Below are 57,671 nucleotides of genomic sequence, written 5' to 3'. Positions count from 1 at the left end.
GTATTATTAAAATAGTGAACAACACAATAAAGATTCGTCTAAAGAAATTGTTTAGCATATAACAGTTACCTTTCTTTCGATTTTGAAAAACTAATTCAGCGCATTTTTCCAAAGAAATAAGCGAATCGGTCTAGCTTGATTCGCCTAATTCATAAAAGTTCTAATCATAGTATTCTGACTAATTTTACGCTTTGCTAACTTTTTGACTTTTCTTTGATTTTTCAAATACCCACTCGTTTTGAATTTTGAAACTACTGAAAGAAAGCAATAAGTCCACAACAATTTTTAATATACTCGCTCCGCCGTGGAAGGCATCTTGTAGGAATGTAACACCATACGCTGAAATGATCATTTGAATCCCTGATAAAATATAGTAGCGTATGACAGACCTTGCAGAAGAATGTTTAAAAACAGTTTTTGCATTTAATATGTAATTAACGACTGATGAAATGACGCGTGAGATAATGCCAGCCCATAACACAGCCGCGCTTGTGCCAATCCTATGTTCTAATAAAAAAATAAATAGCACAAATAACCCATAGTCAACGACAAAAGAAATTAGAGACGATGATAAAAACTTAAAGAACACAAAATAAATTTTGATTGAATCCACAAGAGGATTAAAATGTGAACTGCTGTTTTTATCTAAATAAATTGTATCAATCGTTGTCTCCTTGATGTCAATCCCCTGCTGTTTACAGCCCAGGAGCATATTCAACTCATATTCAAATCTCGCACCAGACAAATTAAGTAAAAATTTCATATATGAAACGGGAATTCCACGTAAGCCCGTTTGTGTATCTGTAATAGACAAACCTGTTAGATATTTAAAAATTGAGCGAGTTAGAGTGTTTCCAAATCGACTACGGAACGGTATGTTTTCTTCTGAAAAATTTCGCACTCCTAAGATTAAATTATCTGGCGATGCCATTAAAGCTTTTGCCACTTGATTAATATCCTTCGGTGTATGCTGTCCGTCACAGTCTGCTGTCACAAGACCAGCCGAATTCGAGAAATTTTTTAAAAAATATGAAATCCCTGTCTTAAGAGCCATCCCTTTTCCTAGGTTTTGCGGGTGCTCAAGGACGGTACAACGGTCTACTTGTCGTAAATTCTGAAAAATCCCATTGTACTTGGCATCACTACCATCGTTAACGACTATAATATGTGGGTTAAATTTAAGTTTCAATTCTTTAATCAAATTGATCAATCGATCATCTGGACTAAGAGCTGGTATTAAAATAACGGGAAATTGATACTGCATGTGATTCGCGTCCTCTCAATCATTTCCAATAACAATTCTAGTATCTCACACATTTTTACTGAATTGAACATTAATTTTATATTTTAAATAAGTTTATCCAATCGCAAAGTATATAATTAAAAATTTAATGGGTATAAATAAATCGATAAATATTTGTGGCACATGAAAGTTTTGGTGTCTTGATTTTGTATCTCTTTATTAAAAGCAATTTTGCTTGCTACTCAATGTTATTTATTTCGATCGAATCCAGTAGTAACAATGCTCATTTCATTCATTATATTAAAATGAATTGTAGAGTATTTACTAATATCATTATTGGCCCTAATACCGCAGATGCCACTTTAACTGACGTATTATTTGTTCTTTGTAGATAATCTTTCATACAAAAAGCACATAAAAATAGGATTACCTATACAATAAACATACTTCAATTACCAGTTTCTAAAGTATAAATGGAAGAAAAGAAAAAAAGATCTTCTAAAATTTCTTAGAAGATCTTTTTTTCGATTTTTCACTTAAATCCATGTTTCTAAAATAGTAATCCAAATTTTTATAGCTGTTATCCCAATTAATACAGCAAGAATTTTTTGTAACATTTTTACATTCATTTTTTTCCCTATTTTTGCTCCTAAAGGTGAAGCGACTACACTTGCAAGCACAATTATAATCGTTGGTATTATATCTACCTGACTAGTTGTAACCTTCCCAATCGTTACTCCTATAGATGAAATTAACGTAATCGCAAGTGATGATGCGATTGTTACACGTGTTGGAAGTTTTAATATTGTCAACATAATTGGAACTAATAAAAATGCTCCTCCAGCACCAACTACACCAGCACTTACTCCAACAATGAATGCTAATGAACCGGCAATCCATTTATTAAAAGTAAGTTTTTTTTCAATATTAATATCAATTTCCTTTTTTGGTACAAACATTAACACAACAGCAATTAATGCTAGGAAACCATAAACTAAATTAATGCCTTCTTCAGAAAGTAGGTTTGAACCAAATCCTCCTATAAAACTCCCTAGTAATACGCTAGTTCCCATATATAAAATTATTGTTTTATTTAGATATCCACTTTTACGATAACTTAAAACGCCACCAATCGTAGCAAAAAAAACTTGAATAGCAACTATTCCTGATACTTGATGCGCTGTAAAAGGTGAAAAACCTAATAAGGACGGAAAATATAGTAGCATAGGAAAGTTAATGATGGCTCCACCAATTCCAACCATACCTGAAATGAAGGATCCGATAAACCCAATTAGTAGTAATAAAAGAATAAAAGTCCACTCCATTTTTATAACCTCCTAAATAGAGAAAGAAAGGCGCATTTATCTATGCGCCATGGTATTTATTTTAATTACTCTTTTTAATCCAAAATTTAAAAATATCATTATCCTCTTCATATTTTAATAACTCATGGCCTCCAGATGTTGCCCATGCTGAAAGATCATTTTTCGCTCCTTTATCAGTAGCATGAATTTCTAATACTTCACCAAATTCAATTTCATTCATCGCCTTTTTTGTTTTTACGATTGGCATGGGACAAGCTAACCCTTTTGCATCTAATACTTTTGTAATTTTCATTTTCTATATCCTCCTAAAATTTATTATTATCGAACTGCACAACGATTTGGTCCAATTTCCATTTCACGTTGTTTCTCAACATTCGGAGTAATTTTCCCCATATTCGTTTCACGAATTTCTTGATATGCGTTTGGTTGTGGTGGTAAGTTTTCCGTCACAATTTTTCTAAATTCATTTTCATCAGCAATATTTAAACCGTGATTATTTGCAAACAATGTACCTAATTTTTGTGATACACTTCCATCATCATTTAGCTCATCAATAATCATAAAGTGAGCAGGAAGTACAATTAATTCTTCTGATAATTCTCTATATCGTTTATATAAGCTTTCTCTTAAATCACCAACCCAATCTTCAGCCATTCCAGCTAAATCAGGACGCCCAATTGAATCAATGAATAAAATATCTCCTGATAATAAGAACTTTTCATCAACTACAAATGAAGTAGAACCTATTGTATGACCTGGTGAGTAAATTGCATGGATGTTGATTGATGTATTACCAATCATCACATTGCTACCACCTTCTAATGGTGAGTATTCGAATGTTACTTCTGTTGCATCTTTTGGCGGTAGCCAATATGTTGCATTTGTATTTTCTGCAATAACACGTCCACCTGAGATGTGATCCGCATGTAGATGAGTATCAAATACGTGTGTAATTTTTACACCTTTGTTTTTAGCAAAATTTAGATATACATCAGCCATTCTTGTTGAGTCAATAATAGCTGCCTCTCCATTTGAGATAACCATATATGAAAGACATCCTTTACCGATTCGAACAAACTGATAAATTTCACCACCATCATTTAAGTCCCCAATTTTTACAGGCTCTAAATACTCACTCCACTCCTTCATACCACCCTTTAAATATGAAACAGTTAAACCTGCGTCTGATAGCATCTCTGCAACCATAATTGATGAGCCTTCTTTTGCACATACAACTAAAACATCTTTATTAGAAGGAATTTTACCCAAAATTTCATCAACACCATCTAGTAAATCAAAGTATGGTACGTTTAAATAGTCAAAATTCTCTCCTTCAACTTTCCAGTCTTGAAAATCTGTTTCGTTTCGCACATCTAAAATAAATAGTTCTTCCTTATTAAATATTTTTTTTGTAACTTCTTTTGCAGTCATTGTATTTACAGTCATTCCAATACCCCCTATGGTATATTTTTAATTTAAAAAAATTTAAATGCATCTAATTTTTACAACGATTAATTAATTTGAAATTGAATTTGTCTCACCAGTCCACTGACTCATACCTGGTACCACATTCGAAACATTTGAAAAACCTTTTTCTGTTAACTTTTGTGCTGCAAGATCACTACGGCTTCCAGTTCGACAAATAACATAAATTTCAGTTTCTTTCTTTAATTCATCTAATCTTTCATCTAATTCACCTAACGGAATTGAAATAGCATTATGAATATGATTAAAAGCATATTCCGCTACTTCTCTTACATCTAATATAATCATGTTTTCATTGTTTTTTAATTTCTTATCTAATTCTTCATTTGTTACAACAATTGGATGCTGCTTTTCATTTGTTTCAGAACTTGATGACTTTCTTAAATAATGCTTTAGAATTTCCCCTTCTTCAATTGTACCTAGATATTGATGTCCTGTACTTTCAGCCCATGCTTTTAAATCGGCCTTTGACCCTTTATCTGTTGCTTGAATTTCTAATATAAAACCCTCCTCAAGCTGATTCATCGCTTTTTTTGTCTTTACGATCGGCATTGGGCATGCTAATCCTTTTGCATCTAAAAACATATTTACTTTAATATTCATCATTTAACCTCCTGGATTTAATAAAACTATATTGTGTAAATACTTATTCCACTTTTCCTTCCCAAGAAAGCATTCCACCAGCCATATTAATTACTTTATAACCATAACTCTCAAGTAATTCAGTAGCACGACCACTTCGTCCACCAGAACGACAAACCATGATATATTCTTTTGATTTATCTAATTCATTCATACGAAACTCAATTAAACCTAAAGGCATGTTAACCGTACCAGGAATTTTCCCTGTTTTTACTTCATCTACTTCTCGAACATCGATTAAGTTTAAATCACTTTTCTCATTTAATAATAATTCAAGATCTTTTGCAGTCATTTCTTTCATTGTTATTCCCTCCATAATGTAATGATTTATTTCCAAAGACTCATGCCACCTTTTACATTCGTAACTTGTTTAAACCCTTGTTTTTTAAGTTTTTTGCTTGCTTTACTGCTTCTCATACCACTTTGACAGATCAATACAACTTCTTTTTCCTTTGAAAGTCCAGTTAGTTTTTCATCTAATTCATGTAGGGGTATGTTCTTAAATCCGCGAATACTTTTTGCACGATACTCAGCTGTTGTTCGTACATCGATAAATTGTTTATTTTTATCATTTAATTCTTTTCTTAACTCAGTAGTAGAAATTTGTCTAATCCCTTTTACGGGAAGAACACTTCTTACGAAAAATATGAATAAAAGACTTGGGATGATATATTTCAAATATTCCATCTAATTACCACCTTTTTTAAATAAATAAATTCACATTTCCTTCTTCTGCATCAGCCAAATAAGCTGCAACACCAGCATACTCGATATTATCTAACAGTTCTTTTTGTTGTAGCCCTAACAAATCCATCGTCATCGTACATGCCACTAACTTAACTTCTTGTTCCTGCGCCATTTCAATTAATTGAGGAAGAGATAGCGCATTATGCTTTTTCATTGCATTTTTAATTAGCTTTGGTCCAAATCCAGAAAAATTCATTTTAGAAAGACCCATTTTATCTGCACCTCTTGGCATCATTTTACTGAACATCTTTTCCAAGAAGCCTTTTTCTACAGCAATATTCTCATCGTTACGTAAAGCATTTAATCCCCAAAAAGTATGGAAAATTGTTACCTCGTGATCATATGCAACTGCACCATTTGCAATAATATAAGCTGCCATAGCCTTATCATAATCTCCACTAAATAATACAATTGTTGTTTTTTTCTTTGCTGACATTTGATTTCCTCCAAATCACTTTATACCCATAGGGGTATTATATTTGTCAAAAAATATACCTATACCCCTATGGGTATATAATTTTCTAAAAAAATTTAGTCAATCTATTTATTTTTATCTTTATCTACTGTTCACTAGCATGTTGACTGCATCTGTAATAACTTCTTTCGACTTATGATCATTTTTTTCTGATTCTAGAACACATTCAACTAAGTTAGAACTTACTATTACTCCAACCGTACGATCGACTGCAGAGCGAATAGCTGATAATTGAGTTACGACTTCTTTACAGTCTTTATTTTCTTCCATCATCTTCAATATTCCTCGTATTTGACCTTCAATTCGTTTAATTCTATTTTTCATCTTATCGTCATATCTCATATAATTCCTCCTTTCCTACATTTTGAATTACTTACAATCACATGAAGTCAATGAATAACCTATAATTTTAAAACCTTGTTTACTAAGAAATCGAATACTTAAATTTTTTTCAAGTTTATTTGAAGCGACAATATGAATTTCAATATTTGAAATATCTTCATATGATCTTTTTAAATAGCCGATAGGAATATTCAAAGCATTTTTAATAGGCATTTTATTAGACTCATTATAATCTCTTACATCTATAATTTGAGTTGATTTTTTACTTATGATGGATGATGAATTTGTACATTTTATATGCCAAATTGGAAAATATCTAATATAAAATTTTCTTAAGATTAGACCCATAATTAATGTGAAAATAAGAAACAACTTGATACCTCACTTACAAAAAATAGTATGTTACAAAAGTGATTATATACCCTATGGGGTATGTCGTCAATAAATTACTTTTAAATCTAAAAAGCTCTTTTTAAATGTAAGCAGCGCACAAAAAATGATGAGCTGCCTTTTATTCATGAGGTTCCTTATCAATTCTTTCTTATATAGAACTTGATGATATTCTAATTTTTTTCAGGTTTTAAAATGATATGCACTGCTTTTTTTCACCAATAAGGAAGCTCATTTAGTGATTCTTTATCCGTTACAAGTAGTTTTAATTTTTGATGTTCACGTAGTCTACTTCTTAATTCATTTGTAGCAGTTTGCAAATAAAAATTTTAACCACGTTCAATTAATATGATTTCTGCGTCTTCATTTAGTCTTTTAAATCTTGTTTCAGATTTATTCCCTCTAGCAACTCCAACAATGACAATAATTAATTTTATTAGTAGTCCTCATGATAATGCCGCTTATTTTTATTAAACGTTTATACCTATTGGGGTATAATAAATTCAATAAAAAAATGTAAAGAGCCCTTAGATTATTCTCAGGGTCTTCACATTTTCAAAATTAATTCTTTTGGACAGTTTCTACTGTCCTTATATGACATTACATGCAACATACCCTACTAGCTTTACGGGATCTTTTCCTGAAGAATAATCTGGTGCATGAGCAATCATTTAATCCTGCCTTAAATGGTGTAGCAATTACACCAATTCGATTATCAACACCCTCTCTGGCCCAGTGGACACTGAAAGCCAAGCACTAATTGCTGCAAAAATCCGGAGCCATATGCCACGATCTGATTGGAAGCTTTCTTTCTTGTTAAGTGTAAACAAATATTATAAAAATGAAATGAAAAAAGAAAGAATTTTCTGAAAAATCTTCCCGTGAATTTTTCAGTTACTTAGGAGGGAGGTATTACTTATTCTCTAAAAATCCTTTTCCAACTGTCCATGTTCATTAATAGAAGAAAAAAGCGTCAAACCGGGATTCTAGCAGGAATTTGACGCTTTTACAAATGCATATAAGAGTCGCTCTGCTGCCCCTCTCAAACTTATGTAAAATGTATATTTTATTCAACATCGTTCAATCAATTATTGAAACTTCCAATAACCATCAAACATTTCAAAAAAACGACTTTGATTAGTGTTCGTAATGTTCACTAAGAAAGGAGTTTCCCCTTTTTCTTTTAAAATCTTAGCTGCAGGACCTTCTCCAAAAGGTGTACAAAATAATAAATTAGTACCGCTCAATTTTAATATTCTGCAACGTGCATTGATTTCCGTATCTATATACTCTTCACCTTGTTTAAGGTCAAACAAATTCTTCCAAACTTCTAAAGTCTTTTCCAAATTATTTACAACAAAACCAACACTTTCTAATTTGGCTTCTCCTAATGCGTGTGATCCTATTAGGCCTTGGTGTTCTAGTTCTGAATACCTTTCTTCATCTGTTTTTTCCCATTCAATAAAAAATGGTAAAAGAACCTTTTGTTCCTTGGATTCAGGGAATAACAATGACCACTTGATTAATTGACCATCAGCACGAATTCTCTCTCCAGTAAGAGGTCCGTATACTTTAAGTCCTTCTGATTTAAGCTTTATTGCTAATTCTTCAATTTGATTTGTTCGGATCGCTATGGTCGCAGGACCTTCTCGATTTTCTTTTGCAAGCTGTTCAACGATTTGGGTAATCAATCGATTTTCATCATGTTTTTCCGCGATTGATAAATTTTCAATTCCTAAAAATTCAATATAATTTAAGCCAAAATAACTTAGAGTATTATATGTTCCCCAAGATTTATGTCGGCCTCCGTTCACAACATGAATTCCTTTTTGTTTTAAAGGTAAAATTGCTTCTTCAGGTTTCTTAAAGAACCAAACAAGGTGATCAAAGGACAAATTCATTTTAGTACTCCTTTCAGCAGGTCATTTAAACCCGCTCTCACTATGTGATCACAGGATGGTTCATACTTCTCCTTCTGACAGTGTCTATGTTGTATAAACGAAACTATGAAAAGGTCATTCCTATTAATATTTCTCCATTTTGCTTGAGCTTCCCTATATGAAAATATATCTTTTTATGGTTGAGGAAAATTTTCAAATTTCATTTTTTAAAATTAAAAAAAATGACTTTGTTTCTTCGTCTGTCTTACCTGAATTATATAAGCGTAGTTTCTTTTTCTAATTCACGATGCAATACTTCTCCTAATAGCTTTATACCTTCTGAAATTTTTTCTTTAGGCATATTCGAGTAATTTAATCGTAAAGTATTTTTCTTTGTTCCATTTGGAAAAAATGGAGCTCCAGGAACAAACGCAACATTATTTTCCAAACATTTAGTGAATAATTCCCCAGAATCAACATGTTCTGGAAGTTCAACCCAAATAAATAATCCACCCTCTGGCGTGCTATAGTTTATACTTTTTGGGAAATATTCTTTGATACAAGATAACATAGTTGTGCATCTTTCTTTATAAACAACTTTGATTTTATTGATATGTTCTTCGATATTGTATAGCTCCAAATACTTCGCTGTAATTCTTTGAGCAAAGCTATCTGTATGTAAATCGGCAGTTTGCTTAAAAGCAACGTATTTTTCAATGAAAGATTCGTCAGCACAAATCCACCCAAGACGAAGACCTGGTGTAAAAATCTTTGAAAAGGTACTTAAATAAATTACTCTATTCTCTGTGTCAAAAAATTTCACAGGAGGAAGCTCCACACCAGCAAACCTTATAGCTCCATAAGGATTATCCTCTATAATCAGCACATCATATTGATTAGCAAGTTCAATCATTCTTTTGCGTCTTTCTAGTTTTAATGTACGGCCAGTAGGATTTTGGAAATCTGGAATCGTATAAATAAATTTTGTATTAGAGTTCTCTTGTAATTTTTTCTCTAGCTCCTCCATAATCATTCCATCATCATCCATCGCTACTTCAACAAATTTAGGATTGTATAACTTAAATGCATTGATTGCAGCAAGATAGGTTGGGCTTTCACAAATAATCGTATCTCCCTCATTGATAAATAGTCTTCCAGTAAGGTCGATTGCTTGCTGGGATCCTGATGTTATAAGAATGTTTTCAATATTAGGATGAATTCCAAGTGTACCCATCCTTTGACAAATTGCTTGTCTTAAAGGTATGTATCCTTCAGTCGTGCTATATTGTAGTGAAGCTGCACCTTGTTCATTCAATACTGCATTGCATGCAACCTTTAGGGCTTCAACAGGAAATAGCTCTGGTGCAGGCAGACCACCAGCAAAAGAAATAACTTCGGGTCTTTCTGTAACTTTCAATATTTCACGAGTCTCAGATGAGTTTACTAATTCAGTTCGATTAGAAAATTTATTTTCCACTTAAAACCATTCCTTTTTTTATAATTTGTGAGTGATTACATTTAAGCATATTCTAAAATTATTATTCGCTAACCTATAATCATTAAACCAATCATTCTATAAAACTATTTCTATTCATATAATTCACCATATTTTCAAACATCTTAACATGCACGAAAAAGCCATACAACATTATAATTGTATGGCACACAATTTTATGATAAGCGTTACCTAAGTAATTTTAATTAAGATTTTTTAGTAAACCTTTAAGAATAATCAATCCTCGCTCAAGCTCTTCATGGGTTTCTGCTGCACTGATTGAAACCCTAACAGCCCGCTCTGGACAACTATTTCCAACGACAAAACGTTCTGCCGCATACACTTGTACACCTTGTTGTGCAGCTAATTTTTCAAATTCAGCACCAGTTATGTTTCCCGGTAATAGCAACCAACGAAATATACCTGTTTCAGAACCTAAACAAGTATATTCTGACAAATGTTTATTTACGATTTTGTTTCTAAGTATCGCTTCATCTTGGTGAACCTTAATGATGTTTTCAAATTCATTGGAAACTATCGTACGTGCCGCTAATTCTGAAAATAACGGAGAAACTGATATATTTAAATTATAAAGTGCCTTTGAAATTGACTCTTTTAATCGACTCGGTACCGCTACATAGGCTAACCGTAACCCAGGTGCTATTGATTTCGATAAACTCGAAATATAGATAACTTGTTCTGGTGCAAAGGATGCTACTGCTGGAATTGGTTTTTCATTGAGTAAATTATATGCCGCATCTTCAATGATGAACTGATTATATATTTTAGCAATTGATGCAATCTTTTTGCGATTCTCTACAGACATACAAGTAGTTGTTGGATTATGATAATCTGGGATCAAATAAATACCTTTGATGTTGTCATGTTTACACGCATATTCAAAGGCATTTGGACTCATTTCATTATTCTCTGACTTAATTGGCACAATTTGCACACTAAGCAGTGCTGCAATCGTTTTTAATCCAGGATAAGTATGATGATCAGCACCTATGCGATCACCAGGCTTACAAAGACTTGCTAGTGTTGCAGCAATCGCATTTTGCCCCCCATTTGCAAATAAAATATGATCAACTGTCGTTTCATATCCACCTCTTCGGATTAGCTTGATCGCTGCATCCTTTTGCCAAATGCTTTCTCCTGCTCTACCGTACCCAAACCATTTTTCATAATCTGTCTCTTGCAGCATATTTTTCAGTTTGAGTACTAATGGCTCGTATGAAGCATTGTATGGAAGTGTTGCGCCCATTTCGATTAAATGCTTCGGTTTAGTATCTTCAAGTAAATACGCATTCGATAAAGCATCATAGGATACAAATGTTCCACTTCCAACCGTTGCACTTAACAACCCCTTTAACTCACACACTTTAAACGCTTTTGAAATGGTACTGAGATTTAAATCTAAATAATCGGCCAGTTCACGCTGTGGGGGAAGTTTTGTTCCTGGTAATAAAACTCCATTTAAAATATCCTCTTCCAATTGCCATGCTATCGCCTGATAGATGGGCTTTTTATTTTTATCAATCGATGGCTTCCAGCTCATCGGATAGTTTTCGAAAGAATTAATCGACATCATACCCATCCTTTTTTCACACAATTATATAATTGTATGATTTATAGTACAAATATAATTTTCTTTTTAATGTTAACTCTAAATCATCTACTTAACATTCAATCTAGCAATGACATAATTTCTTTATTTGTGACTAATAACAAATTGATAACAAACCTCTATCATATTAATTTAACATTTGAAATTGAAGTACCCTTTATTTTCTTAAAAGCTAATATTCTAGTTCCTACTTTTATCCTTTTTAGAAGACACAATAAACAATGAATTATCTTTACAAATTAGCGGCATATGATATACTCTTTATTTGGTTTAACTAGATTAGTTTTCAAAGGAGTAACTTCATGAGTATTCAAAACGTGTATCTTTCGATCAAACAAGGAGAAACGGCCACAAACCAGAATAGATTTCCTATTACATATAATGAAACATTGCTAGGGCGTACGTGGGATAATGAATTCCCAGATATTCCTTTTACAAGTCAATATATTTCAAGAAAACATGCTTTAATTAGTTTTGATAAAGAAGAAAATTACACAATCGTTGATCTCATGAGTAAACATGGTACACAAGTAAATCATATTTTAATAGAGAAAAACAAACCATTTTTCCTTCGTGATGGCGATTGTATCAGTCTTGCAAGTGGTGCCGCTGTACTTATTTTTCATAATCTATCAGAGCAGAACCTTGGAGACACACTTGAAATGCCGTTAATCCTAGATAAACACATAAACGATTTCAAGGGTTTAACTGTGAATATAGTTAAGAGAGAAATTTTAATTGATGGCGTGAGAATCCATCTAACTAGTAAAGATACAGAATTATTTTTGTTGTTATATCAAAGAGCCAATAGCGCAGTTAGCTATAGCGAAATTAAAATAAATGTTTGGCCAGAACGAATGTCTAATGATATTGACCAGCCTGATGTAGGACGGGAAGAAATTAATACCCTTTTATATAGATTACGTAAAAAATTAGGTAAATACGGTCAATTGATAGTTTCTGTGCCTCGATATGGATATATGTTTGAACAAGAGGAACTGTAATGATTAAACGAATGAAAAAGAGTGTAGAATTTTAAAAAATCTACACTCTTTTTAGCATATGATTATATTTACATTTTAGTTATTAACTAAAAATAGTTATTTATTTTCCTATTAATTAGATAGCTTATAATAAATCAGATTTTACTTTTTTCTCTAAAATCGTTAATTCAATATAAATTGCAATAAAAGAGCACAATGAACCAACTAAAAGAAATATTGCGCATACATATACAGGTAGAATTAACAGAATGTACCCTAATAAAGTTACAGCAGCCATTAATAAATAAAACATTACAATTCACCCTTTTTCACATTAATTAAATTAAAACCAAATCGTCTATAAAAAAATTTATGTACTCATGTAAAGGTAATACATCAGGCTTTGTTACTCAATATCACATTGGTAACAAAACAGTAACATTTTAAAATTAATAACTTTTTACATTTTCCTTTTTATTTAAGAACTCAATTTGTTGTTTTTGAAAAAAGAAAAATTTTCGTTTAAATAAATTCATGAACAAATTCTAATACTAATCTACAGAGGTGATAATATGACTAAATGGAATGAACAAGCAGCAGCAAATAATAATTTGCCATCTAGCACAATTCGTTCATCTGAGCTTTTTTTAGGTAAGAAAGCAGATCATGAAATAGGTAAAAAAGCAGACCATGAATTTTCAGAAGATCTTTCTGATGGCGGAGAAAGAAATGAAAATATTGAGAAGCTAATCAATGATTCTAAGATGAAATAATTGATGCAACACTGTTTCTCAACAGAAAAAAGAGCTAATCGGATATTTGCCGATTAGCTCTTTTTAATTTACATTTAGTTTTTAACATTTTTAGGATTATAAATTGAATAATGGTCTAAAATTAGATTTTTATTCTTTAAAGGAAAAACAAATTTAAGTTTATATGATCCACTAGAATAAGTTAATATTTTTTCGTTATTTGAGGTAGTAACTTCTGAACTTGGTGAACCAAAGTAATTTTTTACATTCGTAATAGTTAAATACTTTAACTGAGGATCAAAAGAACGTAATTCAAATATAGGATGACCTTTTTGATAACCAACTACTACATTTCTTTTTGTATATGTGTTATAAGTACCTTTTGCAGCGGCCACATATATGCTACTGTCTTCTTTACCCCATTTATTCTTTATTGAATCAACAGTTGAATTCATTACATTAAATTCTGCATTGATTATTTTTCCTTCTTTAGCGTTTGTTGAAATACTTTTTAAAATGGTGTTCTGTATAGAAATGGCTTTCTTAATTTCGTTATTTAAATTTGTCACATTAACAGGCTGAACTTTATTATTATTTAGTTTATATTTTTGTTTTAAAGATAGAATTTTATAGACACTTTTATTAATTGTGTCTTCTGATATTTTGTGATTTATTACAGCTGAATAGATGCTATTATAAATAGTTTTAACATTTTGATTGCCATGTCCGATCAAAATAATATTACTTCCGGCATTAATAGATGTTACTGCTGCATTACTTAAGTTATAGTGTTTAGCTATAGCTCCCATTGACATATCATCAGTTATTACGACTCCATTATACCCATATTGTTTTCGTAAAAGATCCGTTATCACTGCTTTAGACATGGAAGCTGGATATTTAGAATCTACTTTTTTTACTAAAATGTGTGCTACCATCAGCATATCTGCATGATTTTTGATTGCATTATCGAAAGGAACTAACTCAAATTTCTTCAAACTTGATAAGTCTTTGTTCACGATTGGAAGTTCTAAATGAGAATCTACTGAAGTATCCCCATGCCCAGGGAAATGTTTAATAACAGGAATTGTGTTTCCTTTTCTAATTCCTTCCATCATTCCCTCACCAATTTTTGAAACGGTACTTGAATTTGTACCATAAGAACGATCTCCGATTACAGTATTTTTAGGATTACTTTGAATATCTAATACTGGTGAAAAGTCAGTATTGAATCCAAATGATGATAGTTCTTTTGAAATCATATTCCCTATATTATAAGCGTATTGTACATTATTTTTATTTCCAATTGTTCTAGCAGCTGGTGTATTAATAACAGTGGAAGGCATCCGATTTACCCTACCGCCTTCTTGATCGACGGATATAAATAAAGGAACCTTGTTATTTTTATTGTATGTTTTTATATCATTTGTTAATGTTACTAATTGACTTGGACTTTTTATATTTGTTCCAAAAAGTATTACGCCGCCTAATTTATAATTTTTTAAAAGTGTATCTGCATTACTCGATGTTGTACCATCAAAACCAGCAATAATCATTTGACCGATTTTTTCTTTAAGCGTTAATTTATTTAGTTCAACAAGGACTGGGTCAGTTTTTGAAACAGTTACATTTTTCTTTATAGTAGATCCAGTATTATTAGCCGTACTTTCATTTTTTTGAGCATTAACTACCATACAACCAGATAATAATAGGAAACTACTAATCGTAATGACTGATAATCTTTTAATCTTATTTTTCATAATTTCACCTCTAAATTCAATATAGTAAAATGTCAATATTGTCTTCGGAAAAATTATAGCAAATAAATGTTTCAAAATTGTAAATAATTTGTAAGAAATCTATAATCTAATTCAAATCTAATTTTAAATCCAGTTATGTTTAATCATGTGTACGCCTTCAAATACAGGATTTATATGAGAATATTCGTTAAATCATTTTTCAATTGATTGTGTGATTGTCGTTTTAATGATTTTATGTGAAACATTTAGCCAAGTGTCGAATCACAAAAAATCCTTATAGATATGAGTCGTATAAGGATTTTTTTACAGTATGATTCTATAATTTTCATCTTAAGCTTGAGTATATTCAAAGCGGCCAGCTAATACTCATATACTACTACTTCATTGAATTAGTTACATTCTCTAATTCTACTTTATTTTGATTACTTATAGGAGTAGCTGCTTTAGAAAGTAATCCTGAGATGGTTACAGCGATAAGGACGAAAATTAGGGCTCGTAGTAAACCTACATGTTCCCCAATAACCCCTAAAAATGGTGGTCCTACTAAAAATGCTAAGTACCCAGCCGTCGATACCGCACTTACTCTTGCAGCAACTCTGTGTGGATCGTCTCCTGCAGCAGACATTCCTACTGGAAATCCAAATGCTGCTCCAAGTCCCCATAAAACAATTCCAACAGCTGCTACCCCGTAACTTTTACCCAATATAACGATAATCAGTCCTGCAATCGCAAAAAGCGCTGAAGATCGTAATATAATAACGCGGCCGAAACGGTCAAGTAATTTATCTCCAGCTGCACGTCCTATAGTCATTGAACCTACAAATAAACCGTATGCGAATGAACCCATAGCTGGCGTAACTTTGTACCCATCAACCATAATAAGTGGTAACCAGTCATTTGCTGATCCTTCAACAAAAGCCATTCCAAGAACTATAATACCGATCATAACTGTTCGTCGCTCTTTCCAAACAGCCAAATGTTCTTTACTTCTCTTAGCTTTATCTGAATCACTATTGTCTTCTTTTGCAGTGTCAGCAGGTATAAAACGGTATAAATAAAAAGTAATTAAAACGATTACCACAGCAGTAATTGACATGTGAATCGCTACAGAAATATTTGATTTAATCATGATTGATCCAATTAATGCTCCAAGAAGCGTACCTAAGCTAAAAGCGGCATGAAAACCTGTTAAAAGTGACTTTTTAGCGGCTTTCTCAACTGCTGTTCCCTCTACATTCATCGCTACATCGCATATTCCTTGCCCAAAACCAAAGACACTTAAGCCCAAAAATAGTATTATGCTATTTGCAAGTAATGAGCTACTGATTCCGACAATTAAGATCCCAATTGATGCTACCGATAGACCTAATAACATGACAAAACGTCCGCCCTTTTGAGCAATAAGAAAACTTGCACTTGTAAGTCCGATTATTGAACCTACTGCAAGCCCAAATATGATTATTCCCATCTCTGCTGTTGTTGCTCCAAGAGCATCCCTTATTGCTGGCGTTCGAGATACCCACGATGCTGCAGCAAATCCAGACAATGCAAAAATAAAATAAACGGCTACACGCCATAATTGAATTTGACGATTATTTAATGAATATTGCATACATGACCTCCTAGTTAAATTAATGGTTAAAAGATTAATAAATAAAGTAAAAAACTTATTAAAGACATTTAAAAAGTGTCGAACAAAAACTTATTAAACGCATTTAATAAGTTGCCATTCAAGTACGTTAAGTTTTCTATTATTCTAGTATTATACGGTCAACTCGATCAGATTACCTTCTGGGTCTTTTATTACACTCTCATAGTACCCATCACCAGTGACACGAGGACCATCAATAAGAGTAAATCCACTATTTTTAAACTTGTTTGTCATCTGATTAACTTTCTCCTGGCTTCCTAAGGATATTGCAATATGAGCCCAACCAAATTGATTTCCATGATTCGTCTTATTTACCCCATCCTTTCGCATAATCTCTAAACGTGCGCCAGATTCAAAAGTAAGAAAATAAGATTCAAATTTCTTTTCGATATTATGATATTTATCGTTTGACTTACAGTTAAAATAAGTCTGGTAAAAGTCCTTCATCCCTTCCAAATCGTTAACCCATATCGCAATATGTTCAATTTTCATTTATATTTCACTCCCAAATATTATTTATGACTAAATCTTACTATTAAAAGAAGATCACACCCCTAAATAAACTAATCATTCCATTTAGCTATTTGTACGCGCAAAAAATTAAATGCAGCCATACCTGATTAAATTATTCAATCAATCATTAGTTTAAGACAAAGACTTTGTAAACCAAATAAATAGTCTTGTTTCCAATCACTCGTCGTAAGTGATGGAAGATGTTCGGAAGGTATGTAATTTGTACTGGAAATACTAATTTTATCTAAGATTGTGTTATCAACTTCATCATTACAAAAAATGAAAATATGAGGGTTAATAATAGCTACAAATGAGGCTATTAACCTGCAAATTGCATCTATTTCATGATCCTCACTAATTATTAGCGTTTTATTTCTTTTTCCCTTTCTTAATGCATTCCCAAAATTTTTGTCATCATATTGAGGAACGAATGAAACCTCTCCAGAGAAAAAAGTACTTCCTCGGACAACATCACCGTTTACCATAATTCCTGCACCTGGTCCATTTTGACCTGAATACAAATAAACAAGGGATTGTTTTTCTTTTATCCCTCTATAATTGTGAAAACCAAGAACCGCGGCATTCATATCGTTCTCTACTACGACAGGAATTGAAAAATGCTCCTCATAATATTCCTTTAAATTAATGTTTTGAAATTGCTCGTATCCCGGGATATAAAATATTTTTCCATGATCAACCGCTGCTGGCACACCAATTGACATTGAACTTATTTTTGGATAATTGGTCATTATATTTTCAATCGTCGCAGTTAAAAAATCTAAACTATTCTCTAATAGAGCACTAGGCGCATTACCTTTTTCTTTTACTTCACCCGCACAATTAAAAACAATAAAATTCGTTTCTGTTCTTTCTAAAAATATGACCAAGCCTAACATATGTTCAGGATTGTAAGAATATCTTTTTGCTCGCCTTCCACCACTAGAATCATCTAGACCGACTAAACAAACTTCTCCCTCTTTTTCCATCTCTGCTAAAAACTTGCTAATTGTCGGGAAACTAATTTCTAACATTTGACTTAGTTCAACTTTTGTTGCACTACCTATTTTTAAAAGGGTAGAACGAATACCACGGAGGATTACTTTCTTCATAGAACTTGGAGTTGGAATAATTTCACTCACTAAAATCACCACCTTAAGCAACTTATTAAACGCATTTAATAAGTATTGGCGTAAATATAACATATATATGTTGTTAAAACAATGGATTAAAAACACGATGATAAAAGTAACCCACAAACTTAGGCCCAATAAGCTAATTTAAAGGCAAAATGTTGAAATTTACTAACTCATAATAGCTTCATGAGTTAGTAAAATAAAAAAAGACATAGTATATATACTAATGTCTTTTACAAGTTACTTACGATAAATGGAATCGTGATCACTGTTATTAAGATTAAGACCCAGTTATATTTTTTAAGATTCTCTTCAATTTTTTGCATCTCATCTACGGTATTTGTATTAATGGTTTCCATTTAGTCCGCCTTCTTTCAATTTAATTTTTAATTAAGTATGAAGTCATTATAATTAAAAGATGTGAACTTAATGTGAATTTATGTTAACTTTAGTTAACTTAATCCTATTTCTGGTAAAAATTCAATAATTCGTCACATTTAAAAAAATCCTCTAACATTTCAATTTATATTTCAATCTAATTTCCACCTAATCGACCGGCTTTTTTAAAGGCTTGATAAACAAGCAATAACAAAAATAAAATTGGTATATAAAAATAAAGAAAACTAGAGGTAACGTATGTCATGAACGTTCCTATTCTCTCAACATCCAATTTACTTTTGACACTGATCACCATGAAATGAACAATAATTATAGAAAACCATAAAGATTTTCTAGATTTAAATTTAAACGATTCTTTTAAAATTCGAAACCCTCCCCATAATGCCATACAGCAAGGAGGAAGAATTACTAAGAGCCATAAAAAAATATATACATATTCAAATCTTTCTATAAAAGGATAGCGAATAATTTTTGACATCATCAAGGTTGGCCAAGTTATATGTCTAAGTTGGCCATGACTAAAATAACCAAATGAAACGAATGTAATAAATAGGTATAAAATGGTTGTATACGCTTGTGAAATATGTGCCCATTTTTGAGATTTTTGATTATTTTTAATAAACGGAAAGTAAATAAGTAAGAATTCAGGTCCAGAGTACATCAGGATACAATTCTTTGCTGAAACATAAAAGTCACCTATACTATGATTAAAAACAGGTAATAAATTTGTCCAATAAGCATATTTCAATGGAAAGTAAAATGTAAACAATAAGATTGAAGGAATGATTATTCCCCAAAAACATATTCCTGTAATGACCCTAAATCCCCCAAAGACCAAATATGTGATAACAAAAAGCAAAATAAGTGATAAGAGCCAAATTGGAAAATAAGGAAAAACCCAAGTAATAAGAACTGCTATGTAGGACCTAATTATAGTAGTAATTACTAAAAGCATGTATACATAAAAAAAAATATTTAATACGTTACCTATCCATTTCCCAAATAATTGTTGGTGTAAAGACATAAGATCTCCATTATTTGATTTCTTTAACAAGTAATACATTAACCAAATAATGATATGAAAAGAGAGACCAACTACTAAGACTGAAACCCATGCGTCTTGTCCCGCTCCTTTTACGATACTACTTTGAAAATTCAGCAAGCCAACTCCGGTTTGAGTACTATGTATAAGAAATAATAAAAAAAAGGGAGATACTGTCAGACTTTCTTTTAATTGTTTACTCATAGACGATCTCCTTCACTTTTTATTCACCAATTCCAGATTGAAATAATACTACTTTTACATTCACATCATATTCAACAGCAGGATACACCTTTTCATAAAACTCCTTTTCGTTCCATTTTTTTGAATGTGCTCTTGCTAAATCACCTATACCTAAAGGATCGACTTGATGTTTTTGAAGGGTTAATAATAGTTTTTCAAAATCTACTTTCATCTGTTTTTCCAATTGGTTGTTTAAAAATACATTATTTTTTCTTTTCATTAAATCTAGCCATTCTGGATAATCTTTTACCATCCCTTTTAGAGTAATATCAAATTTCACTTTTGTTTTTGCCTTATTAGCTTTAATTGATTTTTTTTCTTCCCCGCTTAAAATCGTTAGTATTGCAGAATCAATTTTCTGCCCTTTCTGTATATTAAGTTCTGTTTGACCTCTAATTACTCTTCCTCTTAATATTTTATACAGTAAGCTTTCTTTTGGATTTAAAATAAGAGCAAGTTTGTCCTTCTTAAATACTGCTAGCCCGTTTACCTCAATATTTTCTTTTTGATTTATCTTAATATATGGTACTGAAGCATCTCTACCTTCTCCGTAGTAGTCGAATAAAAAACTATGCAAAGTTGGAAGCGGAACAAATTGAGTCCTATAATTTTGTTCAATTAATTTATAGATATAGTTGCTGTCTTTCTCTTTGTTTTTCTTTAATAATTCTCCTGCTGGTTCTTCTGAAATCGCTAGTATAGCATTACTTCCAATCAAGGGGTCCCTACAAACCGCCTTAACAAAATACGACACCCCATTTTCAGCTAGTTCTTTTCCAAAGACTAGAAGGTTCAACTTGCCCATTTCAATCGGTTTTGGGGATTGTTCATTTAAAGCTTGTTTAATTAATAGGGATTTTTTACCACTACCCTGTAAAATATTGCTCCCTTTGTTTTCTACTTGGGTAAAATCAGAATAAAGTGCCGTTCCAACAAAATTTTTATCGACCTTGTCAAAACCGTAAACTGATATAATTTGCACTTCATCAATAATTTTTTGCCGTGGAAAAGAGCAACCTGATACAAACAATAAAAGTAGAAAAAAAACACAAAAAAAGCATATATTTTTTCGATTTATATTATTCATTATTACGTTCATCCTTAGCTTTATTAGGATTATATCTTTTTAGTGAAAGAGGTCTTAAAAATCTACTTCGAGTCGTTGTAAACTGATATGATGACCGAATAAAGCTATCGCTAAAGCTTTTTATTCTAAAAGGATACAAGGGAACCATATATGGATTTCCTAAGGATTTAAGTTTTAATAAATGCCCTAGCAGAAGAATAAATCCTATTATTATTCCAAAACCTCCCATAAATGCTGCTAGTAAAATAAGTGGAAACCGCAATAGTCGAATTGCATTTGACATTTTAAATATAGGTGTTGTGAAAGAAGCAAGTGCCGACAGTGATACAATGATAAGTAAAATATTACTCGTTAGTGCTGCTTGTACAGAAGCTTGGCCAATTACAATACCTCCTACAATCCCCAATGTTTGTCCAATTTTTGTCGGTAAGCGGGCTCCTGCCTCTCTCAACAGTTCAATAGTAGTTTCCAAAAAAATGGCTTCCCAAATCGGAGGAAATGGAACATGTGCTCTTGAACTAATTAGAGGTTGCAATAAATCATCAGGTAAAACTTCATAGTGATATGTTAATATTGCTACATATATCGGAGTAGCAAACAATGAGAAAATAACGCTCATAATGCGAATGATTCGAAAAAACGAACCAAGTACCCAATTCAGATAATAATCTTCAGGAGAAATGAAAAAATCCAATATGGTTGTTGGTCCAGTAATAATGTAAGGCGATCCATTTGATAGGATAGCAACTTGCCCACTAATCATCGCATATACAACCCGATCAGTCCGTTCAGTAGATAAAAAAATAGGAAAAGGAGTATTCGAGTTATCTGAAATAATTTGATCAATTTGTGAGTTATCAAAAATAACGTCGAAGTCGATATCTTCCAAACGTTGACGAACAGTTTGAACATATTCTGGATTCGTAATTCCATCCAAATATGCAATAACTACTTCTGTTTTAGACATTGATCCTATTTTGATTTCCTCAAAAACTAACTCAGGTGCAGCAATTTTTTTTCGAAGTAAATGGAGATTAGTACTAAGGTCTTCAACAAATCCAACTTTTGGTCCAATTACACTAAATTCATTATCTGTATCATTATTCTCACGATAACCAAGTTTTGAATTTTCTAAGTTTATCGTCAAAAAACGCTTGAAATACTTGAATTCAAGAATTACATATCCTTTTATTAACATTTTTTCTAAATCTAGTGGGTTATTTGTAATTTGGACATCCTCGAAAGGAATCAACTTTTTCACATCATTAATATTACTAATTTTCTTAATATGTTCTTGTAGTGACGGAAGTAAAAGGTTATTTATTTTATCTGCATCTACCATACTTTTAAAGTAACTAATTGTAATATCCTGCTCTTCAGATAATGAAAATTGATAGAAATCGCTCGATTTTGCAGCCTGCAGTAATACTGATGCTATTGACTTAGTTTCTTTCTCGGTCTCTTGTTTACTTAAAAATCGTTCTCTAGATTTTAAACTCATTTATACCACCCAACAGATTGTATTATTTTTGAATTTACTTTGAGTTCTCAGCATTGTCGAATTAATACATTTATTACTTTAAAAGAACTAAAAATGAGAATTCAATCTAGTCTGGCTAGAATTTCCATTATATCTCCTACTTAATTTTTTCGTTCATACCAATTTATATACAAAAAAAGTTTTCAATTTATTTATTTTCAGGTAATTTTCTAATACAGACTTCTAAACATACTTTGTATCAATATCAAAGCTAAAAAAAAAGCTCCCAATTTCACTGGAAAATTGGAAGCCTTTATTGAATTAGTTAGTTCGTCCGTTACAACTGTTAACTTTTAGACTAAATCATATTTTCAGGTCTAACAATTCGATCGAACTCTTCTTCTGATAAATAACCTGTTTTTAAAGCTGATTCCTTAAGTGTAGTACCTTCTTTATATGCTAATTTTGCAATTGTTGCCGCTTTTTCATAACCGATATGAGGGTTTAATGCTGTTACTAGCATAAGTGATCGATTAAGATTTTGTTCAATCACTTCTATATTTGCTTCGATGCCTTTTGCACAATGATCATTAAATGAATTCATTGCGTCTGAAAGTAGTCGAACTGATTGTAAAAAATTATAAATGATGACGGGTTTAAATACATTCAATTCAAAGTTCCCTTGACTAGCGGCAAAGCCAATTGTCATGTCATTTCCAATAATTTGTGTTACAGCCATAGTGAGTGCTTCAGATTGAGTTGGATTTACTTTTCCTGGCATGATTGAGCTTCCTGGTTCGTTTGATGGAATCGTTATTTCACCGATCCCACTTCTAGGTCCACTTGCCATCCAGCGGACATCATTCGCAATTTTCATTAAATCTGCAGCCAATGATTTTAAAGCGCCATGAGTAAAAACGATTTCGTCATGACTTGTTAGAGCTTGGAATTTATTTTCAGCAGAAATAAACTGATAACCAGTTAATGAACTTATTTCCTCTGCCATCAATTTAGCAAATTTAGGATGAGTATTGATACCTGTACCTACCGCTGTCCCACCAATTGCTAACTCAGCAATAAATTTCATACTTTCTACTATCATTTGTTCACTTTTTTCAAGCATACGATGCCATCCACTTATTTCTTGACCTAGGGTTATTGGTGTCGCATCTTGTAAGTGCGTTCGCCCGATTTTAATAATATTATTAAATTTACTTACCTTTTCATTTAGTGTATTTTTCAAGCAACTTATTGCGGGTAATAATTGGTCATTAATTGAAACAGTACTGGCAATATGCATTGCTGTTGGGAACGTATCATTTGAACTTTGTGACATATTAACATCGTCATTTGGATGAATTTGCTTATTGCTTCCTCTCTCTACTAAGAGTTGATTCCCACGGTGAGCGATTACTTCATTTACATTCATATTTGTTTGTGTACCACTACCAGTTTGCCAAACTACAAGTGGAAAATGATCGTCATATTTGCCTGTTACAATTTCATCCACAGCTACTATGATAGCGTCTGCTTTTTCATGATCTAATTTATCTAGTTTTTTATTTACAATCGCAGCACTTTTTTTAATTAGTGCTAAAGAGTAAATTAATTGAATAGGCATTTTCTCTGAACCAATTTTAAAGTTTTCAAAACTACGCTGTGTTTGTGCACCCCAAAGTTTATCTACAGGAACTTTTATCTCACCTATTGAATCTTTTTCAATTCGAAAATCCAATTTTATGCCTCCTAGTTTGTATTTAACAAATAAAAAAAATATTTCCCCATCTAATTCATGAAAGTAATTATGGAATATTGTCTTGTACGTACTTTATTAAACTTATGTATAAACTATTACGGTGAAAACTAGTTTAAAAAAGAACTTTGAATGGCATAAATATAGTCAATGTTTATGTATCGTTTAAAGTTTTAGTTAACGACAAAAAAATTATGTACTTACCAAAAAGTTCATTTTTATGTCTAGCCTAAGAAAAAGAATAAAGCTAATCGAATAAATCTCGATTAGCTCAATTAATTTGTTGATATTTTTGGAACAATTATTTCACTGTTTTAAAACTTGATTCATAAGTTATTAGAATAAAATTGTATCTAATGCATATTTACCAGGACCTATTAAAGCTACACCAATCGCAACTGCAAGCAAAGTTAAGTTGTATTCATATCCATTAGATGTTGCCCATAAACCGTTCGGCCCATGAACTTTAATAATCGCCATTACCATAGTACCTGCAATCAAAATTCCTGCAAGTGGAGTTAATAGTCCTAAAGTAAACAAAATACCACCAATAAGTTCTGCTAATCCTGCGAAAAGTGCTATCGTTACTCCTGGCTTCATACCAATCGAATCAAACCATCCACCAGTACCTTTCAACCCATGGCCACCAAACCAACCAAATAATTTTTGCGCACCATGACCTACAAACAGTAAACCGATTACCAAACGTATAATTAATAAACCAATATTTATCATCTTAAAATCCTCCTAATAGTTATTTATCTTTAATTCGAGATAATTTATTAAAAAAAATGAACGATTACACATTATTCTTTACTTTTGTTAGAAGCTTAACTAAAAGCTCTGCCTCGTCAGAACTTAATAATTCAAACATTTGATTAACAATTACATCGTATTTCGGCATGATTTCATCCATTAAACCATTTCCATCAACAGTTAATGTAACATGGATCATTCGACGGTCATCTGGACAGTCACTTCTAATTAATAAACCTCTTTGCTCAAGCTTATCAATAATATACGTCATAGAACCACTTGATACCAGTATTGAATTTCCAATTTGTTGGATTGTTTGTTTCCCTCTTTGATAAAGTACCTCTAACACCGAAAATTCTGTAATACTTATATTGATTTTTGCCAGTTCTTTCTTTATTCGATCGTGTATTGCTTTAGATGATTGCATTAAAAGTAAAAAAGATTGATTTTGGCATTTTCTCTCCAACTATTTCACCTCCGCGAAGTATTTCGAATCTAAGTATCTTGAATCTGAGATAATCATAATACGTATACAATTTACTGTCAATAATATAATTATATTTTATTAAAAAGAAATTAATTTTGAGAACCTATTTGCGATATAATTATTTAATTTAACAAGTATTTTCCAACGTTTCCCTCAGCTAACTCTTTTTTTCCTTACTTAAGAATTTATAGGTTTTAATTTATTCATCAAAATAGTTATGGGACGTTAAATATTGAGATTATCATTTCGTTCAATTGTATTTATGTATTTTCTATTAATATAAAAACCTTGCTTTTTCAAGCAAGGTTCAATGTGAAAAGTATTAAGCTCCCGGAACTCCTACTTGTGAGATTCTTCTACAATCTACAATAACTAGTCCTCCACTTACACTAGAAAAATACGCTAGATTTGTGGAAGAATCGAAAGTAATAAAGAAATTTACGCTTTCTGATACGCCATCTACTATAATTTCATTAATAGGATATTGTGGTGGTAGAGTAGATAAAAACTCACAAATACTTCTAGGTCTACTAAATTCTTCATTTGATCCCAATTTAATCCATCCCCCTCCTTTACCTCTCAATCTATTATATTGATTGATTAATATTTTGATTAGATTAGTATCTCTCAAGTTTAAAAAATAGTTTTTAATCACTTTTAATAGTTTTATTCTTCCGAGTCTCCTTCCATAAGCATGTCCCAACATAGGGCAGTACCTTTTTCGATTGCTCTATTAACTTTTTTCCCTAAGATTAACTCTAAATATTTCGGTGCAAGTCCATAGCCTGGACGAATAATCTTTATATTTTCTTTCGTTAATGCTTCTCCAGCATTAATCTGTTCAGAAATATAGATTGATCTTCTAAATTGCATTGATTTTTTCTCTTCATCTGTAGGTCCAATAAAGATAGACCCTAATGATTTCCATGCTGAATTAGTTTCAGTAACTAGATTTGCAAATTCATCTGGTTCTAATGAGAAAGCTGCATCCACACCTCCATCTGATCGATCTAATGTGAAGTGCTTTTCAATTACTGTACTTCCAAGCGCAACACTAGCTACAGCAACACCGTTGTCCAACGTATGATCTGATAATCCTACTTGGCATTGAAATAAATCTTTTAAATAAGGTATGGTTCGAATATTGGAATGCTCTGGTGTAGCTGGATAGCTGCTAGTGCATTTTAATAATATAATCTCTTTACAGCCCGCTCCTCTAATAGTTTCTACCATGTCACTAATCTCTGAAATTGTTGCCATGCCAGTAGAGATAATAATGGGTTTTCCTTTTGATGCGACCTTTTTTAAAAGCGGAAGATCAATATTTTCAAATGAAGCAATTTTATAGCAAGGAACTTCGAGTGTTTCTAAAAATTCTATTGAGGTTTCGTCAAACGGAGTACTAAAAGGAATCATGCCTAATTCTTTACATCGTTTAAAAATTGGTTCATGCCATTCCCACGGGGTATATGCTTCTTCGTATAATTCGTATAAAGATTTTCCTTTCCAAAGCTGATTTGCCGGATTTACGATAAATTCATTTTTACGAATGTTTAAAGTCATTGTGTCAGGCAAATACGTTTGTATTTTAAACGCATGTGCACCTGATTTAGCGGCAGCCTCTACAATCTGTAAGGCTCGTTCAAGTGATTTATTATGATTACCTGACATTTCTGCAATAATAAACGGCGGATGATTTTCTCCGATTTTTTTATTCCCAATTAAAATTTCATTCAAAGTCTTTAATAACCTCCTTTTTTAAAAATGCACAATATTGTTGCCATCTTTCTTTAAATAGTCCAAAAATAATTAAATCTTCAAATTGATTGTTTTTAAGAATCTGTTTTTCAAGCCTACCTTCTTCAATAAATCCTAATTTTTTATGATAATTTAAACTAATCAAATTAAATCCAAGTACATACGCACTTACTTTCCTCATGTTTAACTCATTATAAAGATAATCCAATGCTAATATCCCCAAAACCGTCCCAGAACCACGTGGTGCAGTCTTTTCTCCAATATAAAAGCCCCACTCACAAGTTCTGTGTAATTTATTTAAATTTGTAAATTGAATAAATCCAATTGGTTTATTCTTATATAAACAAAGATTTGCGATTTTCGTTTTGTCATCTTTTAAAGAATGAAACCAATTCGTATGCTGTTCGATAGTAATCGTTTCATCAGAGTTCATAACAGATCTGATTCGATCGGAATTTCTCCACGCTAAAATAAGATTTAAATCTTTCTGTTCTAAATTACTTAGTTTAAAATCCTCAATTTGTATCATTTAAACATTCAACAACTTTCTCTATAAAACTATTTAAGCGATTTTCTCCCATTAATTTATAAGCGTTTTGAGACATCTTTAATACGTTTAAAGGATTCTCCATTAATAAATTCAGTTTTTTCTCAATTAGTTCTGAAGTTACTACTGTACTTTTACCTAAATGGTAGATTGCACCAGTTTCGTTTACTAAATTTATAATATCGACTTGATTATCAGCCGTAGCGATTGTTAATGTAGGCAAACCTAAATAACATCTTTCCCATGTAGTTGTCCCACCTGCACCGATGGAAAGATCAGCCAAATTCATTAATTTAGCCATATGACTAATTTGACAATGTAAATGAATATTTGCTTTGTCTTTACAAAGTAATTTAATAGCTTCCTTATTTTTATTACTATTTCCAACAACAATATCAATGTGGATGTGTGAATAGATAGATTTTATTAATACGTTTAATGTTTTAAGTGTTTCATTAGTAGGATCACTGCCGCCAAAAAAAACAAGAATTCTTTTTATATTCCCGTTTCTATTTCGTAAATTTATTTTTTCATCCATGAATTCTTTGCGTAGTATGACATATGGCGAGCCTATGAATTTCACACAGTTTGATGGTACTAAATCGTGATACCGCTCACTATTGTTAGAAAGATTCTGATCTAAAAGAATATGACAAAAATGACTTCGATTTGCTAAATCATCTATTACGATTATTTCTTTTCCGACTAGCTGATACAGTAATTCTTCCCATTTGGAATCAATCGAATAGTGGTCAATAATGAAACACGACCTTGATGGATTATTCTTCATAACGTTTACTGTTTGTAGTAGATCTGTCTTCCAATCAACTGACAACCAGGCTTCATAAGGATTTTCTAGTTTTTGAGGGAAATTTTGATTACTAGCTCCATTTGGTAGAGTATACAATTTATAACCATGTTCTTTAATCAAATAATTTAAATTACCTTGTAAATCTCGACAAATAAACACAATATTAATCCCATATTTTGAAAATAAATTAGCAAGAGTCAAGCAGCGCATAACATGACCAGTTCCGATTTCATAAGAAGCATCAACTCGAAAAAAAATCGTTTTATTGTCCATTAAATTCCTCTATTTGCTTTTGTATAATATGGTGATTAATCGTTAATAATTCAGGCTTTCTTTCGAATAAATCGTATAGGTCCAGTAATGTGAAGAAAGGATTAGTTGAATAGATTTCCTCGATAATCGTACTGATCAACTTAAAATCTTCAGGAGTATCAACGGTAAGTCGAATATGACTTTTATTTACATTTTGAACGATTTGTTTAATGGAATATTTTTGTGAGCGGTATATAAAGGGGGTAACATGTTCTCGATATGATTCAGGTAGTTGTAACTGATTAATTGTCTTTATTAAAGAAAAAGACATCACTTCAATGTCCATCCCAATAGGGAAACTCCTTTGAACAGTATTTGAAACATAGTCAATATGATGCATATTTAATTTGAATTCATTGATAACCGTGTCGATAATAGTTGGATCGATTAAAGGACAATCAGAAGTGATTCGAACGATTAAATCTGCATTGTACAAAGATGCTGCTTCAAAATATCTGGATAAAACATCATCCTCTGACCCCCGGTAGTAAGATAGAGACATGAACTCACAAAAATCCACGATTTTTTGATCTATTTCGTTTGTAGTGGTTGCTACTACGATTTCGTCAATTAGCTTTGCTCTTTTGACCCGTTCTATTTGATAAGCTAATAAAGGTTTATTCAATACTTTTAACAGTACTTTACCAGGTAATCTTGTAGAACCCATTCGTGCTTGAATAATTGCGACAACTTTCATTTTCACACTCCCATTTAAATAGAGATTGATCGTTCCTTACAATCTACTTTTCGAAAAATAATTTAAAACTTTTTTTACAGCATTTACAACGTCTTTGGCGTCTTGATCACTCATTCCTGCATGTAATGGCAATGTAATGAACTCTTCATAGCAAGATTCCGTCACTGGACAACTACCTTTTTTATAGCCTAAACTTTCGTAATAAGGATGGTAATAAACGGGTACATAATGAACGTTTACTCCAATATTTTCTTTTTGTAATGCTTCAAAAATAAATTTGCGATTGGCATTGAGATTACGAGATTTAAGTTTTATTATATACAAATGCCAACTTGAGTCCCCGTTTTTATCTTGGTAAGGTAATGTTAGATCTTTAAGTGATGCTAATTCATGCGTATAAAAACGACTAATTTGTTTTCGTCTAGCAATAAATGAATCTAGTTTCTTTAATTGGGATATGCCAAGTGATGCTTGAATATCTGTCATTCGATAATTAAAGCCTAGTGAGTGCATCTCGTAATACCACGGACCATGATTTTCTTTCAATAAATGTTTAGCTCGCACAATACCATGAGATCTAAATTGAATTAATTTTTGATAGTAATCTTCATTGTTAGTTGTAATCATTCCGCCTTCTCCGGTTGTGATGTGCTTAACTGGATGAAAACTAAACATCGTCATGTCACCGATTGACCCAATTTTCTTATTTTTATATTTAGCTCCTAAAGCATGCGCTGCATCTTCAATCATAATAAGATTATTCTCTTTTGCAATTTCCAAAAGTTCCTCAAGAGCCGCTGGTTGTCCTGTAAAATGAACAGGAATAATTGCTTTTGTCTTTTTAGTTATCTTCTCTTTGATTTGTGAAGGGTTTATATTATAGGTTTTTGGATCAATATCAACAAATACAGGAATACCCCCTTGATATAAGACACAATTTGAAGTTGCAGCGAATGTCATTGGTGTTGTGATAACCTCATCACCCTTACCAATTCCTGCTGCGAAACAAGCCCCATGTAAAGCAGCGGTTCCACTTGAAAATGCCACAGCATATTTAGCACCTGTATACTCGGCAATCTCTCTTTCAAACCGTTCAAGCGTCGGACCTGTTGTAATAAAATCACTACTTAATACTTTTATAACTGAATGAATGTCGTCTTCATTTATGACTTGTTTCCCATAAGGTAAGAAATGATCGCGCACAGGTTGTCCACCATAAATAGCTAATTTCTCTTTATCCATTCGATGAATCACTCACATTTGCAATCGTTTTTTTGATCCATTCTTCTGTTTTTTGTAGACCTTCATCAATAGTTATTTTTGGTTTCCATAGCATAATTTTTTCGGCTTTTTGAAAATTACATAATAGTTTTGGAATTTCGCTTTGAGGATGAATATGAGGAATGTGGTAAATAGGAACTTGTTTTTTTGAAATTTTAGTCGCTAAATCATTAATTGAAATATCTTTTCCAGACCCAGCGTTAATAATTTCTCCGTTTAATAGATTATTATATCCTGCTTCTACAACGAAATCAGCACAGTCTTCTACATAAAGTAAGTCTCTAGTCTGAGTCCCATCGCCATATATATTAATTGGTAATCCTTTTAATTTATTATGAATAAAAATGGAAACGACGCCACCTTCACCACCGGTTCTTTGAAATGGTCCATACGTATTAAAAGGTCTTAATACAACTACTGGTAAACCATAGGAAAAAAAGTATGATAATACCATATTTTCTGCAGCAATTTTAGAGCCTGCATAAGGTGAAGCGGGTTTAGTTGGTGATTTCTCATTGATTCCATCATCACTGTAGGCTTTCTCATATACCATACAAGTGCTCATAAATACTAATTTCACATGATAATTCCGACATTCTTCCAATAAATAAAAAGTTGCAAGTGTATCATTTTTAAAAGTTGTTTCTGGATCATCAATACTATCTTGCACATTAATACTTGCTCCTAAGTGATAGCAAATATCGAATTTTATACTACTAAACAGGTCCTGAATTGATTGTCGATCTTTTAAATCGATAATTCTTAACCCTTTGAGATTCTCATTCCCAATAAATTCATTGACATTTTCAATAGATGAATTAGATAAATTATCGACAATCCATACTTTTTGGCCATCTTTTAGTAATTTTCCAACTACCCATCTTCCGATAAACCCAGTTCCACCAGTCACTAATACGTTCATTAAACTCCTCCTTAGATCAGATTTTCTTTTCGTATTATTTCTCTTACTTGAGCTTTATTTATAGGGATTTCACCTGCTGAGCTATATGTTCCTGGTTTTGTCTTCTTAGCTCCTATATAAGTTTTATTTGCTGAAAAAAATGAAGGGATAATATATAAATCTGGCAATTCAAACGAGACGAGTGATTCTTCGTAAGTCATTAATTCCTCATATTTTTTTTCACCAGGTTTTAAACCAATTTCGATCATTTTTACATCAGAAGGTTCGATGCCATATTTTATAGACGTTTCTTCAATAACTGTTTCAGCTAAATCTTTTAAATTAATGACTGGCATTTTTAAGATAAATGTTTCGCCACCTTGAGCAATTTTCAGTGATTCAATTGTTAGTTTTGTAGCTTGTTCTAATGTCATCATAAATCTCGTCATATTTAAATCAGTTACAGTCACGATTTTTTTCTCTTTTACTTGGTTTATAAACAATGGAATGACTGAACCTCGCGAGCCAATTACATTGCCAAATCGAACACTTGAAAAAATTGTGTGTTTTGACCCCTTAGAATATTCCGCTGAAGAGATGAGCTTTTCAGCAGTTAATTTTGTTGCGCCATAATTATTCGTTGGTGAAATAGCTTTATCGGTACTTGTAAAAACGACTTTTTTAACATTTTGATTTTTTGCAGCAGAGATGACATTGTATGTGCCGATTACATTCGTTAAGACAGCTTCAAATGGATTATATTCACAAAATTCAACATGCTTCATCGCAGCTGTATGGAATACATAATCAATATCTTCCATTGCACTTACTAAACGTTCATAATTACGAATATCGCCTATTAAAAATCTTAATCTTGCATCATGATTAAATTCAATTTTTAAATTAAATTGTTTATATTCATCTCTACTAAATATTCTAATCACATCTGGCTCTTCATTTAAAAGTTCCTTTACGATACTTTTACCAATCGTACCTGTACCACCGATTACTAAAATTTTTTTATTCTTAAAAAACATTAGTTTTCACCTCTTGCTAATTCGCAAACTAAGTTAAAAAGTTCTTTGCCAGAATTTTTCACATGATAGGAATCTGCTAGAAAGTTATTTTTTACATTTTCATAATTTTGTTTTTCCTCAGAATTATAACAGTAAGTGGATAGTGTCTTTACTAATTCTTCTGGGTCATGTTGAGTGTATTTACCTAATCGTTCGAAGTATTCATAGTGCCGATTACTTATGACAAAGTAATAAACAAAAGTAGGTTTATTGAATAAGCAACTTTCTAAAGCGACAGTAGATAACGATGCAATTGTGATATCAGAATTGGCTATTAATTCATGCGTATTAGCACTACGATCTGTAACTACTTGAACAGACTTATATTGTCTCATTAAATCTACATATAACTTAACTCTATTTTTTGCTAGCTCCCACGGATGTGGCTTTATCAATAGTTGGAAAGTTTTATTATTCACAAGTAAATCAATCATTTTTTTAAACTGATTCGAATTTGTATTTGGACCAGTTGCAATTAAGATTGTTGTTTTATTTTCATCTAGATTATATTTTTTAAGAAATTCATTTTTACTAACTTTTGGATAGTTAAAAATGTCATCATATCTAGGATGACCAATTGTTGCAATTCTTTTTGATTCAAGTCCACGTTCTATATACCATCTCTTCTCATATTCACCATAAACGGCGACTTTGCTAGTAAACACTGGCATGAATGCTTCTTCACCCATTAGGATTCCATGTTGAAGACAGATGCTAGGAATACCGTTCATTAACCCAACAATTCCAAGAGAGCGACTAACCATATCCTCTGTCGTTCCAACGATCGTTGTAGATATAGCGTTCTGTTCGTATAGATTAAATACTGTCTCAATCGCATCAACAATTAAAGGAATTCTTTGTAAAAATGTGTTTTTAAAAAATGCATTACCAAATGCTGGATGTTCTTTCAATCTATTAAATAGTTCGTAAGCAGTTTCGATTATTTTTTTTGAGGATTCGGTTGTATCGATTTTAAAGTTTCCTATAAATAAATTTGGGAGATCTGAGTAGGTAGGATTTTTTGAGCGGGATAGGATGACGGTTTTTTCTTTATTGAAACATTCGTTTATTTTTTTACCCGTAATTCTAAGATAGTCTAGGTTAATTAACACTTTTCCATTTTCAACATTTTTATTCGATTTCGTCATTTTAGGAATTAGATTAGCAAAAAAAGGTTGAATATCAGTAGTGTCTTTTAACGTTGCATGCTTTAATTGTGTTTGAAAATCTTTTTTCACCATACATAATTTAAGTTCTTCATCGATTTGTTGATAAAAATTGGTCATGATTGCTATTGGTATATCTCTATATGTCAAAGCTTTAAATTGGTTGATAAATTCACTATAAAGTAACCAATAATTTGAGAGATAATGACTCATCTTATTCCTCCATTTTTTTTCTTAAGTCTTATATCTTCTCTTAATTCTTTACATGTTCTCTGCTCTGGCAACAGTTTAATAAACTCATTTTGTTCCTTTTGTGCCAATTGAAAATGAATTGATTGTTCAGTAATAAAATTATCATCTAATATTTCCGCAATTGGATAAAAATCCCAAAAATGATTTAGTCGCCAAAAAAATCGAGCATCCCCAATTCGATAAAATGTTGGATCGACATCCCAATAAGAACCAAACTTTTTATATATGATAGGTAGAATTGATTTCCTATGCATAATAGAACAATGATCAATTTGGCATGATGCTACCGAAACAATACCATGAGTTGCTCTTAATTTTGTATTAATTATTTCTTTATTTTCATTTAAAATATTTACTAATGAAGCTGAGTAGGCAATCATTACCTTAGGGTGATTCTCTAAATAGTGGACCATTTTTTCTAATCGGTTTTTTCGATAGCAATTATCGTCAGTCGCATATGAGATATATTCACCTTTTGCGAACGTTAAGGCTTGATTTATTAAATCCGCATATCGAACCTTTTCTACTCTTTGTTTCATAGTTTTTATATTACTTTGAAAAAATCTAATTCGCTGATCACATAGAAACGGCCTGATCTTATTTAATGTTTCCTCGCTTGAATTATCATCCATTAATAGTAGTTCAAAATCAGTAAAAGTTTGATTTAGTATCGACTGAATTGATTTTGAAATATATTCTGGTTTATTAAAACTAGTCATTATGATTGAAACTTTTGTCAAAACATCCCCTCCTTTTTTTAACATTCTCTATACAATATGAACTGCCTTATTAAATGTAATAGGAAAGAAAACTATATTAAACAAGTTTAGTAGAATTATCGTAAAAAATAGAACGATTGGTAGACTAATCGCGTGACTAATTTACTATATTTCATATCAAAACTAGTAATTAAAGCTATACCTTTTACGCTTTTTAACAAAATTTTAGTTAAATCTACTAATTTTCAACGAATACATAAAAACAAGTAACTTTTTTAAATCTTTTCATATATTAGTTTTGAATTGAAAATTTATAAAAAGGTGGGTAAAATTTGAACAGTTTCCAACACTTAGTTGAAAATCTTATAGCAGGACAAGTTATTATTATCACAACAGACTCGGGAGACACTATTGGACCAGCGCAATTCGTTACATTTAACGCGCTGACAAATATTATAACATTGAAAGAATTTAGCTCACTTTCTCCGAGTGAGGAAGTCGTCGTAGCTTTGATTGCATCAAAAATAGAATCTATTAGATATCATTAGTAGATGAAAGTTTTATATTTTCAGTCAGTTTATAAGGGCATCTATTCTTATTTTGATTTATGGCTAAAAGAAGTAGTTTCCGAACAAATTGATCTAATCAGTATTCCAATAAGTACGAATCAGACAATGTTAAAGAATTTGATTTTAACTATTAAACCAACCTATATATTTATGATGATTGGTAATTCAAAACCAATCCATTTACTAAAATTGATAAATGAGATGAAAATCCCTCTTATTCTATGGTTTACAGAAGATCCTTTCTATATTGATGTTAGTTATGATTTGCTACCATATGCAGATTGTATTCTTTCCATTGATCAGTCATCTTGTGAATTTTATTCTAAACTTGGAAATAAGCAGATTCATTATCTCCCTTTAGCAACAAACGAGAATATTTTTAAGCCGATTAATCGAAATAAAGATATCGATTTGTTATTAATAGGTTATCCTTATCCAAGTAGAATTAAATTAGTGCAAGCAATCATTGATTCAACAAATTATTCAATAGTCCTAATCGGAAAGAATTGGAGAAAATACTTGAATATTTCAATTCAAAATAAGAAAAACATTCGATTTGTTACGAATTGGATTCCTCCAAATATCGTTAATTATTGGTACAATCGAGCAAAAATCATTTTAAACCCTCATAGAGAGTCTACTTTTTTGTTAAATAAAAATAGATTTAATGTAACCAATCGTAGTGTAAATAATCGATTTTTTGATATTGCTTTAAGCGGAGGGTTTCAGTTGATTAATGACAAAATAGATCCCTTTGTCGATGAGGAAATAGAAAGTTTATTTCGCTATTCTGATGAGGAAAATTGTATCCATTTAATTCATAAATTTACTAATGATTCTTCTTATAGGGACAAAATCACAACTGAAATACGATCAAAAATGATTGGAAAAAACACATTTTCTGACCGATTAAAAACGCTAAAAAATATATTAGAACAAAATTCTATATAATAGGTTAAATTAAAAAATTATCTTAAATAATAATGTGAATGAGATTAAATCCAAAATAAAAAGCCTTTATAAAAAAAGGCTTTTTTTTATCATTTACAATGTATTATTCATACTTTTTCAATACAATTGCTGAATTGTGTCCACCAAATCCAAATGAATTGGAGATACCAATCGTCAAATTTTTCTTTCTTGCTCCTTCTGATACATAGTCTAGATCACATTCTGAATCAGGATGTGTTAAATTTATCGTTGGAGGTATTATACCTTCTTGTAAACTTTTCACTAAAGCAATTGCTTCTACCCCACCTGCTGCACCAAGCATATGGCCGAGCATTGATTTATTAGCGGTGATTGGAATTTGCTTAGCTTGTTCGCCAAACAGCTTTTTAATAGCAAGTGTTTCTGAAACATCGCCTAATGGTGTGCTTGTAGCATGTGCACTGATCACATCCACATCTTCAATCGTAATATTTGCTCGATTCAATGCGTTTCTCATCGCAATATAAGCCCCGCGCCCTTCTGGGTGGGTTGCTACCATATGATACGCATCCGAACTTGCTCCATATCCAATTACCTCACATAAAATTGTTGCATTTCTTTGTAATGCGTGCTCTAAAGATTCCAATACTAATAATCCAGCACCTTCACTCATTACAAATCCATCTCTTTGTGCGTCAAATGGTCTGCTAGCTATAGTGGGATCTGTATTCGTCGATAAAGCTTTTGCGTTACCAAAACTAGCTAAGGATAATTGTGATATAGCTGCTTCAGTACCACCCGCAAATATCACGTCAGCTTCCCCGTTACGAATTGTATTAAAGGCTTCACCGATTGACGAATTTCCTATTGAGCAAGCTGTTACAGGAGATAAAGATGGTCCTAATGCTCCCAAACGAATACTAATTTGAGCTGCAGCTGCATTTGAGATAATCATTGGTACTAGGCTTGGGCTTACTCGACTTGGTCCACGTTCATTTAAAAGATTCACATTCTCAATAAAAGTATTAATTCCTCCAATACCTGAACCTACATAAACACCTAATCGTTCGAGATCAATTTTATCAAGTTGAATTTGTGAGTTTTCCAGTGCTTGTTCTGCAGCTGCTAAAGCAAATTGACAAAAACGATCTAATTTTCTAGCTTCTTTTCTCCCCCATCGTTCTTCTGCATCAAAATCACGGACAATACCTGCTACTTTTGTTTTAATATTTGACACATCAATCGTGTCAATTGTACTGACACCAGATTGACCTTTTAATAGGTTATTCCATACCGTATCAACATCATTGCCTAAAGGTGAAATAACACCCATACCAGTAATTACAATTCTTTTCATACTAATGCCTCCAAGTGTTTTTCTTTATTTTAACGCGTATTTATCCTATTACAAGTTGTAGTTTATCCTAGTATAATTTATACTACGATTTAGAAAGGAGTTTGAATATGAAACCAGAGACCCGACTTCAAGCACTATCAGAGTTTTTAAAAACACAGCGTTCTAAACTTAGTCCGCAAATGGTTGGCCTTCCACTAGGTACTCGTAGAAGAACTCCAGGGCTACGAAGAGAAGAAGTTGCTCAAATCGCTGGAGTGAGTACTACTTGGTATACGTGGCTAGAACAAGGACGAGATATAAAAGTCTCTACTTCTGTATTAGACGCCATTTCAGATGCTTTGCAATTAAATAAAGATGAACGCAATTATTTTTATGCACTTGCCCTACCAGAAGTGGAAAAGCGTTCATATTCAGGTGAAGAGGAAACGATTATTAGTCCAGCGCTAAAAAAAATAGTCCAAGAACTACGATATTGCCCAATCATTATTTCAGATCGAAGATGCCATATTGTTGGATGGAATCAAGCAGCGGCCCACGTTTTCCTAGATTTTTCTCAAATTGAACCAGAAAAACGCAATCTTATTGAGCTCCTTTTTTCTAGAAAAGAGTTTAAAACTTTAGCAGTGAATTGGGTGCATTTTGTAAAAGGATTTTTATCAATTTTCCGTACATATTATGGTCAATATGTAGGAGATCGCTGGTATACATCATTTATTAGTGAAATGGAGGAAAACTATCCTGAGTTTCATGAGCTATGGAATGAAAGCGAAGTAAGTTCTGCACCTGAAGTCTTAATTGAATTTAGACATGCAAAAACAGGGAAAATGCAATTTAACTTAACTTCATTACAAGTGCAAGGAAATGTTGATCTAAGATGCAGTGTCTATACACCTGTTGAAAATACGAACACAGAATCGAAGCTTATAAAATTAATGGGTAATGAATGAATATAGCTATTTTATTATTCAAGTAAATGGGTTTGTTAAAGAAGGATATTTTCTAGTTTAAGCGAATTAGAATTTCAAACAAACCTTATACAAATACAAGTATGGAAATAACAAGAACTAGGAGGTATGAATATGAAGGTTAATCGTATAGATCATGTGAGTATAAACGTAAATGACCTTTCAGGGGCCAAAGCGTTTTTTCTAGATTTAGGACTTGAAGTGCACGCGGAATGGGAATTGGAAGGAGAACAGCTGGACAGAATAGTTGGGCTTAAAGATGTTAAAACGGCATGTGTAGGATTGGGCATGCCAGGTGGGCAGACATGGATCGAGCTAGTCAAATTTGTTACACCATCAGATGAAAGTGACCATCAGCAACCATTTGCAAATACGCTGGGTATACGACATATTTGCTTTGCTGTTGAAGACCTTGAAGCTATTATTGCAAAATTAAAAGTTAGGGGAACGGAAATCTTTAGTGAGATCGAGCAATACGAGGAAAGCTATAAGTTATGCTATGTTCGTGGTCCAGAGGGAATTATTTTAGAGTTGGCGGAAAAACTCGGTTAAATATTGGATGTGTATTTTAAAGATTTCGTTCAAACAGTAATTTTAAATTTAATAAGATAAAAAAAGAAAGCTTGGTTGGACCAAACTTTCTTTTTTTTATTCAAATATCAATACTATTTTCAAAAATACCTTTAAATTTTAAATTAATATGCTTTCATTTGATCTGGTGTTCCATACTCTGCTTTTCGACGAAGGACAACAATGCCTTTTTCAGTTTTACCATTAAAATCAGCAAGTCCTTTTTGACCTATATCTTTTTCAACTTTTGGATAGAAATCTTTCTTAAATTCTTTTTTAGCATCATTTAAGTTAATATACCTAGTAATACAGAAACACCTCCAAAAAGTTCGTTGATTGTTTTCATTAATCTTTTGTTTCTTCCTAATAGGAAGTCTTTTTCGTCTTCAGTTAAATCATTTGAATCATACTCTTCACTTGAAAAAGTGACAGTTAGTACCATACTATTTTCAATAGGTTAGCGTATTAAGTATGTATTGTGAAATTCACTTTTTTTAAAAGACTAGCCAACGAATGAGCAACCTATTTTTGCTTAATTTTACCAAATTCATTTATAAAACGTCTATATTATTCGGAAAATTCCATCAAAACCTCCAACATTTATTTTCCTTTAAAAAAGTAAATTTATATATAGGAATAAAAGCAAACAAAAAAATCCTGTTACCCTAAAAAGGGTGAATCAGGATTTTTCTGCATCAATCGAAACCTTTATTATTTAACGATCGAATATTGTGTAACTTTAAATGAATCAACATTTATTAATTTATTTGTTGCAGCACGAGATTTTGTTCCAGTAGCAACTATTTTAATCGTGTGTGCTTTATTTGATAGACTTTGAGTATTAAATACATTTACTTTATATTTGCGGCTTGATGAGTAAAGATCAATTTGTTTTACTTTTTTACCGTCAATATAGATGTCAGCTTTACCCATATTTTTATCTTTTAAAGCATATACTGTAACTCCTGTTCCAGTGAAATTGTATTGAAGAGATCCTTTAGATCCTTTTGTTTCATTAATCGTTCCACCAGAAGCATGTGTATATTTTAGTTTATTCCAAGTTCCAGAATATTTAACATTTTTATCTGTGTTTTCTACTGATTTCGTTGTTTGAACCGAAACAGAAATACTATATTGTCCTGATCCTTTTAATGTAGTAGGAACGATAAAATATTTTCCAGTTTTAGATGGTTTAAATACAATTTTTTCAGAAGAAGCTGAACTTGTTGATGTTTTCAGTGCTTTTTTACCATAAATTGTTGTAGTACCAATATCGAATAATGAAAGATTAAAGTTAGTGTTAGTAGGACCAGTTAAGGCAATTTCATATGTTTTGCCTTTTTCTAGTGTTTTAGACCATACGTCGTTTAAATCTTTTGCATCTCTGTTTAATGTTCCTTTTGCTGAACCTGTTAATGGTAGACTACCTTTAATATCATCATCAAAAACATAAGTTATAGCAGATGAGAAAGGTGACTCTGTTTTATCAGGTGTGTTGATTACTACTACATAGTTATAAGATTTTCCTGGTACTGCAGTCGTATCCGCAAAAGATGTTGTAGTAATAGGTGTTTTATTTAATTGTACATAATCAGTTTGTTTAGATTCTTTACGGTAAATGCTATATGATTCAGCTAATTTCGTTGCTGTCCATGAAATAACTGGACTTTTCTTAGAAGTATCATAAGAAGACTTTAATGAAACAGGGTTACTTTTAACAATAAATTTATTAAAATTGATCCCTGAAGCAGATTTTCTAGCAGCTGGGTCACTTTTACCAGTCCAAACAATTTTAATTGAGTGTGTACCGTAATTCGTAAAATTATATTTCAATAGACTTTGATTAGACTTTAATGTACTCGAATAAAGTGAAGGTGAAGCAACCTTTTTACCGTCAATATAAACATCAGCAATACCTTGAGATGAATCTTTGAAGCCTTGCCATTCAACGCTATATCCTACAAATGAAAAACTAGCATCACCAACTGAATTAATCATTGCAGCCATTTCGTTTGGTTTTTTTGAATTAAATGAAGGCATCCATCCTCCATTGTAAGTGATTGCACTAGATTCAACACCATACGTTCCACCGAAATTACCAGTATAAAGCTTATATTTTCCTGAACCACTGTAGTCGTACACATTCACGAAGTAAATACCTGTTTCAGGTGCTACAAAGTTAATTGTTTCATTCGATGTTTTTTGATTTTCTGAGTAAGCAACCATGCCATTTTTATTATTTACAGTAGGTGTTTTTTCACCATACACATACAAATCGAAATCGCTTCCTGCTTGACCGTTTAAAGTGAAATTAATACCTTGTCCTTCTTTTAATGCTACTGCATATACATCATTTTTATCAGTTTTTGAATTTAAACTACCATTTAATACACTTTTATCTAACGGAACTCCTGGTGTTTCATTATCATCAAATTTATCTAGATTTGATGTTTTTATAAGGTTTTCCGTGCCTACAAGACCTTTTAAGGAATCAAGTTTCTTACCTTTTGCACTAGTGTATAACTTAAGCATCTCCGGAGCCATGTTTGGATTTAATCCTAATAAAATAGCAGCTGCACCAGTTGTATGAGGAGTTGCCATTGATGTCCCGCTATAATAATCATATGCTTGTGAATAATCTGAAACATATTTTGAATTGACGATTGTTTTTGGATCATTTGATTGTACAAAATCAGCCATATAGTACGGGAAATCAAATTTATTTACATCAAATTTTGTATCTTTATAGATTCCATCAGTTAAACCTTCTACATTCAAACTAGGTCCCATATCAGAGTATACATCTAAATGTAACATATCTTTTACTAGTGAAGACTTCTCTTGCCCTGATAATGAGTTAACACCAGATAATAATAATTTACCACCATTAGTTAAATAACCTTTTAACAGATCAGTATCTGTTTTTGTTAAAGTAGTACCTTCATCTGACATAAATCCAACAGCATTTCCTGTAAACCAAACTACAGCATCATACGATGATAAGTCGCTTGCGCTCATATAATCAGAAATTGACTCATCCGAGTTAATTGTAACTGTTTTTACAGAATTATATTTTGATAATAGAGTTTGATAGGTTGGTAAATAGTTTTTAAAGATTTTTGAAAGTTCTGGGTCATCTGAGAAGAATTGACTCATATCATTTTCATCATCTTGTACAAGTAAAATTTTCTTATTCGTATCCGTTAAATCTAAATAATTTAAGGCGTTGTTAAATGCACCTTGTCTTTGTGAATCAGATATTTTTTCATACCCAATACCATCAAAGATCGCTTTGTAATTATCACCAGTAGTTTGAGCTGATGCTCCTGCTTGAACAATTTTCAATGCTTTTGTAATTTCATCAAGTGGATATTTAGGAACTGAACTTAAAACATCAACTCCAGGTGCAGCTACATCAACTGAATCAGCACCATAATTCGAAAAATCTGCTAATTTGCCTTTGTTATCAACTGCAGCTACTGATAAAATATTTGAACTTTCAAACCCTGCAGGATATGCTCCACCTTCTTCGACATCCATTCCGTCATTACCAGCGGCAGCTACGAATAAACTATTAGAATTCTCAATTGCTTCTTGAAGTAATGGATCGTAATCATAACCAGTCCAACTGTTATTCGTAATTTTTACACCCATATTTTTTGCATATTCAATTGCTTCGATCGCATCAGCAGATGAACCACCAAAAGGACCAATGAATTTTAAAGGTAATATTTTTACGTTTGGAGCAACACCGACTACACCTTTGTTATCATCTGTACTTGCTCCTTCTAATGCAGCAGCAATTGTTCCGGATACATGTGTACCATGCTCGTCTCCATCAAGTGCATCATATACAGTGTTATCATCGTTATAAAAATCCCAACCATGAACGTCATCTATATATCCGTTATGGTCATCGTCTATCCCATTATTAGGAATTTCCTTTTTATTTGTCCAAATTTTACCAGCTAAATCCGGATGGTTTATATCTACACCTGTATCGATAACACCAACAACAACTTCAGATAGCTTTGCACTATATTTCTTCCAGCCTTCTGGTGCATCTACGTCCATATGTTCTACACCAGTGCTTCCATTTATTGTTTGACCTTTATTATCAAGGCCCCATAATTGATCATAATAGTTTGGAGCACTATTTATGTCAGAAGCAAAATATTTATAGTTAGGTTGGACAGATTCTACGTTCTGATCCTTTTTTAGTTTAGTTATGTATTCACTCGTACTTTCGCCAGATGGTATTTTAACTACTTCTGCATTTAAAGACTTGAATTTCTTTGATGATTTTAATGAATATTTTTTCTGAAATGTCGAGATTGCAGCCGAAGTCACATGCTTTTTATATTTAACAATTACTTCGCCTGTTTGGTAATTATGATTGATTTGAGATTGGTTATTTTTTAACTTTTCTCTTAATTTTGATTCGATTGCAGATTCAGACTTTTTAGCATGTACTACTTTATTGCTCGCGCTCGTTACTTCCTTCATTTGACTTTTTCTAAGACTTTTCCCAGAGTTTACCTGATTCGCCACTACCGAATTTGAACCCGTTAGTGAAGAAGCCTGAACAGTTCCAGCATAAATACTAGAAAATAACAGCATAGTCGAAACAGGTAAAGCTAGATAATTTTTTTTCTTCATTGTTGCGCCCCTTTTAACTATTTAATAGTAAAAAAACTTAACCAATTCTTTGAAAGTTTAAGGATTGATTATATTTATCTATGAAATTAATTCGAATTAATTTCATTTTTTTATATCAATCTATTAAACTATCATATCATTTACCCCCTTTCCTTTGGAATTATTTTCTAGTGAACATTTGCAAATTCCTTTTAAATCAGCAAAAAATAGAACTTTTGAATTTGAATTTTTATATATTTGGAAATTTTTCACATGTAAATACCTACCTTTTTGAAATCAAGATAGGAATAAAGAACTACTAAAAAACATTCAAAAACGGAATGCTTTTATTGCAGTACTTTAATTTTTAATTAAAATAAAATAATTGTAGCGTTTAAAGTCGTAAATTTTTTTAGTGTGAAACATTTTTCCATAGATTCTTCTATTAAATATGTATTTTTTTATTACATAAAAAGAGCCCCCGAAAAAATCGGAGACTCTTACTTCTAATATTGATCACTAAACAATTTTTGGTCCAAGATTGAATGAAAAAACATTTCAAGTTCTGAGATGTCTTCTGTTGCAATGCCAAGTTTTTGATCCCAATGTTCTGGGCGGTCAATATCTTCTCTACAAAGTAAGACCATTCTTCCACTTTGGATCGAGATTACCATTGCTTTCCCGAGAAATTTTTCTGAAAAGATAACTGCAAAGTCGTAGCGATGGCTACCTGCAGCGATACAATAATAATGAATATTTTGGTTTTCATGTTCTTCTGATAAAATATAGAAATTCATCCCTACCACTCCTCTTTTTTCACTATAATTTTACTCTGGACATCCTACAAAAAAATAAATTATCGAAATTAGAAAAGAGAGTATAAAAACTGCCTTTCTTACTAATTAGATAATAATTGCCAAAATCCCTTTATTTTTATTGTTAAAATTTTGTAATATCTGGAAATATTGTCGTAAACTCTCGAAACACTACAATAAAATGATTTGTTAAATTCTTGTTTTTTTAATTGTATACAGATAGAAAGTGTAACAATTTATGGGCTCTTTTTTTTAGATTTATTGAAAAGAATTACAAGAATGAGTAACTGAAATAAAGGTGGAAGTGCAAATTAGAGCGTTTCTTATAGTTAGTAAATTCCATCAAAAAAAACGGCTAATTATTTAAAATCAGCCGTTTCTTGAAATCAAATTATTTAATGTCCGATCAATAAATTTCTTCTTACATTTTCATCGATTTGTTTTGTTAAGATATTTGGGCCTTCTCTTTGTAAAATTTTCAAGAAAGTGTCAGCAATATCTGAATCAAATTGTAAGTTTTTATTGATCGTTATTTCATTTATTACCGAGTCAAAGTTTAGCTTATTTCGATAAACTCGATTTGAAGTCATTGCATCGAATGTATCAGCAATTGCTGTGATTTTTGCAACAATTGGAATTTCTTCCCCACTGAGGCCGAATGGATAGCCTTTCCCATCAATTCGCTCATGGTGATACAATACCATATCTAATACTCCATTTTCGATAAAAGAAGTAATGTGGGCCATTGTTTTGTAACCGATTATTGGATGATCTTTAATTACCTCAAATTCTTCTTTTGTTAAACGACCGTTTTTAAATAAAATATGTTCTGGAATACCAATCTTACCAATATCGTGAAGCAAACCTCCAATATACAATGCTCGACACTGCTTTTCAGTAAAATTCATTTCCATAGCAATTAAAAGAGAATATCTTGCTACATTTTCAGAATGATTTCTTGTATATGGATCTTTTGATTCAAGCGTTTTAGCTAAAGAGATAATCACATCTAACTTTTTTTTATTTGTTTTCAAATAGTTTTTTACGAGTTCAACAGATAAAAGTGTTCCAATTGAAAACACAAAGAACAAAATAATAAAATTTTGTACATTTAAGATTGAGTCTGTAAAATACAATCGAACAAATATGATAACAGTTAAATTAAGAAACAAAAAAGATTTAGGCTTATTCCAAAATCCTAGACCTAAAAGAATCGACTCAACATGGTAAAGTGGATATAATTCTATGTCAGTTAATCCATATACAAAATAATTTAGCAAAGGTACTAAAATTAAACTTACAAAATATACATACCGAAAAAGGAAAGTATTATCTAATGATATTTTAAATTTACTACCCATACTACTGCTTGTTTGATTCAAATTATATTTCTTCATTTCGAAAAAATCCTTTATATGCAATATTTAAAATTCGAATCTCTCTATTATTATTTGTTTCCTTCTACAAGATTTTTATCAATTAAACGTATTTAAAAACAACAATTTTAAGTATTTGTTCAACAAAAAAAGATAAACAGCTAAACTGTCTATCTTTTAAAAGTATTTTTAACTATGTGCGATCTTTTCCGCAAACTCTTCCTCTAAAATTGCCAAGCAAACATGGTCATACCACTGATCTCTAATTTTTAAATTTTTTCGATAGTAACCTTCTTTCACAAATCCAACTTTTTCAAGTACTCGTAAAGAAGCTAAGTTTTCTGGATTAACTTCTGAAGTTACACGGTGAAATTTCAATTCTTCAAAAGCGATTTTTAGAGCCGCGTTTAAAGCTTTTGTCATATATCCTTGACCATTAAATTTTTCTCCAATTTGATAGCCTACCATACAACTTTGTTTAGGACCTCTTGTAACAAATATAAACTGAACTTCTCCTATTAAAGTAGTAGCATCATCATCTTTTACATAAATGGCAAAATCGTACCGAGCATCTTCCGCACTTTTTTCCATAAACTCTTTGATCGTATTTAATTGTCCTTCTACTGTATAGAAGTCGTCTTTTCTTAACGTAGGCGACCATTTTTCAAAATGATCTTTATTTTCTTGATGAAGCTCAAGCTTTGCTTCTGCATCTTCAAATGTATATGGTCTTACAATAACCTCTTTCAAACTAACTCCCCCAATATAATCTTTTCTCTTTATAAAAAGCTTTTTCCAATCAGTTTCAAATCCTTTTACTTTTAAAAAAAGAAATAAAGAAACGCATGAATACATGATACTAGCGGAAAATTCTTAATAATTAAATTATACTATAAAAATATACAAAAGTACGAAATTGAGCGCTCATTTTATAAAATCCAATCATTTGCTGATCTAAATCAATACTCTCTGTTTTTGTGAAGAACACCGACAATAATTCCAAACTTGTTTATAGAGATTATTAGATTCTTATTCATACTAACAATTTCGTATATTTCTTAATCTTTAACCTCAAATTAATAAGGGGTGATTAGATGGAAATTAAACCATTATTAGAAGTTGAAAAATTGGCCTTAAAGAAATTAAAAATATTTGAACAAAGTCATTTACGCTATGTATTAAGAAGTATGCTAGCAAGTATGTTTATAGGCTTTGGTGTAATGGTAGCATTTAAAACAGGTAATGGGTTTTTCTTAGCAAATTCCCCTGTTGCTTATCCAATTGCAGCATTGACCTTTGGTTCTGCAATAGTTTTGATTTGGTACGGTGGAGGAGATCTATTCACTGGAAATACGTTTTATTATACGTATACTGCATTACGGGATAAAATGAAGTGGCCCAAAGTTTTTGAACTTCTAATATACAGTTATATCGGAAACGTTTTAGGTGCCTGTTTATTTGCATTTATCATTTATACTACTGGACTATTTGACGCACCTGACTCAAGCGCGTTTCTACTATCAGTTGTTGAACATAAAATTGATAATTCCATTTTTCATTTGTTTGCTAGAGGGATCTTATGTAATTGGCTTGTGTGCCTTGCTTTTTTTATCCCTATGGCTTTTGGAGAGACAGAAAATGGAACAAAAATTACAGCTATGATGTTATTCGTATTTTGCTTCTTTATGTCTGGTTATGAGCATAGCATTGCAAATATGTGTTCTTTTGCGATTGCACTTGTAATTCATCATCCTAATACGATTTCATTTACAGGAATTCTTCATAATCTAATTCCAGTTACAATTGGAAATCTTATAGGTGGAGAATTTATGATGGCGGTTATGTATTTTTACGCGAACAAACCATTTTTTAATGAATTAGATTCAAAATAAGATTGTTCATTAAATAATATTTTTTATTTAAGCCTATAATCTTCAAACTAATTAAAAAGGATTTTGAAACGAATTCGATCCGTTTCAAAATCCTTTTTGTTCGTAAATTCATTCAAGGCATAATTTATCCTTTTATAAACGATACCTTATACAAAACTGGTATTGATGCTGAAATAAGAATGACCCCCATTATAGCAGGTGCGGCATGACCAAGCGAGACATAGATTTGACCTCCAATGATTGGACCAATTATTCTCGCTAGTGATTGAATAGATTGGCTACCTCCTTGAATTCTTCCTTGTTCACTTGAGTCGACAGATTTGGAGAGCATTCCATTAAATGAAGGACCAAAGATCGAATCTCCAAAACTAAAGATAACCATTCCAATGATAAATAGAGGATAAAATGTAAATATAGCTGCAGCTGCAAAAAGAATATAGCCTAAAACTTCCGAAACCATTCCAAGAATTGTTATTTGTACATCACTAAACTTCCTTAACAGTTTAGGCATAATAAATCCTTGTGAAATAATGTCCTGCACACCCAAAATCGAAAACATAAGTCCGATAGCTGCAGGCTCCCAATTGAAAGTATCCATTGAGAATTGTGAAAATACTGACTGCAATGATCCGTTAGGTATCCAAAGTAAAAATGCTGAAACAAGAAGTCTACTTAAATTTTTTATAGAAAGTACGTTAACAAGTTGTGTAAAAGGATTCAACCTTTCAAATGTAATCTTTTTCAGTCTATTCTTCTTTTTTAGACTCTCAGGCATATAAAAGTATCCAAAGACGAAATTTAATAAAGTAATAACTGCACCAAAATACATCGGTACTGAATAGCCAAACTTGGCAAGTAATCCACCTAATGTTGGCCCAATAGCAACCCCCACTCCTGAAACTGCACTGACCCACCCAAAATATTTAGTGCGTTGTTCTCGTGGTGTAATATCTGCAAAATAGGCAAAAATCGTGCTTATGCTTCCACCTGTTATTCCTTCTATTATGCGTCCAGCAAATAGTACCCAAAGTGCTCCTCCAATACCAAAAACAAAGTATCCAATAGCTGAACCTAAAAGGCATACTAAAAGTAATGGACGACGACCATATCTGTCGCTTAACGCTCCAAGTCCTGGTGCTGCAAAAAACACGCAGATTGCATAAACAGAATTTAGCATCGTAACAAAAATAGCTTGATCTTTTGGATTACTAACATATGGTTTTATTAAGAATGGGACGACGGGTGCAATAATGCTGAACCCTAATCCGCATAGAAATACTGACATAAGTCCGAATAGTAACGCTTTTTTATCTATTGATTGTTTTATTTTCATTTCATCGAGTGAATTAGATTTGACCATCAAGTTCTCCCTTCAAGAATCGCATTTTAGTTTCCTTGGAAACATATTTATCATATCGCCATTTTGTTTCCTCGTCAACAAAAAATCGAAATAAAAAAACAGCCTTTTCAATTAAGCTGGCTGCCTTTGTTTCCATTATTTTATTGCTACTTTACTTTATTCTGACTTAAGTTCTATACCTTGTTTCTTTATTTCCGTATCCAAATGTACATTATATTTTTCTATAAAATGAAGCATGCTATCATATTGTTCCTCGGTTACTTGTTCAAATACAACTTTATCTCGTTCACGAAATTCTTGATGTAGTTCAGCATGGACTTTGTCAATTTCTTTACCTTGCTCTGTAAGCCTAAAATAGATTTCTTTTTTATTATCCGGCTTTTGGTAGCTTTCAATTAGTTCTTTTTGCATCAGTTTTTTAGTAATTTTTGTTATGGCTCCTCTTGTCATATATAAAGACTCCGCAAGTTTTGTTACATTAGGATCAACAATTCTACCAATTGATTCGATGCAATGTACTTCTGAAGATTTATGACCATTAAGACCGACTTCCATCTTAACCTTATTAAGCCAAGACATTTTGTTATATAGTTCCCTGAAACCCATTAAAACCTGCTCTTCTTTGTTCATAGCCAGTCCGCTCACCACCCGTCTGTTCTTTACCTATATTATAGTAAATATTGTATAGATTTCAAAAATCTATTTGTTTATGAATTGAATTATTATACAAATGAACGCTATTTTTTCCAAACAACAAAAAAACGACAAGCAGGGCAAGTATGAATATACTTGCCCCATGTCTGAAAAATTTATCTACTATTTAATTAATAAGCTCTTTCATATGGCTTAGGAGTAAGTGGTTTTCCGTCAAGTACTATTGAAGCATTGTTTGCCCAATAAGGATTGCTTAACATTCCACGACCTACAGCAATTAAATCAGCCTCTTGATTACCAAGAACAGTTTCTGCAACGTTAACATCATCTAATTTTCCGACTGCAATGACAGGAACATTAACTTCTTGTTTTATATGTTCAGCTAATTTAACTTGGTAACCAGGATGCGAACCAGGTCTTCCTCCAGAACCAATTGGACCTTCACCACCAGAAGAAATATGGAAAATATCCACACCAGCATCACGGAATGCCTTAGCCATTTCAGTTGAATAATCGAGATCATAGCCTCCATCTACATATTCTACTGCAGATATTCGCATAATCAGTGGCATATCTTCTGGCATTACGCTTTTAGCAGCTTTGATGACTTCTTTCCCAAATAAAAACTTATCTTGACCGTATTCATCTGATCTATGGTTTGTATATGCAGAAGCAAATTGGTGAATTAAATAGCCATGTGCTCCGTGAAGTTCAATTGTATCCACACCAGCAAGTACTGCACGCTCTACACCTTTTTTGAACTTTTCGACCATTTCTTTAACTTCATTAGTCGTTAACTCATGTGGAGTTTTTGAATTCTCATTAAAAGCGATTGGTGATGATGATACTGGGTTTGGCGCATCCTCAGCTTTACGGCCCGCATGAGCAATCTGAATCGCTACTTTTGCACCGTATTTATGACACTCATCAATAATACGCTTAAAAGCAGAAGTATGCTCATCGCTCCAAATCCCTAAGCAATAATCTGAAATACGACCTCGGTCTTCAACATTAGTCATTTCTATTATAATTAAACCCGTACCACCAATTGCACGGCTAGTATAATGAACAAAATGCCAATCAGTTGGAATTCCATCCTTTAAATGAACTGAATATTGACACATAGGCGGCATTACAACTCGATTTTTTAATTCTAATCCTTTGTATTTAAACGGTTTGAATAAATTTGACATAGTCAACTTCCCTTCATAAACATTCTAATAAGTGTACACTCCCATAATATCCCACTCTTGCATAAAGTACTAATTAACTGCTTAGTAGTGATCGCTAGTAAAATTTCCAGTTTAATCACTCAATAAGTCCATAAATAAAAAAAGTAGAAAGCATTTGCCTTCTACTTTTTATTATGAAATAATTATCCCACATTTTTTTATTTCAATACTTCCAAATCGTTTTATATGCCTGCTTCCATGAAATGAAAGTTACAATAATTAACACTAGTAAGTAAATAAATACACCAAATGGAATAAAAGTTATACCATAATGAATTAATGCTAAAATTCCTCCTATGATCATTGCAATAAAGATTTTAATTCCAGAATTTGCTTGTGCATCATCAAACGATTCAGAAAATGGCAGCGTTCCTTTAAGATAATTTGAACAGATCACTGTATACAATATTGAACTGACAAATACAACCAATATATGTGGAATGATTTTAATGCCAAAAATACCAATAAATATTAAACTTAAAATAATATATACAGGGAAATATAGATTCGCAATAAATGCTTTTAAAGTTGCGCTATATAATGGAGCAAGATTTGATACTGGTGCAGTTTTATAAATCCATGCTCCTTTATATTTACCAGAATACTTTAACATTGCGATTGCATTTGGGATAATTAAACAAGACATATAGATTGTTAAATAACTTTTACCTGATGCAAGATGATGATACGAAGACAATTGTAATTGATTAAATAAAAAAACGAACGGTAGAACAATTGATAATCCTAAGGATGGGTATACCTTTAAACGGAATTCCCTTTCATTTCGCATCATTAGATCTGCAAATCTAAAGAACACCTTCTCTTCACTACTACTACAAATTACGCTAGATAGCCAATTTTTCCATTTGCTTTCCTTTTTTTTGACGATCCCACTATTATTTGTTAATTTTTGAAGATTTTTTTCAAACGAAGGCATCATTGCGTTATACACTCCGATTGCAATAATAGGAATTATGATTGCCAATAAGGAAAAACATGTAAGATAGATACTCGAGTGACGATTTAAAATTAGCTCAAAGGGAGCCCCAAACCAAATAGGTGGGATTAGAAATTGCCACCAACTTGGAGAAAATTTTATATCTAAATTAACTAAGCTAAAAGCTCGACCAACGAGCTGATACCCAACTAATATTGAGATTGATAGGCCAATTTGAACGTAATTAATTATATCCTTTAGTTTTTCACCATCAAAAAATCGTAATATAAAATAATAAATAATCGAGGTTAAGACGACAATAAATAAATTGAGAAGAATAAGTTCAAAAATTGCCATTATTAAAAACAAAAATCCATGCTTAAATGTACCAACAACTATTGGCAAAGCAGTTAGGGATGCGGTTATTAATAACAGATAGATTGATATATGTACAGTTTTTGCGGCGGTAACTGTCTTTTTTGCAATCGGTTTCGTATGAAGAATCCCTTTATCTTTAATATCTAGTAAAACATTCGAAAAGTCGGAAATCATCGATGTCATCACGAGAAACATAACGACTCCGAAAAAAGCACTCATACTAAAGATGTAACTTTTTCCAAAAATCACTAAAGGAATGAGCATAAGACTTAGTAACACATACATTCCTAAGGATTTTATTATGCCATTATCTTCATCCTTATGTTTTTTCTTGTTGTTTTGATTAAAAATTGTCGGTGTCCTACGGCTATCCATTGTTAATTTAACAACTAAAATTTTCCGCATGATTGGAAACTCGATACCAAATAATTCAAATATAGGCCGGAATAAATCTAAGATTTTTAACATTGGGAAGTCTTTCACTTTTTACCCCCCTTTTACGATGGAAACAAATTCCTCAGCTAATGCTTGGTGCTCATTGAATCCTGTGAGCTGATTAAAAATTTGTTCCAACGATCCTTCTACATTTTGTTCCTTTAATTCTTTAAAACTACCATCTGCTACAATTTTACCGTCATTGATTAGTATAATTCGGTTACTAATCTTCTCAACAACATCCATAATATGTGAAGAGTAAAAAATAGTTTTTCCATTAGCTGCTAGAATATCTAGTATTTCTTTAAATACCATTACGCTATTTGCATCAAGTCCACTGAGTGGCTCATCTAAAAACAATAGGTCTGGATTATGGATTAAACTAGAAATAATCAGGACTTTTTGCCTCATTCCTTTTGAAAAAGAAGCAATTCGTGATAAATAAACTTCCTCCAACCCAAAGACCTTCATTAGTTTTGCAGCCTTTTCATCCGCCTCATTAAATTCCATTCCATACAACTCACCAATAAAAGTTAAATACTCTCTAGCCGTAAGATTATCATATAGCTCGGCAATTTCAGGTACATAGCCAATCTTCTTTTTATATTCCACACTTTGAACAGTGACCTCTTCGCCAAAAATTTCTACTCTACCAGAATAGTCCCCTTCTAGCCCCAATAATATTTTAATAGTCGTACTCTTACCAGCTCCATTCGGTCCTATATAGCCGATAATTTGTCCACGATTTACGGTTAAATCAATCCCTTTTAAAACTGATTTTGCTCCATAATCCTTTCTCAAATCCCTTAAACATAATACAACTTCTTCATTTGCTTCGATGATCGTCACCCACTTTTTTAGTTATTACCTTAATATTAATAGACTAATATTCAAGTTGAAATGAGTAAGAAATACCATATTTCAGGATTTATATGGAAAATTATGTAAGGACTATGAACCGGAGTTTAATTTTAAAAAGTATAAATCTAAGGTTTTATCGATTTTCGATTAATTAATTTGAACAGTATTAACTGAACATAATATGACCCCCAATAAGATCCTCCACTTTTATATACATAATCATAACCGCTGATCTTCGAACCTTTTTTTTGTCGTTCGACTTTCTTTCCTTATCTGAAGGGTAATCGAGTATTACATTTCTTTTTTGTAATAGATATTATCGTTCATTTTATTGAAAAGTAGCTGATTTTTCTCATTTTTTGTTCGAATCAAATAGAATAAAAGCAAATTTGATGTTTTCCATTTGAAATGAACTAAAATAGGATCCATTTAGACTGCTATTCCTTGTCGGGATTGGTGATTTTAGATTTTAATTGCGATTCTTCATTTTTATTTGCGATTCTCTATTTTTAATTGCGATTCCCCTTTTTCTTTACAAAAAAAAGCCCCCTAATGCTTAAGGGGACACTCATTATATAAACAATTGAAACTGTTCTAAAGTAAATATTTTCCATTAACGAAAAACTTCGTGTTATTCTTCTGGTGCACTAATATTCTCAAGAAGCGGAGATTTATTTCCTGAGTAGAATACTAATAAATTGTGGAGTGCACGGGTACAACCTACATAAAGCAGTTTAGCGTTTTGTTTAGTCTCTTCGTAATGCTGATCATCTACGTCGACAAGCAGTACGGCATCAAATTCCAATCCTTTTGAGAGATAAACTGGTACCACAGAAATACCACCTTCGTATTTTCTCTGTTTAGCATGAATAAAGGTTGATTCTTGCCCTGCGTCTGATAAGGCTTTATGCAATATTGCACACTCATCCTCTGTACGCCCGATAATTGCAATCGTATCCATATTATCTTTTTTCATATGTTCAATTGATTTGATTATTTTTTGAATGCGATTTGTTTGATTCACTTCTATTATTTTTACTTTTTCACCACTACGAAATACTGGATTAGCTAGGCTAACAGGTATATTGGCCTTTTTAATAATTTCGTTAGCAAAGTGAATTATTTCCATTGTAGAGCGGTAGCTTCGATTTAATTCGTAATATTTTACTTCTTTCTCTTCAAAAACATCTAAAAATTCATCCCATGTATTGATGCCTTGATATTCGTGGATGGCTTGAGATAAATCCCCCAAAATGGTAAATGAATTTCCGATTGTTAATTGCCTTAATAAGGCTATTTGAAAAGCTGAAAAATCTTGTGCTTCGTCTACAATTACATGATGAAATTTTTGCTTTGACTCAATTCCTAAAAGACGGTTATGTATATAGACAAGTGGTGCTAAATCTTCTTGGTCCATTTCTTTCTTTTTACAACTCAAAGAAGTCGTTTTAATAATATCTTTTGGTATTTCATCTGCTTGTGATGTGTTTGTGAATAGTGTTTTATAGAAAGAAAGTGCAGTATGCTTTGGCCATTGCTTCATATAAGTATTTAAATATTGAGTTGCTTTTTTCTTTTTCTCTTTTTTTATGTTCGTCTCTTCAATATACTTTAATTCATTATCAATCCATTGCTTAAGCCTTGCTATAATGCGCTCTCTTCGTTTAGCAAGTGGATAATGCTTGTATTCTATGTTAAACCAATTTTTTAGTGTTTCTTTATCAATCAATTTATTTTTCCATGGTTTAAAATCATTTTCAGGAACAGCTGAGGCTTCGTAATCATCCATGCAACGATCAATAAAATTCATAAAATGGGTTGAGCCTTTCCATTTCCCTGGAGTAGTATCATTGATTTCAAGGCGATCAGCACCAATTGCGAACCACTTTTTTTGATTTTCAGATGAATCCTTAAGTTTTACTTCATAGTCGAGAATAGTTAATGCCCAATCTGAGAAGGTTGTTTGTTGGATCCCACCTACACCTAACTCTGGCAGTACGTTTGAAATATAATCAAGAAACATATTGTTGGGTGCAAAAATAATCATTTTATCGGCCGTTAATGTTTCGCGGTATTGATAAATCAGAAAAGCAAGTCGATGAAGAGCGACAGTAGTTTTTCCACTTCCTGCAACCCCTTGTATGACTAAAGGTGTATTTTTAGATGAACGAATAATATCATTTTGTTCAGATTGAATAGTAGAAACAATATCCTTTAAACGATTGTCTTTGTTTTCGCTTAAACGATAAAGTAGAAAATCATCAGTAACTGATAAATCTTGATTTCCTTTAACATATGTATCTACAACGCGTTGGAGATTTTTTTTGCGGATTACGATGTTTCGTTTTAAATAGATTATGCCTTCGATAATACCTTCAGGAGATTCATAATAAGCTGGGTCATCTCCTCCTGTAAACGAATAAAACATACTTGCAATAGGAGCACGCCAATCGATTACCATTGGATTTTCTGTTGCTTGGTCCGATACTCCTACTTTTCCAATATAAACCGGTAATGTTTCCTTTTGCTCTTCTTCAAAATCCATTCTACCAAAATATGGTTCATTTTTAGCTAAACGAAGATTTCTTCGATTGTTTTCTCGAATTCCTTCAAGTACTTGCTCAGTTACGTCACTACCAGAATAAACTGGAATTCCTTCAAGTTTTGTTAGCTGCCGTTCCATTTCATCTAAAATTGTGTTTAGATATTGAAGTTCTTCTTCGAATTGTTGTGTAGACATTTTCAAACCTCCTTATATATAATTAAATAGCCGAATTTTCAGACGGAAAAATATTGTATCAAAAATTCCATTAAAATGTAAAGAGTTTTTTGAAAATAAAATAATTGCGATAGAAACTGAGTAAATTAATTTAGCTAAACATTAGACCAACGGATTTATATGTAATCAGTTTAATATAAAAAAGATGAAACCTGTAAAAACAGAAGTCATCTTCTTTTTGAGCTAATTCTTTACATTGATAACCCTTTATCAACCAAAATAATTTTAACCTTAACCTTAATTTTTGATTGTTGAAATGCACTAGCCCAATTATCCTCTACTTTTTTCCATTCTGAGTATTTAAATGATCTTGCAAATAGACCGAGTCCAATTGGATCCACCTTATCATTTTGAAGGGATTTAACAAACAGATTTAGGTCTTTTTGTAAATCATTTTCTATTTCCTTTATTAACTTTCCTTCAGAATTGTCATTTAATTTTATTGGAGATTCCGTTATTGCTACCGGTAATTTAAAATTGATATTAAATTGGTATTTACCATCATGATATTTTTTTATTATATTCCTTTTTATATCAAGTATAAAAAAACTAATTCTGTTATTCGATATTGTATTTTCATTTTTTTTAATTTGGTTTGGCTCTAAAAACATAGAAAATTGGCCTTCATTTTTATCCTGTAAAATTATTAATAGCATTGTTTCCTTTAATGAAAGAGTCCTTCGATATTCGTTTTGATTGTTTAATAATGT

55 protein-coding genes and 1 pseudogene (2 of these 56 cut by a window edge) are annotated in these 57,671 nt (G+C 31.9%); 7 read left to right on the top strand and 49 right to left on the bottom strand.

The genetic code is table 11. The features are described 5' to 3' along the window. The 13 genes and pseudogenes from CN692_RS06540 to CN692_RS06475 all read right to left on the bottom strand — a co-directional run. Positions 1–58, bottom strand: partial view of a PIG-L deacetylase family protein gene (locus CN692_RS06540; protein WP_098118348.1) — the 5' portion only. The gene continues 803 nt to the left of window position 1, outside the view; the window shows 58 of its 861 coding nt (coding positions 1–58); its start codon is at positions 56–58; the stop codon falls past the left edge of the window. A gap of 126 nt (positions 59–184) precedes the next feature. Next, positions 185–1,264, bottom strand: a complete 1,080-nt coding sequence (locus CN692_RS06535) for a bifunctional glycosyltransferase family 2/GtrA family protein (RefSeq protein ID WP_098118347.1) — start codon at positions 1,262–1,264, stop codon at positions 185–187. Positions 1,265–1,779: 515 nt separating this feature from the next. Further along, the gene (locus CN692_RS06530; RefSeq protein WP_098118346.1) at positions 1,780–2,568 is read right to left on the bottom strand and encodes a sulfite exporter TauE/SafE family protein; all 789 of its coding nucleotides are present in this window, start codon (positions 2,566–2,568) and stop codon (positions 1,780–1,782) included. A 61-nt stretch (positions 2,569–2,629) separates the two neighbouring features. Beyond that, the gene (locus CN692_RS06525) at positions 2,630–2,860 is read right to left on the bottom strand and encodes a sulfurtransferase TusA family protein (RefSeq protein WP_098118345.1); all 231 of its coding nucleotides are present in this window, start codon (positions 2,858–2,860) and stop codon (positions 2,630–2,632) included. A gap of 26 nt (positions 2,861–2,886) precedes the next feature. Then, positions 2,887–4,063 (bottom strand): annotated as a pseudogene (locus CN692_RS06520) (MBL fold metallo-hydrolase). 20 nt (positions 4,064–4,083) lie between these two features. Further along, complete coding sequence (locus CN692_RS06515; protein WP_098118343.1) at positions 4,084–4,659, bottom strand: sulfurtransferase TusA family protein; 576 nt, start codon at positions 4,657–4,659, stop codon at positions 4,084–4,086. A 40-nt stretch (positions 4,660–4,699) separates the two neighbouring features. Beyond that, positions 4,700–4,996 (bottom strand): rhodanese-like domain-containing protein, encoded by a 297-nt coding sequence (locus tag CN692_RS06510; RefSeq protein WP_098118502.1) that lies wholly within the window; start codon positions 4,994–4,996, stop codon positions 4,700–4,702. 26 nt (positions 4,997–5,022) lie between these two features. Then, positions 5,023–5,382: a rhodanese-like domain-containing protein gene (locus tag CN692_RS06505; RefSeq protein ID WP_098118342.1), complete on the bottom strand. Its 360-nt coding sequence runs from the start codon at positions 5,380–5,382 to the stop codon at positions 5,023–5,025. Positions 5,383–5,398: 16 nt separating this feature from the next. Next, positions 5,399–5,878, bottom strand: coding sequence for a DsrE/DsrF/DrsH-like family protein (locus CN692_RS06500; protein ID WP_098118341.1), 480 nt, complete (start codon positions 5,876–5,878; stop codon positions 5,399–5,401). A gap of 120 nt (positions 5,879–5,998) precedes the next feature. Beyond that, entirely contained in the window at positions 5,999–6,259 is a 261-nt protein-coding gene (locus CN692_RS06495; RefSeq protein WP_098118340.1) for a metal-sensitive transcriptional regulator, read from the bottom strand. A gap of 1,478 nt (positions 6,260–7,737) precedes the next feature. Then, positions 7,738–8,550 (bottom strand): VOC family protein, encoded by an 813-nt coding sequence (locus tag CN692_RS06485; RefSeq protein WP_098118338.1) that lies wholly within the window; start codon positions 8,548–8,550, stop codon positions 7,738–7,740. Positions 8,551–8,803: 253 nt separating this feature from the next. After that, positions 8,804–10,006, bottom strand: coding sequence for an aminotransferase-like domain-containing protein (locus tag CN692_RS06480; protein ID WP_098118337.1), 1,203 nt, complete (start codon positions 10,004–10,006; stop codon positions 8,804–8,806). Positions 10,007–10,226: 220 nt separating this feature from the next. Beyond that, on the bottom strand, positions 10,227–11,615 hold the full coding sequence (locus tag CN692_RS06475; RefSeq protein WP_098118336.1) for an aminotransferase-like domain-containing protein: 1,389 nt from the start codon (positions 11,613–11,615) through the stop codon (positions 10,227–10,229). A gap of 341 nt (positions 11,616–11,956) precedes the next feature. Between CN692_RS06475 and CN692_RS06470 the strand changes: the two genes are divergently transcribed. Next, a complete protein-coding gene (locus CN692_RS06470) occupies positions 11,957–12,658 on the top strand; it encodes an FHA domain-containing protein (RefSeq protein WP_098118335.1) in 702 nt (233 codons plus the stop codon). A 124-nt stretch (positions 12,659–12,782) separates the two neighbouring features. Here the strand turns inward: CN692_RS06470 and CN692_RS26060 are convergent, their stop codons facing one another. Beyond that, positions 12,783–12,950: a hypothetical protein gene (locus CN692_RS26060; RefSeq protein WP_179865370.1), complete on the bottom strand. Its 168-nt coding sequence runs from the start codon at positions 12,948–12,950 to the stop codon at positions 12,783–12,785. Between the two features lie 259 nt (positions 12,951–13,209). Between CN692_RS26060 and CN692_RS06465 the strand changes: the two genes are divergently transcribed. Further along, on the top strand, positions 13,210–13,410 hold the full coding sequence (locus tag CN692_RS06465; RefSeq protein WP_098118334.1) for a hypothetical protein: 201 nt from the start codon (positions 13,210–13,212) through the stop codon (positions 13,408–13,410). Positions 13,411–13,484: 74 nt separating this feature from the next. Here the strand turns inward: CN692_RS06465 and nagZ are convergent, their stop codons facing one another. The 21 genes from nagZ to CN692_RS06365 form a co-directional block, all read right to left on the bottom strand. Continuing rightward, positions 13,485–15,149 carry a beta-N-acetylhexosaminidase gene (nagZ, locus tag CN692_RS06460; RefSeq protein ID WP_098118333.1) on the bottom strand — a complete coding sequence of 555 codons (1,665 nt, stop codon included), beginning with the start codon at positions 15,147–15,149 and terminating at the stop codon, positions 13,485–13,487. A gap of 376 nt (positions 15,150–15,525) precedes the next feature. Continuing rightward, entirely contained in the window at positions 15,526–16,761 is a 1,236-nt protein-coding gene (locus CN692_RS06455) for an MFS transporter (protein ID WP_098118332.1), read from the bottom strand. A gap of 150 nt (positions 16,762–16,911) precedes the next feature. Then, positions 16,912–17,292: a VOC family protein gene (locus CN692_RS06450; RefSeq protein ID WP_098118331.1), complete on the bottom strand. Its 381-nt coding sequence runs from the start codon at positions 17,290–17,292 to the stop codon at positions 16,912–16,914. A 137-nt stretch (positions 17,293–17,429) separates the two neighbouring features. Continuing rightward, positions 17,430–18,452, bottom strand: a complete 1,023-nt coding sequence (locus CN692_RS06445; RefSeq protein WP_373605021.1) for an ROK family transcriptional regulator — start codon at positions 18,450–18,452, stop codon at positions 17,430–17,432. Positions 18,453–18,679: 227 nt separating this feature from the next. After that, complete coding sequence (locus tag CN692_RS26615) at positions 18,680–18,805, bottom strand: hypothetical protein (RefSeq protein WP_257131813.1); 126 nt, start codon at positions 18,803–18,805, stop codon at positions 18,680–18,682. A gap of 176 nt (positions 18,806–18,981) precedes the next feature. Continuing rightward, positions 18,982–20,091 (bottom strand): GerAB/ArcD/ProY family transporter, encoded by a 1,110-nt coding sequence (locus CN692_RS06440; RefSeq protein ID WP_098118330.1) that lies wholly within the window; start codon positions 20,089–20,091, stop codon positions 18,982–18,984. Between the two features lie 19 nt (positions 20,092–20,110). Beyond that, on the bottom strand, positions 20,111–21,217 hold the full coding sequence (locus CN692_RS06435) for a Ger(x)C family spore germination protein (RefSeq protein WP_179865680.1): 1,107 nt from the start codon (positions 21,215–21,217) through the stop codon (positions 20,111–20,113). Then, positions 21,210–22,718, bottom strand: a complete 1,509-nt coding sequence (locus CN692_RS06430) for a spore germination protein (protein ID WP_098118328.1) — start codon at positions 22,716–22,718, stop codon at positions 21,210–21,212. Before CN692_RS06430 ends, CN692_RS06435 begins: the two co-directional genes overlap by 8 nt. 337 nt (positions 22,719–23,055) lie before the next feature. After that, entirely contained in the window at positions 23,056–24,432 is a 1,377-nt protein-coding gene (gene fumC, locus CN692_RS06425) for a class II fumarate hydratase (protein ID WP_098118327.1), read from the bottom strand. A gap of 354 nt (positions 24,433–24,786) precedes the next feature. Then, positions 24,787–25,185: a DoxX family protein gene (locus tag CN692_RS06420; RefSeq protein WP_098118326.1), complete on the bottom strand. Its 399-nt coding sequence runs from the start codon at positions 25,183–25,185 to the stop codon at positions 24,787–24,789. Positions 25,186–25,249: 64 nt separating this feature from the next. Beyond that, positions 25,250–25,672 carry a MarR family winged helix-turn-helix transcriptional regulator gene (locus tag CN692_RS06415; protein ID WP_098118325.1) on the bottom strand — a complete coding sequence of 141 codons (423 nt, stop codon included), beginning with the start codon at positions 25,670–25,672 and terminating at the stop codon, positions 25,250–25,252. Between the two features lie 343 nt (positions 25,673–26,015). Next, positions 26,016–26,246, bottom strand: coding sequence for a hypothetical protein (locus CN692_RS06410; RefSeq protein ID WP_098118324.1), 231 nt, complete (start codon positions 26,244–26,246; stop codon positions 26,016–26,018). A 113-nt stretch (positions 26,247–26,359) separates the two neighbouring features. Next, on the bottom strand, positions 26,360–27,430 hold the full coding sequence (pseI, locus tag CN692_RS06405) for a pseudaminic acid synthase (protein ID WP_098118323.1): 1,071 nt from the start codon (positions 27,428–27,430) through the stop codon (positions 26,360–26,362). After that, positions 27,423–27,980: a UDP-4-amino-4,6-dideoxy-N-acetyl-beta-L-altrosamine N-acetyltransferase gene (gene pseH / locus CN692_RS06400; protein ID WP_098118322.1), complete on the bottom strand. Its 558-nt coding sequence runs from the start codon at positions 27,978–27,980 to the stop codon at positions 27,423–27,425. The genes pseI and pseH overlap by 8 nt, the downstream gene beginning before the upstream one ends. Continuing rightward, a complete protein-coding gene (gene pseG, locus CN692_RS06395) occupies positions 27,967–29,082 on the bottom strand; it encodes a UDP-2,4-diacetamido-2,4,6-trideoxy-beta-L-altropyranose hydrolase (protein ID WP_098118321.1) in 1,116 nt (371 codons plus the stop codon). Before pseG ends, pseH begins: the two co-directional genes overlap by 14 nt. Then, positions 29,072–29,818, bottom strand: a complete 747-nt coding sequence (locus CN692_RS06390) for a cytidylyltransferase domain-containing protein (protein WP_098118320.1) — start codon at positions 29,816–29,818, stop codon at positions 29,072–29,074. Before CN692_RS06390 ends, pseG begins: the two co-directional genes overlap by 11 nt. A 36-nt stretch (positions 29,819–29,854) precedes the next feature. Then, entirely contained in the window at positions 29,855–31,060 is a 1,206-nt protein-coding gene (gene pseC / locus CN692_RS06385) for a UDP-4-amino-4,6-dideoxy-N-acetyl-beta-L-altrosamine transaminase (RefSeq protein ID WP_098118319.1), read from the bottom strand. Next, positions 31,053–32,021, bottom strand: a complete 969-nt coding sequence (locus CN692_RS06380) for an NAD-dependent epimerase/dehydratase family protein (protein ID WP_098118318.1) — start codon at positions 32,019–32,021, stop codon at positions 31,053–31,055. Before CN692_RS06380 ends, pseC begins: the two co-directional genes overlap by 8 nt. Before the next feature lie 11 nt (positions 32,022–32,032). Further along, positions 32,033–33,037, bottom strand: a complete 1,005-nt coding sequence (locus tag CN692_RS06375; protein WP_098118317.1) for an SDR family NAD(P)-dependent oxidoreductase — start codon at positions 33,035–33,037, stop codon at positions 32,033–32,035. Beyond that, positions 33,037–34,455, bottom strand: coding sequence for a CDP-glycerol glycerophosphotransferase family protein (locus CN692_RS06370; RefSeq protein ID WP_098118316.1), 1,419 nt, complete (start codon positions 34,453–34,455; stop codon positions 33,037–33,039). Before CN692_RS06370 ends, CN692_RS06375 begins: the two co-directional genes overlap by 1 nt. Beyond that, on the bottom strand, positions 34,452–35,234 hold the full coding sequence (locus tag CN692_RS06365) for a glycosyltransferase family A protein (protein ID WP_098118315.1): 783 nt from the start codon (positions 35,232–35,234) through the stop codon (positions 34,452–34,454). Before CN692_RS06365 ends, CN692_RS06370 begins: the two co-directional genes overlap by 4 nt. 311 nt (positions 35,235–35,545) lie before the next feature. On the opposite strand from CN692_RS06365, the gene CN692_RS26055 reads away from it, so the two are divergent. Beyond that, positions 35,546–35,761, top strand: a complete 216-nt coding sequence (locus CN692_RS26055) for a hypothetical protein (RefSeq protein ID WP_098118314.1) — start codon at positions 35,546–35,548, stop codon at positions 35,759–35,761. Between the two features lie 3 nt (positions 35,762–35,764). Further along, on the top strand, positions 35,765–36,733 hold the full coding sequence (locus tag CN692_RS06355; protein ID WP_098118313.1) for a CgeB family protein: 969 nt from the start codon (positions 35,765–35,767) through the stop codon (positions 36,731–36,733). A gap of 103 nt (positions 36,734–36,836) precedes the next feature. On the opposite strand, the gene fabF is transcribed toward CN692_RS06355, so the two are convergent. Beyond that, entirely contained in the window at positions 36,837–38,069 is a 1,233-nt protein-coding gene (fabF, locus tag CN692_RS06350; protein WP_098118312.1) for a beta-ketoacyl-ACP synthase II, read from the bottom strand. A gap of 107 nt (positions 38,070–38,176) precedes the next feature. Here fabF and CN692_RS06345 point away from each other — a divergent pair, with 107 nt between their 5' ends. Together CN692_RS06345 and CN692_RS06340 are read left to right on the top strand one after the other, a co-directional pair. Beyond that, positions 38,177–39,016 carry a helix-turn-helix transcriptional regulator gene (locus tag CN692_RS06345; protein ID WP_098118311.1) on the top strand — a complete coding sequence of 280 codons (840 nt, stop codon included), beginning with the start codon at positions 38,177–38,179 and terminating at the stop codon, positions 39,014–39,016. A gap of 132 nt (positions 39,017–39,148) precedes the next feature. Beyond that, positions 39,149–39,586 (top strand): VOC family protein, encoded by a 438-nt coding sequence (locus tag CN692_RS06340; RefSeq protein WP_098118310.1) that lies wholly within the window; start codon positions 39,149–39,151, stop codon positions 39,584–39,586. A 304-nt stretch (positions 39,587–39,890) separates the two neighbouring features. Here the strand turns inward: CN692_RS06340 and CN692_RS26050 are convergent, their stop codons facing one another. The 5 genes from CN692_RS26050 to CN692_RS06320 all read right to left on the bottom strand — a co-directional run bounded on the left by CN692_RS26050 (position 39,891) and on the right by CN692_RS06320 (position 47,183). Further along, positions 39,891–40,046 carry a hypothetical protein gene (locus tag CN692_RS26050; protein WP_179874377.1) on the bottom strand — a complete coding sequence of 52 codons (156 nt, stop codon included), beginning with the start codon at positions 40,044–40,046 and terminating at the stop codon, positions 39,891–39,893. Between the two features lie 269 nt (positions 40,047–40,315). Then, the gene (locus CN692_RS06335; protein WP_098118309.1) at positions 40,316–44,263 is read right to left on the bottom strand and encodes a S8 family serine peptidase; all 3,948 of its coding nucleotides are present in this window, start codon (positions 44,261–44,263) and stop codon (positions 40,316–40,318) included. A 485-nt stretch (positions 44,264–44,748) separates the two neighbouring features. Then, positions 44,749–45,039, bottom strand: a complete 291-nt coding sequence (locus tag CN692_RS06330; protein ID WP_098118308.1) for an SAV0927 family protein — start codon at positions 45,037–45,039, stop codon at positions 44,749–44,751. Between the two features lie 413 nt (positions 45,040–45,452). Next, positions 45,453–46,454 carry an HD-GYP domain-containing protein gene (locus CN692_RS06325; protein WP_098118307.1) on the bottom strand — a complete coding sequence of 334 codons (1,002 nt, stop codon included), beginning with the start codon at positions 46,452–46,454 and terminating at the stop codon, positions 45,453–45,455. 168 nt (positions 46,455–46,622) lie between these two features. Beyond that, positions 46,623–47,183 carry a GNAT family N-acetyltransferase gene (locus CN692_RS06320; protein ID WP_179865679.1) on the bottom strand — a complete coding sequence of 187 codons (561 nt, stop codon included), beginning with the start codon at positions 47,181–47,183 and terminating at the stop codon, positions 46,623–46,625. Positions 47,184–47,527: 344 nt separating this feature from the next. On the opposite strand from CN692_RS06320, the gene CN692_RS06315 reads away from it, so the two are divergent. Then, positions 47,528–48,325, top strand: coding sequence for a formate/nitrite transporter family protein (locus tag CN692_RS06315; protein WP_098118305.1), 798 nt, complete (start codon positions 47,528–47,530; stop codon positions 48,323–48,325). Between the two features lie 124 nt (positions 48,326–48,449). Here the strand turns inward: CN692_RS06315 and CN692_RS06310 are convergent, their stop codons facing one another. From CN692_RS06310 to CN692_RS06280, 8 genes are all read right to left on the bottom strand, one after another. Then, positions 48,450–49,685, bottom strand: coding sequence for an MFS transporter (locus CN692_RS06310; protein ID WP_098118304.1), 1,236 nt, complete (start codon positions 49,683–49,685; stop codon positions 48,450–48,452). Beyond that, positions 49,672–49,821: a hypothetical protein gene (locus CN692_RS26045; protein ID WP_179874376.1), complete on the bottom strand. Its 150-nt coding sequence runs from the start codon at positions 49,819–49,821 to the stop codon at positions 49,672–49,674. The genes CN692_RS06310 and CN692_RS26045 overlap by 14 nt, the downstream gene beginning before the upstream one ends. A gap of 20 nt (positions 49,822–49,841) precedes the next feature. Then, positions 49,842–50,315 (bottom strand): MarR family transcriptional regulator, encoded by a 474-nt coding sequence (locus CN692_RS06305; RefSeq protein WP_098118303.1) that lies wholly within the window; start codon positions 50,313–50,315, stop codon positions 49,842–49,844. 194 nt (positions 50,316–50,509) lie between these two features. Further along, complete coding sequence (locus CN692_RS06300; protein WP_098118302.1) at positions 50,510–51,532, bottom strand: NADH:flavin oxidoreductase/NADH oxidase; 1,023 nt, start codon at positions 51,530–51,532, stop codon at positions 50,510–50,512. Positions 51,533–51,734: 202 nt separating this feature from the next. After that, the gene (locus CN692_RS06295) at positions 51,735–53,369 is read right to left on the bottom strand and encodes a hypothetical protein (RefSeq protein ID WP_098118301.1); all 1,635 of its coding nucleotides are present in this window, start codon (positions 53,367–53,369) and stop codon (positions 51,735–51,737) included. A gap of 3 nt (positions 53,370–53,372) precedes the next feature. Then, a complete protein-coding gene (locus CN692_RS06290; protein WP_257131812.1) occupies positions 53,373–54,170 on the bottom strand; it encodes an ABC transporter ATP-binding protein in 798 nt (265 codons plus the stop codon). Positions 54,171–54,813: 643 nt separating this feature from the next. Further along, on the bottom strand, positions 54,814–56,922 hold the full coding sequence (locus CN692_RS06285) for a HelD family protein (RefSeq protein ID WP_098118300.1): 2,109 nt from the start codon (positions 56,920–56,922) through the stop codon (positions 54,814–54,816). A gap of 230 nt (positions 56,923–57,152) precedes the next feature. Next, positions 57,153–57,671 carry the 3' end of a Ger(x)C family spore germination protein gene (locus tag CN692_RS06280; RefSeq protein WP_098118299.1) on the bottom strand. The gene runs 600 nt beyond the window's last position, so 519 of the gene's 1,119 nt are visible here — the last part of the coding sequence; the start codon falls outside the window, past its right edge; it ends in the stop codon at positions 57,153–57,155.

The organism is Bacillus sp. AFS002410, from assembly GCF_002556365.1.
In the GTDB taxonomy this organism is placed as follows: domain Bacteria; phylum Bacillota; class Bacilli; order Bacillales; family Bacillaceae_G; genus Gottfriedia.
This window is presented reverse-complemented; position numbering and strand designations above follow the sequence as displayed.

Coding starts and splice junctions, on each gene's coding strand:
- CN692_RS06465 (WP_098118334.1), top strand. CDS start 13,210: ATGACTAAATGGAATGAACAAGCAGCAGCAAATAATAATTTGCCATCT.
- CN692_RS06285 (WP_098118300.1), bottom strand. CDS start 56,922: ATGTCTACACAACAATTCGAAGAAGAACTTCAATATCTAAACACAATT.
- CN692_RS06525 (WP_098118345.1), bottom strand. CDS start 2,860: ATGAAAATTACAAAAGTATTAGATGCAAAAGGGTTAGCTTGTCCCATG.
- CN692_RS06430 (WP_098118328.1), bottom strand. CDS start 22,718: ATGAGTTTAAAATCTAGAGAACGATTTTTAAGTAAACAAGAGACCGAG.
- CN692_RS06500 (WP_098118341.1), bottom strand. CDS start 5,878: ATGTCAGCAAAGAAAAAAACAACAATTGTATTATTTAGTGGAGATTAT.
- CN692_RS06375 (WP_098118317.1), bottom strand. CDS start 33,037: ATGTTTTTTAAGAATAAAAAAATTTTAGTAATCGGTGGTACAGGTACG.
- CN692_RS06535 (WP_098118347.1), bottom strand. CDS start 1,264: ATGCAGTATCAATTTCCCGTTATTTTAATACCAGCTCTTAGTCCAGAT.
- pseG (WP_098118321.1), bottom strand. CDS start 29,082: ATGGACAATAAAACGATTTTTTTTCGAGTTGATGCTTCTTATGAAATC.
- CN692_RS26060 (WP_179865370.1), bottom strand. CDS start 12,950: ATGTTTTATTTATTAATGGCTGCTGTAACTTTATTAGGGTACATTCTG.
- CN692_RS06330 (WP_098118308.1), bottom strand. CDS start 45,039: ATGAATTTCTATATTTTATCAGAAGAACATGAAAACCAAAATATTCAT.
- CN692_RS06420 (WP_098118326.1), bottom strand. CDS start 25,185: ATGATAAATATTGGTTTATTAATTATACGTTTGGTAATCGGTTTACTG.
- CN692_RS06510 (WP_098118502.1), bottom strand. CDS start 4,996: ATGAAAGAAATGACTGCAAAAGATCTTGAATTATTATTAAATGAGAAA.
- CN692_RS26050 (WP_179874377.1), bottom strand. CDS start 40,046: ATGGTACTAACTGTCACTTTTTCAAGTGAAGAGTATGATTCAAATGAT.
- CN692_RS06380 (WP_098118318.1), bottom strand. CDS start 32,021: ATGAACGTATTAGTGACTGGTGGAACTGGGTTTATCGGAAGATGGGTA.
- CN692_RS06505 (WP_098118342.1), bottom strand. CDS start 5,382: ATGGAATATTTGAAATATATCATCCCAAGTCTTTTATTCATATTTTTC.
- pseC (WP_098118319.1), bottom strand. CDS start 31,060: ATGGATAAAGAGAAATTAGCTATTTATGGTGGACAACCTGTGCGCGAT.
- CN692_RS06470 (WP_098118335.1), top strand. CDS start 11,957: ATGAGTATTCAAAACGTGTATCTTTCGATCAAACAAGGAGAAACGGCC.
- CN692_RS06390 (WP_098118320.1), bottom strand. CDS start 29,818: ATGAAAGTTGTCGCAATTATTCAAGCACGAATGGGTTCTACAAGATTA.
- nagZ (WP_098118333.1), bottom strand. CDS start 15,149: ATGAAAAATAAGATTAAAAGATTATCAGTCATTACGATTAGTAGTTTC.
- CN692_RS06475 (WP_098118336.1), bottom strand. CDS start 11,615: ATGTCGATTAATTCTTTCGAAAACTATCCGATGAGCTGGAAGCCATCG.
- CN692_RS06515 (WP_098118343.1), bottom strand. CDS start 4,659: ATGATGAATATTAAAGTAAATATGTTTTTAGATGCAAAAGGATTAGCA.
- CN692_RS06440 (WP_098118330.1), bottom strand. CDS start 20,091: ATGAGTAAACAATTAAAAGAAAGTCTGACAGTATCTCCCTTTTTTTTA.
- CN692_RS06435 (WP_179865680.1), bottom strand. CDS start 21,217: ATGAATAATATAAATCGAAAAAATATATGCTTTTTTTGTGTTTTTTTT.
- CN692_RS06455 (WP_098118332.1), bottom strand. CDS start 16,761: ATGCAATATTCATTAAATAATCGTCAAATTCAATTATGGCGTGTAGCC.
- CN692_RS06355 (WP_098118313.1), top strand. CDS start 35,765: ATGAAAGTTTTATATTTTCAGTCAGTTTATAAGGGCATCTATTCTTAT.
- CN692_RS06325 (WP_098118307.1), bottom strand. CDS start 46,454: ATGAAGAAATATAATTTGAATCAAACAAGCAGTAGTATGGGTAGTAAA.
- CN692_RS06305 (WP_098118303.1), bottom strand. CDS start 50,315: ATGAACAAAGAAGAGCAGGTTTTAATGGGTTTCAGGGAACTATATAAC.
- CN692_RS06345 (WP_098118311.1), top strand. CDS start 38,177: ATGAAACCAGAGACCCGACTTCAAGCACTATCAGAGTTTTTAAAAACA.
- CN692_RS06495 (WP_098118340.1), bottom strand. CDS start 6,259: ATGAGATATGACGATAAGATGAAAAATAGAATTAAACGAATTGAAGGT.
- CN692_RS06450 (WP_098118331.1), bottom strand. CDS start 17,292: ATGAAAATTGAACATATTGCGATATGGGTTAACGATTTGGAAGGGATG.
- CN692_RS06315 (WP_098118305.1), top strand. CDS start 47,528: ATGGAAATTAAACCATTATTAGAAGTTGAAAAATTGGCCTTAAAGAAA.
- CN692_RS06530 (WP_098118346.1), bottom strand. CDS start 2,568: ATGGAGTGGACTTTTATTCTTTTATTACTACTAATTGGGTTTATCGGA.
- CN692_RS26615 (WP_257131813.1), bottom strand. CDS start 18,805: ATGGAAACCATTAATACAAATACCGTAGATGAGATGCAAAAAATTGAA.
- CN692_RS06485 (WP_098118338.1), bottom strand. CDS start 8,550: ATGAATTTGTCCTTTGATCACCTTGTTTGGTTCTTTAAGAAACCTGAA.
- CN692_RS06335 (WP_098118309.1), bottom strand. CDS start 44,263: ATGAAGAAAAAAAATTATCTAGCTTTACCTGTTTCGACTATGCTGTTA.
- pseH (WP_098118322.1), bottom strand. CDS start 27,980: ATGATACAAATTGAGGATTTTAAACTAAGTAATTTAGAACAGAAAGAT.
- CN692_RS06340 (WP_098118310.1), top strand. CDS start 39,149: ATGAAGGTTAATCGTATAGATCATGTGAGTATAAACGTAAATGACCTT.
- fabF (WP_098118312.1), bottom strand. CDS start 38,069: ATGAAAAGAATTGTAATTACTGGTATGGGTGTTATTTCACCTTTAGGC.
- CN692_RS26045 (WP_179874376.1), bottom strand. CDS start 49,821: ATGGAAACAAAGGCAGCCAGCTTAATTGAAAAGGCTGTTTTTTTATTT.
- CN692_RS06370 (WP_098118316.1), bottom strand. CDS start 34,455: ATGAGTCATTATCTCTCAAATTATTGGTTACTTTATAGTGAATTTATC.
- CN692_RS06300 (WP_098118302.1), bottom strand. CDS start 51,532: ATGTCAAATTTATTCAAACCGTTTAAATACAAAGGATTAGAATTAAAA.
- CN692_RS06310 (WP_098118304.1), bottom strand. CDS start 49,685: ATGGTCAAATCTAATTCACTCGATGAAATGAAAATAAAACAATCAATA.